Below are 57,009 nucleotides of genomic sequence, written 5' to 3' on the forward strand. Positions count from 1 at the left end.
GAAGGGCTTCGGCGGGCATCACCAGCTGGATCTCGACCGGGACCAGATCAGCATCGCTGATCCCGGTGAGGCGAGCGAACAGCTCATCGGCCATGATCTGCCCGCGTGAGCGGGGATCGCCGGCCGCCTTGGCGGCGTCGGCGTGCTTCGCGAGGGAGGCGTAGGCCGCCACGCCCTCCTTCACCGGCAGTAGACCGGTCAGGTAGACCATGGCGTCGGGTGCCGGGCGGGTGGTCACGGTCCGGTCATTGTGCGCCATCGCGATCCGGCGCGTCACCGACTCGGCATCCACCCGCGCGGCCTCGGCCCGGGCCAGCGACGCGGCGCGGCGAGCACTCGTGCCCGCCGCCAGCCGGGGCGCGAGGCGCTCGTCCACGATCGCGCGGTCCTCCGGCATTAGACACACCGTCTCTTTCGCGACGGCCTGAGCAGCGCTCTCACCAATCCCGCCACTTGCGAGCCGCGCGAGGGTGTGCGGCAGCTCTGTCACCAGGCCCTTGGCCACAGCCAGGTCGTTCGCCGCGCGATGCGCGCTCACCCCACGTGCCAGCGCGATCTGATCAGCGACACCCTTCCCGCGCTCGGCCCTCGGCACCCCACGCTGCTCCGCGAGAGCACGCTGGGAAGCATCGAACGCGACCTGCACCCGCGCCTCCACCGCCGCGGTAACCGCACGCACACGGCGCAGCGCCTGCAGCAGGTCAATCAGGCCGGCATCACTCACCCGAGCAAGTCGCCCATCGGCGTCCGCGCCGGCCAACGACCCCAGACCCTTCAGGGCAGCGCGCAGCGACTCGATCGGGCGCGACTCGATCGGGCGCGTGCCGTCCGCGAGCGTGACCGCTGCTTCGCCGTCCTGCCTGGGATCCATGACACACACGCTACGGACCAGCACCGACACTTTCGCCGACACGAAAACCGATCCGGGCGCATCTGTGGACAACCGCCGGTCCGTGGACAACCGACGCCCCAGCCCCGGTCCTCGTCCGCCTCATCTGCTACCGGCCCTCACCTCTCGACACTGGCCAACCTGAAGCAGCGTCGAGCGGCTCGCGTCGCCGGCTACACCACCAGGTCGGGCTTGACCTTGGCCAGTCGTCCGAGCAGGCCATTGACGAAACGCGGTGAGTCATCCGTCGACAGGCTCTTGGCCAGCTCGACCGCCTCGTCGATGACGACGGCATCCGGGACGTCGTCCACCCACAGCAGCTCGTACACAGCAACCCGGATGATGGCGCGGTCGACACCGGGCATGCGCGCGAGCGTCCAGCCCTCCGCGTACGTCGTGACCAGCTCGTCGATCCGCTCGAGGCGGGAGCTGACCCCTTCGATGAGCGTCAGCGCATACGGCTGGACCGGCCGGTCCGGGTCGGCCAGGCGGTCGGCGGCGGTGGTGACGGGGTCGGTGCCGCGCAGGTCGGCCTCGAAGAGGATGTCCACGGCGCGCTTACGCGCCTTGGTGCGAGCCGACACTAGTTGTTGACGCGGCCCAGGTAGGAGCCGTCTCGAGTGTCGACCTTCAGCTTGTCACCGGTGTTGATGAACAGCGGAACCTGGATCTGCGCTCCGGTCTCCATCTCCGCGGGCTTGGTGCCACCCGTAGAGCGGTCACCCTGCAGACCCGGATCGGTGTGCTTGACCACCAGTTCCACGCTGGCCGGAAGCTCGATGTACAGCGGTACGCCATCGTGCGTGGCGACGATCGCCTTGGTGTTCTCGAGCATGTAGTTCGCGGCCGTGCCGACAATGTCGGACGAGACATGCACCTGGTCATAGGTGTCGCCGTCCATGAACACGTAGTCGGATCCGTCGTTGTACAGGTACTCCATGTCGCGCTTGTCGACGTTGGCGGTCTCGACCTTGGTGCCGGCGTTGAACGTCTTGTCGACGACCTTGCCCGAGAGCACGTTCTTGAGCTTGGTCCGCACGAACGCGCCGCCCTTGCCGGGCTTGACGTGCTGGAACTCGACGACGGACCACAGGTTCCCGTCGAGGTTGAGCACCATGCCGTTCTTCAGGTCGTTGGTCGTGGCCACAGGCCGTTCCTCTCGTTGGAGTTCTAGAGGATGACGAGGTCCTTGCTCGTCATCGTCAGCAGGTCGGTGCGGGTCGCGCCGTCAGCCTCGGCATCCTCGCGCAGCACGAGAGTGTCCTCGATCCGGACACCACCGCGACCCGCGAGATAGACCCCCGGCTCGACGGTGACGCAGACCCGATCTTCCAGTTTAGTCTCCGACAGCTGGCTGAGATTGGGCGCCTCATGCACCTCGAGCCCGACGCCGTGACCGAGACTGTGCGCGAACGTCTCCCCATAGCCGGCATCGGCGATGATGTCGCGGCTGACCGTGTCGACCTCCTTGCCCGTCCTGCCGATCCGCAGCGCCTGTGCGCCAGCGCGCTGAGCACTCGCGACGGCCTCATAGATCTCCCGCTGCCAGTCAGCAATCGAGCCGACACCGTAGGTCCGCGTCATGTCGGAGTGGTACCCGCGGTAGGTTGCCCCGAAGTCGATCTTGCCCAGGTCGCCGCTCTCCAAGACCCGTTCCCCCGGCCGGTGATGTGGAATGGCCGAGTTCGGCCCGGTGGCCACGATCGTCTCGAAGGAGACCTCCTCGGCTCCTAGTCGCAGCATCCGGAAGTCCAGGTCGATGGCGATGTCGCGCTCGCTTCGTCCGGGAATGATCCCGCCCGCCTCGATCAGCTCCGTGAGCGCCTGGTCGGCGATGTGCGCGGCCTGCCGCAGCAGCGCGATCTCTTCGTCGTCCTTGATCGCCCGCAGCCCCTCGACCGCCGCGCCGAGGCTGACCAGGCGGGCCGCGGGCGCGGCGTCCTGTAGCGCCTCGGCAACGTCCACGCTCACCGAATGCGTCTCGTACGCGATCGTGCCGAGCCGCTGGCCCACCTCGGCTGCGACGGCCTGCGCGGAGGCCCGGCCGATCAGTAGCGGGACGTCGGGCACCTGGGCCTTCGACTGCTCGACATACCGTCCGTCGGTGCTGAACAGATCGTCCGCTGGATCGGCCCCCACGATCAGTGCCGCGTTCGATCCGGTGAAGCCGGTCAGATAGCGCACGTTGATCAGGTTGGTGATCAGCGCAGCGTCGGCGTCCAGCTCTCGGATCCGGGAGCGGAGGCGATCACGGCGCAAGGCCGTCGTCGAGTCGTCAGCAGGCATGCGGTCGAGCCTATCCGCCGTCGTCCGGTCGTGGCGTGGGTCTCACCCGGTACGGCGCCGCGACGGAACCATCCCGGGCAACGTACGTTGAGAAGGCAACGCTGTCCCCTTGACCAGAGAACCCCATGCGCGACGACTGCTCTGACCAACCCGACGCCGGCTGCAGACGGGGGCTCACGCCGTGAGCATCGCCATCTCGCTGATCGTCGGCGTCATCGTCATCCTGCTCATCACCGCCCTCACCGGGTACTTCGTCGCTCAGGAGTTCGCCTATATGGCGGTCGACCGGGCTCGGCTGACCAGCGAGGCAAGCTCGGGAGATACTCAGGCCGAGCGCGCCCTGGGCATCACCCGCCGCACCTCCTTCATGCTCTCCGGCGCCCAGCTCGGGATCACCGTGACTGGGCTGCTCGTCGGCTACGTCGCCGAGCCGCTGATCGGACAGGCGCTGGGCACGCTGCTCGGCGGGGTCGGCATCCCGGCCTCAGTGTCGATCGGCGTGGGCGCGGTCATCGCGCTGCTGTTCTCCACGGTCGTGCAGATGGTGTTCGGTGAGCTGTTCCCCAAGAACCTGGCGATCGCCAACCCACTCCCGGTGGCGAAGTGGCTGGCGACGTCCACCGCGATCTACCTCAAGGTCTTCGGCTGGCTGATCATCGTGTTCGACAAGGCCGCCGAGGCCTTGCTCAAGGTGCTGGGGATCAAGCCGGTGCACGACGTCGAGCACGCAGCGACGGCGCAGGATCTCCGTAGCGTGGTCGAGGAGTCCCGGGAGTCCGGTGACCTCAGCGAAGGGCTGTCGACGATGCTCGACCGCGTGCTCGACTTCCCCGAGCGGGACGCCGAGCACGCCATGATCCCGCGGTCGCGCGTCGACGTGCTGCGGGTGGGGACGACGGTCGCGCAGGCACGCCAGACCATGTCGCACGGGCACAGCCGGTACCCGGTGCTGGACAACGAGGACCGGATCGTCGGAGTGCTCAACCTGCTGGACATCCTCGCTCTGCCCCACGACTGTCTCGACCCGGTCGAGAAGCACACCAAGGACGCGCTCGTGGTCGCCGAGACGATGGGGCTCACCACGGTGCTGGATGAGTTGCGCCACCAGCATCACCAGCTCGCGTGCGTCGTCGACGAATACGGCTGGTTCACTGGCGTGGTGACCTTCGAGGACCTCGCCGAGGAGATCGTCGGTGAGATCACCGACGAGCACGACCCGACCACGGACGATCCGCTGACCACGCCCCAGGAGGGCGTCTGGGAGGTCGATGGAACCACCCATGTCGACGAGGTGGAGCGCTCGCTGGGCGTGGACCTCCCCGAGACCGACCAGGAGACCATCGGCGGGATGCTGATCGACGCCCTCGACGCGCTACCGGACGTCGGCGACTCGGTGACGCTGCGCTGCCCGATCGACCCTGCCGACCTGGTGCATGACGACCCGCCGGTGCCCATCCTGTACGCCGAGGTGATCGAGGTCGAGCACTATGTGCCGACCCGGATCCGGATCCGTGTCGAGACGGTCCCGCAGAGCTCGCTGGGCGATGAGAAGGCGGGTGAGGAATGAGCGCCGTGACGACGATTCTCGTGACCGCCGCCATCATCTTCCTCAGCGCGTTCTTCGTCGCCGTAGAGTTCTCGCTCATGTCCGCACGGCGGCACCGGCTCGAGGACGCCGCCGTGACCTCGCGATCGGCCCGGGCCGCGCTGCGCTCGTCGGCCGAGCTGACCCTGCTGCTCGCCGGCGCGCAGCTGGGCATCACCATCTGCACCCTCGCGCTCGGCGCCATCACCAAGCCGGCGGTGCATCACGCGCTCACGCCGTTGCTGTCCGAGCTCGGGCTACCGCTGACCGCGGCGGACGTCGTCGCGTTCATCCTCGCGCTCGTGCTGGTCACCTTCCTGCACCTGGTCGTCGGCGAGATGGCACCGAAGTCCTGGGCGATCGCGCACCCCGAGAAGTCGGCGATCATGCTCGCGCTGCCCACCCGCGCGTTCATGGCCGCCACCCGCCCGGTGCTGCGGCTGCTCAACGCGATCTCCAACGCCCTGGTCCGCAAGGCCGGCGTCGAGCCGATCGACGAGATGAGCGGCGGTCAGGACCCAGCGACGTTGCGAGCGCTGGTCGAGCACTCGGCTAACGTCGGTGCGCTCGACGCCAGCTACCGGGCCTCCTTGTCGGGCGCGCTGGACCTGACCCACCTGAAGGTCGGTGACGTCCTCAGCCAGGGGCGCTCGCTGACCATCGTGCCGCAGACCGCGACCGTCGCCGACGTTCAGGCCGCCACGCGACGTACCGGCCACCTGCGCATCCTGGTCAGCGACGACCGCGGGGTGATCGGCGTCCTGCACGTGCGCGACACCCTCGACCTGCCGCCGAGCGAGCCCATCGCGGGGCTCACTCGCCCGGTGATGAACCTGCGAGCCTCGACGCCGCTGCACGAGGCGCTGGCCACCATGCGCCGCCGCAGCGAGCACCTGGCAGTCATCCGCGAGAACGGCCAGACCCGAGGCGTGGTCACGATGGCCGACATCCTCCCGCGGGTGCTTCCGCGCACAACCGGCTAGTAACCCCCCTCAACGTGGCAGCCGCCCCCGCAACGTACTAATGTCGGCCACGCGGGTATGACTTCGCTCACAACGAGTCGGAGCCGCCGCTGCCATCGGGAGGGAACGCATGGGCGCACAGCCGGAGTACATCCGTCCAGCCGACGTGCTGAGGGCCGCGCGGGCGGGAGCATCGATGGCCCGCGAGGCCGCCGACGACGTCCTCATCGAGGAGGCCCTCGGATCGGGGATCACCGTCGCACTCGATCCGATCCGCGCCCGCGACGTGTTGAAGCTGCTGTTGTCGCGCAAGGCGATCACCGACGCCTATCCGCGCCTGGCCGGCGAATGGCTGAAGGTCGCGATGGGCCTGTCCAGCATCGAGCTGCCCAACAAGGACGTCTTCTACGGTGACAAGGTCTGGCACGACAATGGCCTGTTTCGCCGGCTCGCCCAGGGTCACCTCGCGCTTACCCAGGTCTTCGATGACATCATCCAGCAGGCCAACGACGACTGGACCGACGAGGAGCGCGCGGCCTTCGTGAGCGCCATCGTCACCAGCGCACTGTCACCTGCCAACTTCATCCCCACGAATCCCGTCGTGCTCCGCGAGGCGATCGACACCCGCGGCAAGTCACTGGCGCGGGGGCTGAAGAACTTCCTGTCGGACTTCAACGAGAACAAGGGCATGCCCTCGATGGTCGACGCGAGCGGCTACCAGGTCGGGGAGAACCTCGCCGTCACTCCCGGCAAGGTCATCTATCGCGAGGACATCTTCGAGCTGATCCACTACGCGCCGCAGACCGACGAGGTGCACTCGCGCCCGCTGCTGTTCGTGCCCCCGCAGGTCAACAAGTACTACGTGCTCGATCTCGCGCCGGGCCGCTCGATGGTCGAGTACGCCATCCAGCAGGGCCTGAACACCTTCATGCTCGTGTGGCGCAACCCGCGGATGGATCCCAAGCTCGGCCACGGCAACTGGGGCCTGGAGGACTACATCCCGGCGCTGCTGCGCGCGGTCGAGATCGTCAAGGAGGTCACCGGCTCGGCCGACCTGAACACCATCGGCCTGTGCGCCGGCGGCATGTCGGCGGCCCTGGCGCAGTCGCATCTGACCTCCGAGGGCGACAGCTCGATCGCGCACGCGACCTACATCGTCACCATGCTCGATGCGCGCAAGCGCAACATGGTGACCGGCCTGTCCACCGAGGACACCCACTCAGCGATGGTGAAGCGATCGGAGAAGGGCCGCGTGCTCAGCTCCAAGGCGATGGGGGCCACCTTCGCCTGGATGCGGCCGAAGGATCTCGTGTTCAACTACGTCATCAACAACTGGCTGCTGGGCAAGAGCTCCCCGGCCTTCGACGTGCTGGCGTGGAACTGCGACGGCACGAACGTGTCGACCACCTTCTTCCGCGACCTGAACGAGACGCTGAACTCGCACGCGTTCACCAAGGCCGGGCGCAAGAAGCTGATGGGCCGGCCGATCGACATGCAGTCGGTGACCAGCGATGCGTTCATCGTCGCCGGCCAGCGGGACCACATCACCACCTGGCGGCCCTGCTACATGAGCTCGCAGCTGCTGGGCGGCGAATCGGAGATCGTGATCGTCAACAGCGGCCACATCCAGACCTTCGTGAACCCGATCAAGGGCTCGCGGTACAAGTACTGGACCGGCACGAACGGCAACCCCGACCCCGACGCGTGGCTCGCCGAGGCCGAGCAGGTCGACGGGTCGTGGTGGCCGAAGTGGGGCGAGTGGGTGACCTCACGGTCCGGGCCGAAGCGCAAGGCCCCGAAGACGGTGGGCAGCGCGGCGTACCCGCCGATCGACGACGCACCCGGCCAGTACGTCCACGAGACCTGATCCTCAGGCGGTCTCGGTCTGCGCCATGAAGCGCACGATCGCCTGGATCGCGTCCGCGTACCCCTCGACGCCCAGCCCGGCGATCACGCCGCGGGCCACCGCGCTGATCACCGAGTGGTGGCGGAACTCCTCACGAGCGTGGATGTTCGTGATGTGCACCTCGACCAGCGGCGCGGTGAGCATCGCGCAGGCATCGCGCAGCGCGTACGAGTAGTGGCTCCACGCTCCGGGGTTCAGCACGACCGGCGTGTCGAGATCGGCGGCCTCGTGCAGCCAGTCGATCATCTCGGCCTCGTCGTTGGTCTGCCGGACCTCGATGGTGCGGCCCACCGCCTCGCCGACGTCCTTGCAGTACTCGACCAGGTCCTCGTAGGTGCCAGAGCCGTAGATCAGCGGCTGGCGGGTGCCGAGCCGGTTCAGGTTGGGTCCGTTCAGGACGAGGATCTCGCTCACTGCGCTGCCTTTCCAGTAACGACGGAGAATGCCTGGCTGAGTGCGTGCTCGGGTGGGCTGTCCAGGATACGGGGGGCCGCGAGCCGGTCAAGGACGACGAAGCGCAGCCGGGTGCCGCGGGATTTCTTGTCGACCGCCATCGTGGCGCGCAGCTGCTCCCACGGCGTGCCGTCGTACGCCGTCGGCAGCCCCACCCCTTCGAGGATCGCACGGTGCCGGGCGACAGTCGCATCGTCCAGTGAGCCTGCGCTGCGGCCCAGCTCGGCGGCGAAGATCATGCCGACCGCGACCGCGTCGCCGTGCCGCCAGCGGTACTGCTCGCTCTTCTCGATCGCGTGGCCGAGGGTGTGCCCGTAGTTGAGGATCTCGCGCAGCCCCTGCTCGGTCAGGTCCTCGCCCACGACCTTGGCCTTGACCGCGACCGAGCGCTGGATGATCTCCGGCGCGAACGGCGCCTGAGGGGTGGTGGCCGCGGCCGGGTCGCTCTCGATGAGCTGCAGGATCGTCGGGTCGGCGATGAACCCGGCCTTGATGACCTCGGCCAGCCCCGCGACGTAGTCGGCGCGCGGCAGCGTGTCCAGCACGTCGAGATCGCAGATCACGCCGGCCGGTGGATGAAACGCCCCGACGAGGTTCTTGCCCGCTGAGGTGTTGATGGCGGTCTTGCCGCCGACGGCGGCGTCCACCATGCCCAGCAGCGTGGTGGGCACGTGGACGACGCGGACGCCACGCAGCCAAGCGGCGGCGACCCAGCCGCCCAGGTCGGTGACCGCTCCGCCGCCGACGGTGACGACGGCGTCGTTGCGGGTGAACCCGGCCGCGCCCAGCGCCTCCCAGCACTCCCCCGCCACCGACAGCTGCTTGCCGGCCTCCGCGTCGGGGACGACGAGCGGCAGCACGTCGAACCCGGACTGGCGCAGCTGCCCCGCGACCCTCGCGGCGTACGCCGCGAGGGAGTCGGTGTGGATCACCGCGACCCGGTCGGCGGCGGGCAGCATCGGGGTGATCTGGTCATCGAGCCCGCGACCGATCACCACGTCGTACGGCGCCACCCCCCGCACCGTGACCCGTGCCGTCATGAGCGCTCCTTCAGGAAGTCCGCCAGGCCGTCGGCGATCTCGTCGGCACCGCGGCCTGTGGTGTCCACCTCGATCGTGGACACCTCGTCGTACAACGGCGTCCGCTGCTCGAGCAGGTGCTTGAGCGTGGCGCGCGGGTTCATCGCGAGCACGGGGCGCCCGTGACCGAGCCCGACGCGCGACACGGCGTCCGGCAGCGAGACCACCAGCCAGACCACCTCGTGCCCACGAAGAGCCGCTCGGGTGCGGGCATCGAGAACGGCGCCTCCACCGAGCGACAGCACGCCGCCGTGGCTCTGCAGCGTCGCCGCGATGACCTGATGCTCCAGCTCCCGGAAGTGCGGCTCGCCGTCGTCGATGAAGATCTCGCTGATTGGCTTGCCGGCCGCGCGCTCGATCTCGTGGTCGGCGTCGACGAAGCCCACCCCGAGCCGCTCGGCGAGCAACTGCCCGACCGTGGTCTTGCCCGACCCGGGCGCGCCGACCAGCACCACGACCCGGCTCACGTGACCGCCATGGCGTCGACATAGGCCCGCAGGTTGCGGCGGGTCTCGTTCACACTGTCGCCGCCGAACTTCTCGATCAGCGCGTTCGCGAGCTCCAGCGCGACCATCGCCTCGGCGACCACGCCTGCGGCGGGGACGGCGCACACGTCGGAACGCTGGTTGATCGCCACCGCCTTCTCCCCCGAGGCGATGTCGACGGTGTCGAGGGCGCGCGGCACGGTGGAGATCGGCTTCATCGCCGCGCGCACCCGCAGGGTCTCGCCGTTGGTCATGCCCCCCTCGATGCCGCCGGCGCGGTTCGTCCGCCGGACGATGCTGCCGTCAGGCGCCTCGATCTCGTCATGGGCGGCGGAGCCTCGGCGCCGGGCGGTCTCGAACCCGTCGCCGACCTCGACGCCCTTGATCGCCTGGATGCCCATCAGGGCGGCCGCCAGGCGCGCATCCAGCCGCCGGTCCCAGTGCACATAGGAGCCCAGCCCGATCGGCAGCCCGGAGACGACGACCTCGACCACGCCGCCGATGGTGTCGCCCGCCTTGCGGGTGTCGTCGATCTCGGCGACCATCGCCTCGCTGGTCGCGGGGTCCAGGCACCGCGCCGGGCTCTCGTCGATGCGGGCCAGGTCGCCGGGCCCCGGCACCAGGCCGTCGGGGGCCTTCACCGTGCCGAGCTCCACCACGTGGCTGATCACCTCGGCCCCGCACACCTCGCGCACGAACGACTTGGCGACCGTGCCGAGCGCGACCCGCGCGGCGGTCTCGCGGGCACTGGCCCGCTCGAGGACCGGGCGCGCGTCGTCGAAGCCGTACTTCTGGATCCCGGCGAGATCGGCGTGCCCGGGACGCGGCCGGGTCAGCGGGGCGTTGCGCGCCTGCGCCTCGAGGACGTCCTGCTCGACCGGGTCGGAGGCCATCACGGTCTCCCACTTGGGCCACTCGGTGTTGCCGACGTGGATGGCGACCGGTGACCCAAGGCTGACGCCGTGCCGGACGCCACCCGCGACGGTCACGGCGTCCTGCTCGAACTTCATGCGTGCGCCGCGCCCGTAACCGAGCCGGCGACGGGCGAGCTCGCCCTGGATGGCCTGGGTCGTGACGGGAACGCCGGCGGGCAGTCCCTCGATGATCGCCGTGAGCACCGGACCGTGTGATTCACCAGCAGTAAGCCAACGCAGCATTGCTCGATTGTCCCACCTGCTGGGGGCTCGTCTCACTCGGGGAGCACGGGTCCAGAGTGTGGGAACCCGGTCAGCGCGGTGGAGCGCCGGCGAGCACCACAGCGGCGTACACCAGCCACCAGGCGACGATCATCGGCGGCCCGAAGGCGATGTGCCGCTTGCGCCAGGGGACGCTCCGATCGGCCATCCGGTCGAACCGGGAGGCCAGCAGCAGCCACGCTGCGCTCGCCAGCGCCAGGGCCAGCAGCCAGACGACCAGCGTCTGCGGGTTCAGGTGGCCCAGCGCCAGCCCGATCACCCCGAGCAGCTTGACGTCGCCGAGCCCGACCCCGCTGGGCGAGACCACCGCGAGCAGGTAGCCGGCCGCGGCCATCCCCGCCGCGGTGAGCACCATCGGCAGCCATCGCGACCGGCCCGGGCCGGCGATTCCGTCGACCACGGCTACCGCGATCAGGGCGAGTGCCGCTCCCCCCGTCAGACGGTTGGGCAGCCGATGCTCGCGGACGTCGGCGACGATGAGCGGGATGCCCACGGAGACAGCGATCGCGAGCATGACAAGGTCGGCGACCGGCAGGTTCAGCACCCTCACCGCAGCGCGGCCCGCATGACCTCGACCGACGGACGGCGCCCGGTCATCAGCCGCACCTGCTCGACGGCCTGGTGCAGCAGCATCCACACCCCGCCGATCGCGGTGCCTCCCCCGGCCGCCACGGCATCCAGCAGCGCAGTCGATCCCCCGGCGTAGACGGCGTCGAGAACGAGCTGGTCACTGCGGAAGCGTGCGCCGGCGACCTGGTCGGCCACCCCGGGAGGCACGGTGCTGATCAGCACCTCGGCGCGCTCGGCGCACTCGACGATCGCGGACCACGAGCGCACTCGGACCACGACTTCGAGCTGCTCCCCCGCGGCCACGAGAGTGGACGCGCGGGCGGGGTTGCGCGCCACGACGTCCACCTCCTCGCAGCCGAGGGCCTGCAGCGCCGCCAGCGCCGCGGCCGCGGTGCCGCCCGCGCCGATCACCACCGCATGACGCCCGGCCGTTGCCCGCAGCCCGTGGTCGGCGTACGCGCCGATGATGCCGTCGACGTCGGTGTTGTAGGCGCTCCAGCCGGTGAGCTGCGCACCGTCGTACCGCGGGACGAGGGTGTTCGCGGCACCGAGGACGACCGCCCGCGGGTCGCGGTGGTCGGCCCGCGCGAGCGCCTCGGACTTCCCGGGCATCGTGACCGACAGGCCGCCGCACGGCAGGCCGTCCAAGCCCGTGACGGCGACCCGGTCGACGAACTCCGCGAGCGCGCCCGCCGGGACGTCGTGGCGGCCGTAGCGCCAGTCGAGGCCGAGCTCGGCGTACGCCGCCGTGTGCAGCGCCGGCGAGCGCGAGTGGTCGATCGGGGAGCCGATGACCGCGCAGGCCCGACGTGTGCTCATGGCCGGCTCAGCACCAGCCGTTCTTCTGGCACTCGGCCTTGGCCGCGAGGAACTCCTCGTCGGTCGTCACGAACGCGTGGTGGCCGTCGGCCGAGTTCACGACGTAGTAGATCCAGGTTCCGTCGGTCGGGTTCAGTGCGGCCTGCAGCGACTTGTCGCTGACGCTGGCGATCGGCGTCGGGGTCAGCCCGGGCAGCACGCGCAGGTTGTACGGGTTGCTCTGGTCCTGCAGGTCGGCGGTGGTGAGCTCGTTGCCAGGCTTGCCGGCGCCGTAGGACGTGGCGGCGTCGATCTGTAGCGGCATCGGCTTGGCCAGCCGGTTGTAGATGACCTGGGCGACCTTGCCGCGCTCGTCGTCGTGCTTGACCTCGCGTTCGATGAGCGAGGCGATGATGAGCACGTTGTACGGCGACTGGCCGACCGCGGCCGCCTTCTGCTCGAGGCCGGTCTGGGTGGCGACGGCGGTGAACTGCGAGACCAGCGCCTGGATCATCTGCATCGGGGTGGTCTCGGGGTCGAAGTCGTAGGTGCCCGGGTGCAGGAAGCCCTCCAGGTTGGGGATGTCTGCCGGTGCCCACGCCGGCAGGCCCAGGTTGGCGCGGTCGGCGAGGGCCGCCTCCAGCTGCTCGACCGGCGCGCCGGTGGCCTCCGACAGCCGGGTGAGTATCTGTTCCACGGTGAGGCCTTCTGGCAGCGTCACCTTGAAGGTCTGGATCGAGGAGGGGTCGAGCATCGCCTCGAGCGCGATGCTGGCCTTCATCTCCTTGCGCAGCGAGTACAGCCCCGGCTGGATCGACTTCGACTGCTCGTTCTCCTGGGCCGCGTCGGTGAACGCCCGCGCCGACTTCACCACGCCCGCTTCCTCGAGCGTGACGGCGATGTCGGAGATGGTGTCGCCCTGCGACACGCGCACCGCGACGTTCTCGGTTCCCGAGCCGGTGTAGTCGGGCACCTCGCCAAAGCCCGAAAAGAGGTCACGGGCGAACAGCACCGCGCCGACGCCGATCCCGACCGCGACCAGCGCGGCGAGGATCGGCACGAGGCGACTGCGCTTGCGCCGCCGACGGCGTCGGGACGGTCGCTCCTGCTCGTCGATGTCGTCGCGGATCAGGGCGCCGAGGTCGTCGACCTCCGACCCGTGCTTGTCGTCATGCACAGTCCGTTCGTCTCGCGCCACGAGCTGGCTCACCGCACCTTCGGTCGTGTCTATCGGCCCGGGGGCTGTGGCCGGTGGTCAAGCCTAGCAATCCAGCCCCCGGCGGTGGTGGACTCAGCGGCGTCGGGCATCTAGGAAGGCCTGCAGGATCACGGCGGCTGCGGTTTGATCGATGACCGGGCGCTGCGCTCGCGCGCTCAACCCTGCCTCGCGCAGCGCACTCGCCGCGCTGACCGTGGTGAACCGCTCGTCGAGGCGGGTCACCGGCACCGGGGCGATGGCGGCTGCGACCTGCTCGGCGTAGGTGTCAGCGACCGCCGCCGCCCGCCCGGCGTCCCCGGAGAGGCTGGTGGGGCGCCCGATCACGACCTCGACGACCTCGTACTCCTCCACGAGCCGCGCCAGCTCACGCAGGTCGGTGCCGTGCTTCTTGTCGCGGCGCAGCGTGCTCAGTCCGGTGGCCACCAGCCCATCGGGGTCGCACACCGCGACCCCGACGCGAGCCGCCCCGGGGTCGATCCCGAGCCGGCGCCCGCGCGCCAACGGGGGCTCGCTCACGCCGATCCGGTGACCTTCTGGCCGACATAGTGCTCGGCGGCGACCAGCCCGGCTGCCGCGCCCGAGGCGTCGGTGCCGCCGCCCTGTGCGACGTCGTCCTTACCGCCGCCGCGGCCACCCATGGGCTCGGCGAGCACCTTGATGATGTCGCCGGCCGCGAGCTTCCACTCGCGCGCCTTCTCGTTGGTGGCGACGATGAACGAGGCGCCCTTGTCGCTGGTCGAGGTGGCGGCGACGACGACGGGCCGGTCGGCCGGGATCCGGCCGCGGACGTCGAGGGCCAGGGCCCGCAGGTCGCCCCCGCTGAGGCCAGGCGGCGCCTCGACGCCCACGAAGGACACGCCGAAGACGTCCTTGGCGCCCCTGGCCAGCTCGCCGGCGTTGCCGAGTACCGCCTCCGACCTCAACCGGGCGATTTCCTTCTCGGCCGCCTTGAGCCGCTCGAGGATGGTGCCGATCCGCTCGGGGAGCTCCTCCCGCGGGGCCTTGAAGCTCTCGGCCAGCTGGCTGACCATCGTGTGCTCCTTGGCCAGGTACTGGTAGGCATCGAGCCCGACCAGGGCCTCGACGCGGCGTACGCCGGAGCCGATGGATGCCTCGGAGAGGATCTTGACCATGCCGAGCTGGCCGGCGCGTGCGGCGTGCGTGCCGCCGCACAGCTCGCGCGAGTACGCGCCGCCGATCTCGACCACCCGCACGACGTCGCCGTACTTCTCCCCGAACAGCGCCATCGCGCCCATCTTGCGGGCCTCGTCGAGGGAGGTGAGGAAGGCACCGACCTCGAGGTCGTCCATGAGCATCGAGTTGACCTCGTGCTCGATCGCGGCCAGCGAGGATTCCGACACGGCCGAGGGGGTCTTGAAGTCGAACCGCAGCCGGCCCGGGGCGTTCAGCGACCCGGCCTGGGTGGCCGATTCGCCGAGCTCGCCGCGCAGTGCGCGGTGGATCAGGTGGGTCGCGGTGTGTGCGCGGGAGACCGCGCGGCGGCGCGCGACGTCGACGATCGCGTGGGCATCCGAGCCGGCCCGGATCTCGCCGTCGACGACCCGCCCGCGGTGGACGATGAGCCCGCCGAGCGGCTTCTGGACGTCGGTGATCTCGATCTGCCCGCCATCGACCTCGATGACGCCGTGGTCGGGCTGCTGCCCGCCGCCCTCGGCGTAGAACGGCGTGCCGTCGAGCACGATCTCGACCTCGTCGCCCTGGGTGGCCAGGTCGGCCTCCCGACCGCCCCGGATGAGCCCGGCGATCCGCGACTCCCGTGCCACCTGCGCGTAGCCGCTGAAGTCGGTGTCGCCCAGGGTGTCCAGGAGCTTGCGGTAGGCCGACTGGTCGACGGTGCCGAGCTTGCGGCCGGCGGCGTCCGCCTTGGCGCGCTCGCGCTGCTGGCCCATGAGCTCCCGGAAGCCGGTCTCGTCGACCTCCAGGCCCTGCTCGGCCGCCATCTCCAGGGTCAGGTCGATCGGGAACCCGTAGGTGTCGTGCAAGGTGAAGGCCTGCTCGCCGCTGATGCTGCCCGAGCCGGTGCGCTTGGCCTCGCTCACCGCCGTGTCGAGGATCGTGGTGCCCTGGCGCAGCGTGGAGGCGAACTGCTCCTCCTCGGCGTAGGCGTAGTTGGCGATCCGCTGGTAGTCCCGCTCGACCTCGGGGTAGCTGAGCTTCATGCAGTCGCGGGCGGTCGCGAACAGCTCCGGGAAGGCGGCGTCGTGGTAGCCCAGCAGCCGCATCGAGCGGACGGTTCGGCGCAGCATCCGGCGCAGCACGTAGCCGCGCCCGTCGTTGGTCGGGGTGACTCCATCGGCCATCAGCATCAGGCCGGTCCGCACGTGGTCGGCGACGACCCGCATCCGGACGTCGTCCTCATGGGCGGCGCCGTACCGCTTGCCGGCCAGCTCCGCGGCCTTGTCGAGGATCGGGTAGACCTCGTCGATCTCGTACAGGTTGTCCACGCCCTGCAGCAGCGCGGCCAACCGCTCGAGGCCGAGGCCGGTGTCGATGTTCTTCTTCGGCAGCGGGCCGAGAATCGGGAAGTCGTCGTACCCCTTGCCGGCACCGGACTCCGCAGCGCCGCGGATGGACTCCATGAAGACCAGGTTCCAGACCTCCATGAAGCGCTCGCCGTCGACCGCTGGACCGCCCTCCGGCCCGTAGTCCGCGCCGCGGTCGTAGGAGATCTCCGAGCAGGGACCGCACGGGCCGGGAACGCCCATGTGCCAGAAGTTGTCGGCCTTGCCCAGCCGCTGGATCCGCTCCTCGGGGACGCCGACGACGTTCTTCCAGATGTCGTGCGCCTCGTCGTCGTCGGTGTAGACGGTGATCCACAGGCGGTCCGCGTCGAGGCCGTAGCCGCCCTCGCTCTGTGAGCGAGTCATCAGGTCCCAGGCGTACTTCGAGGCGCCTTCCTTGAAGTAGTCGCCGAAGGAGAAGTTGCCGCACATCTGGAAGAAGGAGCCATGCCGGCTGGTCTTGCCGACCTCCTCGATGTCGAGGGTGCGCACGCACTTCTGCACACTGGTCGCGCGGTCCCACGGCGGGCTCTGCTCGCCGAGGAAGTAGGGCTTGAACGGCACCATGCCGGCGTTGACCAGCAGCAGGGTCGGGTCGTCGCTGATCAGGCTGGCGCTGGGCACCACGGTGTGCCCGTTGTCCTCGAAGTACTTCAGGAATCGAGAACGAATCTCGGAGGTCTGCATCTGCGCTTAGATTTCCTTGGTTGATGGCTCAGGGCCGGCGTCGAGCCCGACCCCTTCGCGGAGCTCGTGCTCGCGCTGGCGCATCGCGGTCCGTACGTCGGCGAAGAACAGCCGCGCCTGGTCGGCGAGGTTGGCCGCGCCGCGGCCGGTGCGCTCGGCGAGGGCATTGGGTTTGACGGCGTCCGCGGCCGCCGACAGCTTGCGGACGACGAGGACGCCGATGGTGATGCCCATGGAGAGCCAGAAGATGCGTCGCATGGCGCTACCGTCCCGATCGCTTCGCGGCGGCCTTGCGCACGCCGTAGGTGAACGAGGCGACCTTCACCAGCGGGCTGCCGATGGTGCTGGAGACCAGCGAGGTCAGCGCGGCGGCGTTCTGCGAGACGTTCTCAGCGTTGGCGGCGATGCCGTCGACCCGCTCGAGGTTTGAGTTGACGTGCCGCACGGTGTCGACGGCGTTGGTCAGCAGCGGGGTGGCCTGGTCGGTGGCCTTGCGGACGGCGAGGGTGGTCTCGTCGAGCGTGCGACCCAGCTTCAGGATCGGGACGGCCAGCAGCAGGACCAGCAGCAGAAAAGCCCCCGCCGCGATCAGGGCCGCGATCTCGGTACCGGACATCACACACTCCTTCTTCTTCTCGTCTCGTGTCGCCTGGACACCAGCGTCCCACCCTACCGCGCTTGCCTAAGCTCCATGGATGGACATCTCATGCGCCTTCGCGACCAGCCTGCAGACCCCCGAGCACATCCGGATCGCGGAGTCCCTGGGCTACCAGCGGGCCTGGGCTTACGACTCCCCCGCGCTGTATCCCGACGTGTGGGCGATGCTCTACCAGGCGGCGGAGCGGACCGAGCGGATCGGGATCGGTCCGGGCGTGCTCGTGCCCAGCCTGCGGCACCCGATGACGAATGCCGCCGCCATCGCCGGCGGGCACTGCTGGCCGGCGAGGTCACCGAGTGGGACGGCGCACCGATCAAGATGCTGCACGGTGAGGGTTTCGGTGCCCCGCGACCGATCGACGTCCCGATCCTGATCGGCGCCAACGGCCCGCTGGGCACCAAGGTCGCGAAGTCGGTGGGCGATGGCATCTTCGCGGCCGCCGTACCCAATCCCGAGGCCGACGGATGGCACGCCCTGCTCGCGTACGGCACGGTGCTGGACGACGGTGAGGACCCGGCATCGAAGCGCGTCATGGACGCCGCGGGACATGCGATCGCGGTGCGCTTCCACGCGATGTACGAGCGGGCGGGAGCCGAGGGCGTACGGCGCTACCCCGGCGGCGAGGCCTGGCTGGCGAGCGTGGAGTCCTCGCCCGAGCGCGAGCGGCACCTCGCGGTCCACGAAGGGCACATGGCGGCGGTCAACGAGCACGACCGGCATGCGCTCGCCGCCGCCACAGCGATCATCAGGAGGCTCACGCTCACCGGCTCGGCCGCCGAGGTACGCGACCGGGTCGCGGCGTACGCCGAGCGGGGCGTCACCGAGATCGCCTACCAGCCCGCGGGCCGGGACATCCCGCGCGAGCTGGAGGCCTTCATTACCGCGGTGACCTGACGGCCGCGGGCTCGCTGGACAATGGCAGACTCGCCGGGTGCAGGTCTTCGTCACGATCGTCTTCGTCGTCATCATCGGCATGCACTACGTGATCTACCGGCGACTGGCAGTGGCCCCGCGATGGCCGCGTCGGGTTCGGACGGCCATCGGGGCCGGCATGGTGCTGCTCGTGATCCTGCTACTGAGCTCCTGGCGATCCTTGTGGGCTCCGGTACTCAGCCCGGACGCCGCCCGCCCCCTCGCCTGGGTCGGGATGAGCTGGCTGGCCTTCGGGCTGTACCTGTCCCTCGGCCTCCTGGTCGTGGCGATCGTCGCGGGGGTGCTGGCGCTGCGCGGCAGTGATCCGCTGACTCGCGTGCGGGTGAACCGGGCCGGCTCGCTGGCCGCGCTCGCGGGCGCCGCGGCAACGACCGTCTGGGGACTGGTCTCCGCGGCGAATCCCGAGGTCACGAGGTGGACGGTCGAGGCCGAGCAGCTGCCGGAGCAGTTCGACGGCACCACGATCGTGCTGCTGAGCGACCTGCATATCGGTGCCGTGAACTCCGACCGGCTCACGCGCGAGCTCGTCGATGCCGCGAACGCCGCCGAGCCCGACATCGTCGTCCTCGCCGGCGACCTGGTCGAGGGCTCACCAAACCGGTACGGCTACCAGCTCGCGCCACTCGCCGACCTGGAGGCCGAGCTCGGGGTGTACGCCGTGACCGGCAACCACGAGTTCATCAGCGGAGAGCCGCAGGCCTGGATCGACATCTGGCAGGAGCTCGGGATCACCGTGCTGCAGAACGAGTCGGCCACCATCGAGCAGGACGGCGCCGTGCTGCATATCGCCGGCGTCCACGACGCGATGGGCGAGGGCGAGTGGCTGGCCGATCCGCAGGCGGCGCTCGACGGGCTCCCGGCCGGCGACTTCACCCTGTACGTGGCTCATCAACCCAGCCAGGCCGAGGACGCCCAGGGGCTCGGCATCGACCTGCAGCTGTCCGGTCACACGCACGGCGGTCAGCTGTGGCCGATGCACTACGCCGTGCTGGCCTCTCAGCCGATGCTCAGCGGGCGCGCGATGGTCGGTGACGTCGACGTGCTCACCTCGCGCGGCGCCGCCGCGTGGGGCCCGCCGGTCAGGGTGGGCGCGCCTCCGGAGATCCCGGTCATCACACTGACCCGTTGACCTGCTGACCCGCCGTCGTAGATCGAGAGCCGGCGGTCAGCGGTCGCGGAGGATCGCCCGGATCCTCGCCAGCCGCTCGCCGATCGCCTTCTCCACGCCGCGGCCGGTCGGGTGGTAGTAGTCGGTGCCGTCGACGGCGTCCGGCGCGTACTGCTGGCTGGCGATTCCCTCGTCGAGGGCGTGCGGGTACACGTACTGCTGCGCGTGCCCGAGCTTCTTGGCGCCCGCATAGTGGCCGTCCCGCAGGTGCGGGGGCACGGTGCCGAGCCGACCGGCCTTCACGTCGGCCATGGCCGCGTTGATCGCCTCGTAGGCGGCGTTCGACTTCGGGGCGCAGGCCAGGTGCACGACGGCCTGGGCGAGCGGGATCCGGCCCTCCGGCATGCCGATGAACGACACCGCGTGCATCGCGGCCACCGCCGTCTGCAGTGCCGACGGATCGGCCATGCCGATGTCCTCGCTCGCCGAGATCACCAGGCGGCGCGCGATGAACCGGGCGTCCTCGCCGGCGGTGATCATCCGGGCGAGGTAGTGCAGCGCCGCGTCGACGTCCGAGCCGCGGATCGACTTGATCAGGGCGCTGGCGACGTCGTAGTGCTGATCGCCGTCGCGGTCGTACTTGACTGCCGCCACGTCGACGGCCCGCGAGACCATCTCTTCATCGATCGTGCGAGCGCCTGCTCCGTCCGCGATGTCGGCAGCGGCCTCCAGCGAGGTGAGCGATCGCCGCGCATCGCCCGCGGCAGTGCGGACCAGGTGATCGAGCGCGTCCGGCGCGATCTCGTATCTCCCGGCCAGGCCGCGCTCGTCGGCGAGCGCCCGCCCCAGCACGGTCCGGACGTCGTCCTCCCCCAGCGGCTCGAGCGTGAGCAGCAGAGACCGCGACAGCAGCGGCGACACCAGCGCGAAGAACGGGTTCTCCGTGGTGGCCGCGATCAACGCGACTGTGCGCTGCTCGACCGCTGCGAGCAGCGAGTCCTGCTGCGTCTTGCTGAATCGGTGCACCTCGTCGATGAACAGCACCGTCTGCTCGCCGCCGCGCTGACGGCGCTTCCTGGCCTCCTCGATCACCGCCCGCACGTCCTTCACGCCGGCGTTCAGCGCCGACAGTTGCACGAACCGGCGGTTGGTGGCGTGGCCGATGACGTGGGCCAGCGTGGTCTTTCCGGTGCCGGGCGGTCCGTAGAGGATCACCGACATTGCGGTGTCACCCTCCACGATGCGGCGCAGGGCGGTTCCGGGGCCGATCAGCTTCTGCTGGCCCACGACCTCGTCGAGGGTTCGGGGACGCATCCGCACCGCGAGCGGGGCGCCCGGATCGGGCTCAGGCGGCCGATCGTCGTACGGCGGGTCGTCGTCCACACCGGGGATATCGAACAGGCCAGCCACCCGGTCGATGGTAGTCGTCGCCGGTCCAGCCGGCTCCTTCCGTGGACGGGGTCCTGGTCACCGAGTAGCCACCCTCACGACGCAGCCGCCTCCCGATCGTGCCGGGAGGCGGCTGCGTTCTGCGCGTGGTCCGAGGATCGCTAGGCGGCCTTCTCGGCGGCCTCGTCGAGACGCTCGATGATGATCGCCGGGGCCATGCCGCCGGCGGCGCACATGGTGATCAGGCCGTACCGGCCGCCGGTGCGCTCGAGCTCGTCGAGGGCGGTGCCGATCAGTATGGTGCCGGTGGCGCCGATCGGGTGACCTAGTGCGATCGCGCCGCCGTTGGGGTTGACCTTCTCGCGGTCGACGCCCATGTCGCGGATGAACTTCTCGGTGACCACGGCGAAGGCCTCGTTGACCTCCCACACGTCGATGTCGTCCTTGGTCAGGCCGGCTTTCTCGAGCACCTTCTTCGCGGCAGGGACCGGCGCGTTGAGCATCAGGGTCGGGTCGTCGCCGATGTTGGCGGTCGCCACGATGCGGGCGCGCTTCTTCAGGCCGTGCTGCTCGGCGTACTCCTTGGAGGCCAGCAGGATTGCCGCGGCGCCGTCCACGACGCCCGAGGAGTTGCCGGCGTGGTGCACGTGCTCGATGTCGAGGTCCGGGTAGACGCGGTTGATCTGCTTGCGGAAGGTGTTGCCCTCCTCGTCGTACGGCAGGTCGGCCAGCTTCGTGAACGCCGGCTTCAGACCGGCGAGGCTCTCCGCGGTAGTCTCCGGGCGCGGGTACTCGTCCTTGGCCAGTGCCACCGAGCCGTCGTGGTTGTGCACGGGCACGACCGAGTTGTCGAAGCGCCCCTCGTCCATCGCGATCTTGGCGCGACGCTGGCTCTCGAGGCCGAGGGCGTCGAGGTCCTCGCGGCTGATGCCCTCCTGCGAGGCGATCGCGTCACCGCACACGCCCTGGTGGGACTGCGGATGCATCTCGTCGAGATGCTCATTGTGCGAGCCCATGAGCGCCGGGGGGAGCCCGGCCTCGCGCTCCTGCTGCGCCATCGTGGCGGTCAGGCTCATCATCTCGGTGCCGCCGGCGATGACGAGGTCCTCCATGCCGCTCATGACCTGCGCCGCGCCGAGTGCCACGCTGGTGATGCCACCGCCGCAGAAGCGATCGAGGGTGGTTCCGCTGACGGTAATGTCGAAGCCGGCGTCCAGCGCAGCCATGCGGCCGAGGTCGCCGCCCTGCTTGCCCTTCTGGGTCGAGACCGACCAGATGACGTCCTGGACGTCCTTCTCGTTGAGGTCGTTGCGCTCCTTGAGCGCCTTGAGCACGGTCGCAGCCAGGTGCTGCGGATGCAGATGGGCCAGCGAGCCCTTGCCAACCTTGCCGATGCCGCGCGGGGTGCGGACGGCGTCGATGATGTAGGCGTCAGCCATGTCGGTCTCCCGGAGTTGATAACTGAATCGGGTTCAGGGTACTTCGCACAGGCAACTAATTGCTAGTGACCTGGACGACTCAATACTGCCCCAGCGCGACGCAGCCGTGGCTCGATCTTGCGCAGCAGCCGGTCCGAGTCCGGCGTGTCGGTCCGGGTGGCCAGGTGATCGACCCGCTCGAGAGACTGCGCAGCGCCCCACACGATTGCGCGACGGGCCTTCTCGGGATCGTCGGTGAGCTGCCCGATGAGATCGGCCCCGTGCCAGATCGACAGGTGCGCGAGGTTGATCGCCGGGTCCCAGGCCGCCGCGCGGTCCCAATCGAGGACGCCGGCGAGCTCGCCGTCTACCCACCGCATGTTGTCCCCCGCCAGGTCGCCGTGCACCAGCCCGGGCGGCTGGTCGGCGTACGAGCCCACCGCGGCGAGGACGTCGACCGCGATCGACCTGAGATGCGCCGGAAGCACAGCGAGCGTTCGTTCCCGGCGGTGCTCGGTCCACGGCCCCACGTAGTCGAACGGCTCCGCGAGCATCGACCGCACCGGGTCCGTGTCGACCGCCTCGAGCTGGCGCAGCAGCGCACGCAGCCGGCCCGGATCCCCGCTGCCGAAGGGATGGGTCGATCCGGGAACGAACCGTTGGACTACCGCGGTCATCGGCCCGCGCTGCTCGACCTTCGACAGTGGAACGGGCAGCTCGAACGGCAGCCGCGCCGCGAGCGCCTCCACGACCGCCACGCGCCGTGGCAGGTCTCGGGCGGCCCGGTCGCTCCGCGCAATGCGCAGCACGGCCACCGGAGCGGCTACGAGTACCAGGTGCTCGCTGCCGCCCTCGTCCACATGGCCGTCCGCCCAGCCGGCTCCCGGGTACAGCGAGCGCGCGAGGTCGATCTCCCGGTGAGTAGGCGGCCTCATCGACGCCCGCTCATCCCAGGTTCCACAGCCAGCGGTAGCAGTCGAACCGGACCGGCAGCGTGTCGTGCCACCGCCTCAGACCGCGCGCGACCGCCGATGCCGTGCACGCTGGATCCAAGAGGTTGCGGGGATGCACGGCCGACTCGGCGGGAATGGAATGCTCACCTACTTGGTCGCGGCGATCGCGTCCTTGAGCGCACCCAGCAGCAGGGTGACGCTGGCCGGGGTGGCATTCGGACCCATGAGGCCGATCCGCCACACGGTCGCGGCGAACTCCTTCACGCCGGCGCCGATCTCGATGCTGTACCGCTCCAGCAGGTAGGAGCGGACCTGGGCCGAGTCGACGCCGTCCGGCACCTTGACGGTAGTCAGCTCGGGCAGCCGCGCACCCTCCTCGGCGAACAGCTCGAGGCCCATGTCCTGGAGGCCGGCCTGCAGCAGGTCGCCGGCTTCCTGGTGTCGCGCCCACACCGCGTCGAGGCCCTCGGCGAGGATCCGGCCCAGCCCGGCGTGCAGGCTGGCGACCATGGCGACCGGCGCGGTGTGATGGTAGGTGCGGGCGCCCTTCGCCCCTCCGACGTACCCGCCGAGCATGCCCAGGTCGAGATACCAGGAATGCGGCTTCTCGATGCGCCGCTCGTAGGCCCGCTCGGAGATGGTGAACGGCGCGAGGCCTGGCGCTACGCCGAGGCATTTCTGCGTGCCGGCGTACCCGACATCGACGCCCCAGTCGTCGGCGCGCAGCTCGATGCCCCCGATCGAGGTGACGGCGTCGGTGATCAGCAGCGCGTCGCCCTTGCCGGCACCGAGTGAGGCGATGTCGCTGCGGACGCCGGTGGACGTCTCGGCGTGCACCGCGGCGATCACCTTCGGCGAGGGGTGCGCCGACAGCACCCGGTCGGCGTCCACCGGGGTGCCCCACTCGTGATCGACGCGCACGACCTCGGCGCCGCAGCGGGCCGCGACGTCGCACATCCGCTCGCCGAACAGCCCGTTGACGGCGATCACCGCGACGTCCCCCTCCCCCACGGTGTTGACGAACGCGGCCTCCATGCCGGCCGATCCGGTCGCCGACAGCGGGAGGGTGCGGGGGTTCTCGGTACTCCAGACCGTGCGCAGCCGGTCACAGGTCTCGTCGATGATCTCGATGAACCGTGGGTCGAGATGGCCGAGCAGCGGCAGGCCCAGGGCAGCCGTCGCCTCCGGGTAGGCGTTGGTGGGGCCGGGTCCGAACAGCTTGCGCTCGAGGACGATGTCAGATGCAGAGGTCGTCATGGGCTCTAACCTAGCGGTCTGCTCGGTGTTAAGCCCGGGCGCGGTGTCCGGTGATCCTGCCGCCGGCGACCGGGCGACTGGCTAGGCTCCGAAGGAACAACGCCGCATCACTTTGGAAGGTGTCACCGTGAGCGATATCGATCAGCTGATCTCCCAGATCCCCCTGTCGCAGGTTGCGCGACAGCTCGGTGTGGACGAGCCCACCGCCCAGGAGGCCGTGAACGCGGCGATCCCGGCATTGCTCGGCGGGCTCGGCGCCAATGCCCAGGACCCGGCCGGCGAGGCCTCCCTCATGGAGGCGCTCGGCCAGCATCGGCGCGCAGACGACGGTTCTCCGTACGATGTCGACGCCCAAGACACCGCTGACGGTCAGAAGATCGTCCATCACATCTTCGGCTCGAACACCGATCAGGTGGTCAACCAGCTCGCCGGCGCGCGCGGTGCACTCGGTTCGGGCATGCTCGCCAAGCTGTTGCCGCTGCTGGCACCGATCGTGCTGCAGTGGCTGGCGAACAAGTGGGGTCAGCGCTCCGACGGCGGCGTCTCGCGCACCCCGTCCGGGGGTACCGGCCAGGCGCCCGCCGGCTTCCCGACCAACCCGGATGCGCAGCGTCCGGCACCGCAGCGCGAACCGCAGCAGCAGGGAGGCGGCCTCGGCGACTTGCTCGGTGGCCTGCTCGGCGGCGGCTCGGGCGGCGGGCTCGGCGACTTGCTCGGCGGCCTGCTCGGCGGCGGCAGGAGGTAGCACGCACTGCCTGCTGCTAGGTGGCCGGCGCTTCCTTCGCCTTCGGCTTGGCGTCGACGCCGGCCTCCTTGCGCTGCTGGGCGGTGATCGGGGCCGGGGCGGAGGTCAGCGGGTCGTAGCCGTTCCCGGTCTTCGGGAAGGCGATGACGTCGCGAATTGACTCGCTGCCCTGCAGCAGAGCCACGATGCGGTCCCAGCCAAAGGCGATGCCACCGTGCGGCGGGGCGCCGTACTGGAAGGCATCGAGCAGGAAGCCGAACTTCTCGCGCGCCTCCTCCTGCGACAGGCCCATGATCTGAAAGACCCGCTCCTGCACGTCCTGGCGGTGGATACGGATCGACCCGCCGCCGATCTCGTTGCCGTTGCAGACGATGTCATAGGCGTTCGACAGTGCGCTGCCGGGATCGACGTCGAAGGTGTCGACGTACTCGGGCTTAGGAGCGGTGAAGGCGTGGTGGACGGCGGTCCACTGCCCGCCGCCGACGGCGACATCGTCGGTCTCGGATGCGAGCTCGAACATGGGCGCGTCGACCACCCACAGGAACGACCATGCGCTCTGGTCGATCAGGCCGCAGCGGCGGGCCACCTCGACGCGGACGGCGCCCAGCAGCTCACGCATCTGGCGAACCGGTCCGGCGGCGAAGAACACGCAGTCCCCCGGCTTGGCACCCACGTGCGCGGCCAACCCGGCACGCTCGTCGTCCGAGAGGTTCTTGGCGACCGGACCGGACAGCTCGCCGTCGTCGCCGACGAGGACGTAGGCCAGGCCCTTCGCGCCGCGCTGCTTGGCCCATTCCTGCCAGGCATCGAGCGTGCGGCGCGGCTGGGAGGCTCCCCCGGGCATGACGACCGCGCCGACGTACGGCGCCTGGAACACGCGGAAGGGCGTGTGCGTGAAGTAGTCGGTGCACTCGACGAGCTCGAGGTCGGTGCGCAGGTCGGGCTTGTCCGAGCCGTAGCGGCGCATCGCCTCGTCGTAGGTCATCCGCGGAATCGGGGTGGGGATGTCGTAGCCGATGAGCGCCCACAGGGAGACGAGGATCGCCTCGGCGAGCTCGATGACGTCCTCCTGGTCGACGAAGGACATCTCGACATCAAGCTGGGTGAACTCCGGCTGCCGGTCGGCGCGGAAGTCCTCGTCGCGGTAGCAGCGCGCGATCTGGTAATAGCGCTCCATGCCCGCGACCATCAGCAGCTGCTTGAACAGCTGCGGGCTCTGCGGCAGTGCGTACCAGGCGCCGGGCGAGAGCCGCGCGGGCACGAGGAAGTCGCGGGCGCCCTCCGGCGTGGAGCGAGTCAAAGTCGGCGTCTCGATCTCGACGAAGTCCCGCTCCTCCAGCACCCGCCGAGCCGCGGCGTTGACCTTGCTGCGCAGGCGCAGCGCACCCCCGCCGCGCTCACGGCGCAGGTCGAGATAGCGATAGCGCAGCCGCGTCTCCTCGCCGACCTCGCCGGTTCCCTGCGCGTCGATCTGGAACGGCAGGGCAGCCGACTCGCTGAGCACGTCGAGGGAGTCGGCGTACACCTCGATCTCGCCAGAAGGCAGGTTCGGGTTCTCGTTGCCTTCCGGGCGGATCTCGACCGTGCCGGTGACGGCGATGCAGAACTCCGAACGCAGCCGGTGCGCCTTCTGGGCCATCTCTCCCTCACGGAACACGACCTGCGCCACGCCGCTGGAGTCCCGCAGATCGACGAAGATGACGCCGCCGTGGTCGCGCCGGCGGGCGACCCATCCGGCGAGGGTGACGGTCTCCCCGGCGTTCTTGGCGCTGAGGCTCGATGCCAGGTGGGTACGGATCACTGACTGCTCTCCTTGCGAATGAGGCGAGGCGTGCGATCGTCCTCGCTCGGTGTCCAGGTCTGCGGGTCGGCGTCGACCTGCTCGCCGCTGCGGATGTCCTTGATCTGGTGGGTCCCGTCACTGCCGGTGAACCAGACGAACGGGATGCCGCGGCGGTCGGCGTACTTGATCTGCTTGCCGAAGCGTGCCGCGGACGGCGAGACCTCGGTGGCGATCCCCCGGGTGCGCAGGGCACGCGCGATCTCGTTGCTCTCGGCGCGCTGCGCGTCGTCGGTGACCGCGACCAGGACGCAGGTCGGCACGCCGCGGGACGCGGTGACGATGTCGTCGCGAACCAGCACAGCCATGATGCGCGATACGCCGACGGACAAGCCGACACCCGGGTAGGTGGCCTTGCCGTCACTGGCGAGCTTCTCGTAGCGCCCACCGGAGCAGACCGAGCCGAGCTCCTCGAAGCCCACCAGATTGGTCTCGAAAACGGTGCCGGTGTAGTAGTCCAGGCCGCGGGCGATCGACAGGTCCGCCACGACCTCGCCGCCCGCGGACGGCGCGACGGCATCCATCAGCTCGGCGAGCTCACGCACCCCTTCATCCAGCAGCTCGTGATGGACGCCGAGCGCGGCAGCCTGGGCGGCAAAGCCCGAGTCCGAGGTGCGGATGCCCGCGAGCGCCAGGATCTTCTCGGCCTGCTCGTCGGTGACGGCCTCGGGCAGGATGCCGCGGACCTTCTCCGGGCCGATCTTGTCGAGCTTGTCGACCGCGCGCAGGACCGCGGCGGGGTCGTCGATGCCGAGCCCGCGGTAGAAGCCCTCGGGGATCTTGCGGGTGCTGACCCGCACGGTCGCCCGTCCGAAGTCCAGGCGAGTGAAGATGTCGACGATCAGCGAGACGATCTCGGCGTCGAAGTGGCCGGCCAGCTCACCTCGGTCAACGATGTCGGCGTCCGCCTGGATGAACTCCCGGAACCGTCCGAACTGGGGCCGCTCACCACGCCAGGCCTTCTGCATCTGGTAGCGCTTGAATGGGAACTCGAGCTTGCCGGCGTTCTCCAGCACGTACCGCGAGAACGGCACCGTCATGTCGTAGTGCAGCGCCATCGCATCCTTCTCGGACGAGTCGGCGTGGATCCGGCGTACGCCGTAGACCTCCTTGTCGATCTCCCCCTTGCGCAGCAGGAAGTCGACGGGCTCGACGGCGCGGGTCTCGATGCCGGAGAAGCCGTGCAGCTCGAAGGTCTCGCGGAGGACGTCGAGGAAGCGCTGCTCGATGAGGCGCTCGCGCGGCAGCCACTCGGGAAACCCGGTGAGCCGGGTGATGCGGGACATGTGGGCCTTTCAGGAGCGCTTGCTGCGCTGGTATTCCAAGATGAAGGGGTTGCTGCGCCGCTCGGCGCCGATCGTGGTCTGGCCACCGTGGCCGGGCAGCACGACGGTGCCATCGTCATAGCTCAGGCACACCTCGTCGATGGAGCGCATGATCGCCTCGTACGAGCCGCCGGGCAAATCGGTGCGCCCGATCCCCTGCTGGAACAGGGTGTCGCCGGAGAGCATCACCGGCGCCCCGGGGTGCTCGAAGGTGAAGATCACCGACCCCTGGGTGTGGCCGGGCGTGTGCCGCGCGGTGAGCTCGACGCCCACGATGCTGATCTGCTCGCCGTCCTGGAGCACCTTGACCTCATCGAAGGCCGGGACCTTGGAGGGGTCGCCACCGACCAGCTGCACGATTCCGCTGCTGTGCCAGCCGAGCGGGTCGCGCACCATGTCGACGTCGTCGCCGTGCAGGTATGCCGGGATGTCGTAGCCGTCCACCAGCGGCGTCACCGACCACGTGTGGTCGAGGTGGCCGTGGGTGAGCGCGATCGCGACCGGCTTGAGCTTGTGCTGCTCGATCACCTGCGTCAGGGTGGGCATCGCGTCCATGCCGGGGTCGACGACGATGCACTCGGCGCCCGGTTCGCTGGCCAAGACGTAGCAGTTGGTCGCGAACACGCCGGCGGGGAATCCAGTCACTAGCACCCAACCACCCTACTCGGTCGGCAGGGGTGACGACGGCCTCGCCCGCGCGTCCGGGGCCGGAGCGGCGCCCGCGGGGTCGTAGGATGGGTTGGTCTGTGCCTACCCAGGAGATCACCGAGTGTCTACCGCCAAGCAACGCCGCGAAGCAGCCCACCGCAAGCTCGAGCGACAGATCGCCAAGCGTCAGGAGGCCGAGCGTCAGCGTAAGCAGCAGATGATCATCTTGAGCCTCGTAGCCTCGGTCGTCGTGATCGGCCTCGTGACGTGGATGGCGGTTGCGAGCAGCAACAGCTCGGACGAGGAGGCCAACGCCAGCGGCGCGAACGCCGGCACCCCCTCCGAGGTGTGCGGATATGTCGCGGACGGCACCGGTGAGCCGACCGTGGGGATGCCCTCGGACGAGGACCTCGAGGAGACCGGCACCGTCGATCTGGCCGTGGCCACCAACCGGGGCGAGCTCACGATCGAGCTGGACCGTTCCAAGGCACCGTGTGCCGTCAACAGTTTCGTGTTCCTGACCGAGGCGCACTTCTTCGACAACACCATCTGTCACCGGCTGACCAGCGGCTCGTTCGGCGTCCTGCAGTGCGGCGACCCCACCGGCAGCGGCATGGGCGGTCCGGGGTACCGCTTCAACGAGGAGACCCCGACCGCCGCCGATCCCTACCCGGAGGGCACCGTCGCGATGGCCAACAGCGGCCAACCCGGCACCACCGGTTCGCAGTTCTTCATCTGCTACACCTCCTGCAGCGTGCTACCGCCGAGCTACTCCGCGGTCGGCACGGTCACCGAAGGCCTGGAAGTCGTGAAGACGATCGCCGCCGAGGGCACGGACAACGGCAGCCAGGACGGCGCGCCGATGAACGAGGTCCGGATCGAGACCCTCTCGCTCGCGGCTTGATCCCCGGCTACTCCGTGACGCGGTAGGCGTCATAGACGCCGTTGACGCTGCGGATGTTGCGCAGCACGTTCACCAGGTGCTTGGCGTCGGCCAGCTCGAAGGTGAACCGGCTGGTGGCGATCCGGTCCTTGCCGATCTGCATGTTCGCCGACAGGATGTTGACCTTCTCATCGGAGATCACCCGCGTCATGTCCGAGAGCAGTCCCTGCCGGTCGAGCGCCTCGACCTGGATGGCGACCAGGAAGACCGCCTGGGCCCCGGTGTCCCACTCGACCTCGATCAGCCGCTCGGGTTCGCTTCTCAGCGCCGCGGTGTTGCTGCAGTCCACCCGGTGCACGCTCACCGCGCCGCCGCGGGTCACGAACCCGAGGATGGCGTCCCCAGGGACCGGGGTGCAGCAGCGGGCCAGCTTGACCCAGATGTCGCCATGGCCCTTGACCGTGATGCCGGTGTTGCTGGCCTCGCGGCGCGAACGCTTGGTGACCGGGAGATTGTCGCTCTCCTCCTGAGCGGCGGCGCTCTCCTGCGCCTGCTTCGACAACGCGGCGACGATCTTGGCGGTCACGCTCGTGGCGGACACGTGGTTCTCGCCGATGGCGGCGTACAACGCGTTGGGGCTGTCGTAGGACAGCTTCGTGGCGACCTCTTCGATCGCCGTGCCACCGAAGGCCCGCTTGAGCGGGACGCCGGCCTTGCGCATCGCCTTCGTCAGCGCCTCGCGGCCGTTCTCGATGGCGTCCTCGCGCCGTTCACGGGCGAACCAGTGGCGGATCTTGGTGCGGGTCCGCGGCGCGGCGACGAACTGCAGCCAGTCGCGGGACGGCCCGGCCGCGTCCGACTTCGAGGTGAGGATCTCGACGATGTCGCCGTTCTCGAGGGTGGAGTCCAGCGGCACCAATGAGCCGTTCACCCGTGCGCCGACGCACCGATGGCCGACCTCGGTGTGGACGGCGTACGCGAAGTCGACGGGCGTTGCGCCGCCGGTGAGGTGGATGACGGCGCCCTTGGGCGTGAAGGCGAAGACCTCCCCGGAGCTCAGATCACCCTTGAGGGTGTCGATGAAGTCGCCGGACTCCTTGGTCTCGCTCTGCCACTCGAGCATCTGGCGGACCCACTGCATGTCGGCCTTGCCCCCGACACCGCCGGTGTCCTTATAACGCCAGTGCGCGGCGATGCCGTACTCGGCCAGGCGGTGCATCTCGTGGGTGCGGATCTGCAGCTCGACCGCCCGGCCCCGGGGGCCGACGAGGGTGGTGTGCAGGGACTGGTAGTGGTTGACCTTCGGGGTGGCGATGTAGTCCTTGAACCGGCCCGGCATCGGCGTCCACGTCGAGTGCAGCAGGCCCAGCGCGGCGTAGCAGTCGTGGACCGAGTCGAGCATGACGCGGACGCCGACGAGGTCGTAGATGTCGTCGAACTCCCGCCCCCGCACCACCATCTTCTGGTAGATCGAGTAGTAGTGCTTGGGCCGGCCGGTGAGGGTCGCCTTGATGCCGGACTCCTTGAGCTTGTGCTCGACCTCCTTCATGAACCCCTCGAGGAAGGTGTCGCGGGACGGTGTCCGCTCGGCGACCAGGCGGGCGATCTCGTCGTAGCGCTTGGAGTGCAGCGTCGCGAAGGCGAGGTCCTCGAGCTCCCACTTGACGGTGTTCATGCCCAGCCGGTGCGCAAGCGGGGCGAGCACCTCTAAGGTCTCGCGGGCCTTCTTGGCCTGCTTGGCCGGCGGGAGGTGGCGCAGGGTACGCATGTTGTGCAGCCGGTCGCCGAGCTTGATGACGAGCACGCGGGGGTCCTTGGCCATCGCCAGCAGCATCTTGCGGATGGTCTCGGCCTGGGCCGCGTCGCCATACTGGACCTTGTCGAGCTTGGTGACGCCGTCGACCAGGTGGGCAACCTCGTGACCGAAGTCCGAGATGAGCTGCTCGAGCGTGTACTCGGTGTCCTCGACGGTGTCGTGCAGCAGGGCGGCCACCAACGTGGTGGTGTCCATACCGAGGTCGGCGAGGATCACCGCGACCGCCAGCGGGTGGGTGATGTAGGGATCGCCCGAGCGGCGGGTCTGCTCGCGGTGATGGAGCTCCGCGGTGTCGTACGCGCGCTGCAGCACCTGCAGGCCGGCATCGGGGTGGTGGGTGCGGTGCGAGCGCACCACCGGCTCGAGCTCGGTGCGCACGCCGTACCCGCGCGGGTTCGGCGCGAACGCCCGGACCAGGCGGTTGCGTACCCGCCGTCGCCTGGTCGACTGCAGGTCGGCGCTCGTGGTGGAGCGCGCCACGGTCTCACTCATGACGCCCCCTTCGCTCGCGCTGGCCGAAGTACTCAGTCTACGGCTCAGGCCGTCCACGCCGCCTTGAACGGCACGTCGTTGTCGCGGAGGATCTTCGCCCCGCCAAGGGCCTCGATCTCGAACAGCACCCAGGAGTCGACGATCTGCGCACCGAGCCCGCGCAGCAACGACGCCGCCGCGACCATGGTCCCACCGGTGGCCAGGACGTCGTCGATCAGCAGTACTCGCTGCCCGGGCCGCACCGAGCCCGCGCGGACCTCGATCGTCGCCTCGCCGTACTCGAGGGAGTAGGTCTGGGTGACCGTCGGCGAGGGCAGCTTGCCGGCCTTGCGGATCGGCAGCACTCCGGCGCCGAGCCGGTAGCCGACCGCGGCGCACAGCAGGAAGCCGCGGGCCTCGATGCCGGCGACGGTCTCGACCCCGCCTTCCTCCTCGATCACCTCACACATGAGGTCGACGACCTTGGTGAAGGCCGGGCCGGTGGCGAACAGCTTGGTGAAGTCCCGGAAGAGCACTCCCGGGACGGGAAAGTCCGGCGTCTCGTGGCAGTGGGTGCGCACGAGCTCCTCGAGCTCCAGCGCGCGGGTGGTGCTCAGCTGCGTCATCGTCGTTTCTTCCGATCTCGCTGCGGCTTGGCGCCGGGCCGGGGTGCGGTGCCTGCTCGGCGTACGACGGCCCGTTCCGCATCGTCGTCGACGGGAGACGCGCCGGCGTCGGTGAGCGTATCGGACGCAGCGTTGGTGGCGCGGGCGGAATCCGGGCTGGACTTCGCGGCCGCCCGGGCTCTCGCCTTGGCCTTGGCCGAGGTCTTGCGGGACGGGTTGCCGGGGGTCTTGGTGGTCCCGCGAGCCCGTCGCGCCTTGACCTTGTTGGTCAGCTCGACGAACTCCGGACGGCGCTCGGTCAGGTCGGCAGCGATCGGCGCGGCCAGGAAGATCGAGGAGTAGATGCCCGCGGCCATGCCGATCAGCAGCACCAGGGCGAGGTCCTTCAGTGTGCCGACTCCGAGAATGCCGGCGCCGACGACCAGCAGGGCTGCGACCGGCAGCAGCGAGATGACGGTGGTGCTGATCGAGCGCATCAGAGTCTGGTTGATGCCGAGGTTCGTCGCCTCGGAGAAGGTCATCCGGCTCCCTGCGAGCAGTGGCCGGGTGTTCTCATCGACCTTGTCGAAGACCACCACGGTGTCGTACAGCGAGAACCCGAGGATGGTCAGCATGCCGATCACGGTGGCCGGTGTCACCTCGAAGCCGATGAGCGCATAAATGCCGGCGGTGACCACGAGGTCGTGCAGCAGCGCGGCCATGGCGCCGATGACCAGCTCCCACCGGTAGCGGAAGCGCAGGAACACCGAGACGACGACGAGGAAGACGACCAGGGCGATGATCGCCTTGCGCGAGACGTCGTCACCCCAGGTGGCGTCGATCGACTGGACGCTGACCTGGGCACGCACGGTGTCGTCGGTGATCTCGGTGCCGGCTGCGTTGAGCCGGTTCTCGATCTCGCCGCGGAAGCTGGCGGCAAGATCCGCGGCGATCGCGTTGGCGGTCTCCGGCGACACCGCGCCGGTCTTGACCAGGATCGAGGTTGCCTCGCCGGTGCCGACCACCTGCGTGGTGGCGATCAGCGCGGGTTCCTCGTCGTCGGGCAGCTCGGCGTTGGCGGCGTCCAGCCCGTCCTGGACGACCTGGGTGGCCTGGTCCTGGGCGGCCGCCGACGCGGGCACCTCGAAGGTGTTTCCACCGGCGAAGTCGATGCCGAAGTTCAGGCCCTTGATCCCGATCAGGGCGAGGGTGCCGACCACCAAGGCGATGGCGACCCCGTAGATGACCTTGCGGATCCCGATGAAGTCGAATCCGGCCTCGCCCGTGTAGAGCCGGTGGCCGAAGCTGCCGATGCCCTTCTTGGGCGCCTTGTTCACGAGGTCCTGGCGGTCTGCCGCCGCGTCGTCGGCGATCGCGGTGCTGCGCTTGCTCACTTAGTGGCCCCCACTTCGCGCTCGGACTCGGCCTGCTCGCGGGCGGCGCGCCGTGCGGCTGCACGCTCCTTGGCCGAGCCCGTGCCCACGCTGCGGGCGGCCGTGGACTCGACCCGGCCGGAGCGCACCGCCTGCCCGAGTCCCGACACCAGCGGTGAGGAGAAGGTGTTGAACCGCGAGAGCCAGGACACCAGGGGGTGGGTGAACAGGAACACGACCACGAGGTCGAGGACGGTGGACAGCCCGAGCGTGAAGGCGAAGCCGCGGACCTCACCGACGGTCAGCAGGTACAGGATGACGGCAGCGAGGAAGCTGACCATGTCCGCCGAGAGGATCGTCTTGCGGGCGCGCTCCCAGGCCCGCGGCACGGCCGAGCGCATGGATCTGCCGTCGCGGACCTCGTCTTTGAGCCGCTCGAAGTACACGACGAATGAGTCGGCGGTGATGCCGATGGCGACGATGAACCCGGCGATGCCGGACAGCGTCAGGGTCAACCCGACTCCGCGCGACAGCAGCACCAGGACGGCGTATACGAGCGCGCCGGAGATGAGGAGGCTCGCGACGGTGATCAGGCCGAGCAGCCGGTAGTACAGCAGGCAGTAGATGACCACCAGCCCGAGGCCGATCAGGCCGGCGAGCATGCCCGCCTTCAGCTGCTCCATGCCGAGCGTGGCCGACACCGAGCGCGCCTCGGACTGCGTGAAGGTCAGCGGCAGCGCGCCGTACTTCAGGGAGTTGGCGAGGTTCGCGGCCGTCTCCTGCGTGAAGCCGCCGGTGATCTGAGTGGTCCCGTCGATCCGGTTGTTGATCTGCGGCGCGGACAGCACCCGCTGGTCGAGCACGATCGCGGTCTGGGCGCCGATGTTGGCTGCAGTGTAGTCCGCCCACGCCTCGCGGCCGGCGTTGTTCAGCTCGAGCGAGACGACCCAGCCCTGGCCGGTCTGGGTGTCGAAGCCGGAGGTCGCGTTCGTGATCTGGGTGCCCTTGAAGATCACCGGGCCGAGGATGTACTTCATGCCACCCTCACCGCAGGCCACCATGAACTGGTTCTCACCGGGCTGGGTGGGGTGGACGTTGACCTTCGCGCAGTCGAGGGTCGGCGCGATCGCGGCGGCCTCCTCCTGGGTGTCGGCGCCCTGCTGGATGCTCTGGGTGCCGTCGGTGCCCTCGGTCGGTCCGGGCTCGGCCGCTTCGGGCGTCTCCGGGGCGGCACTCTCCTGCGGAGCCTCGGGGGCCGCGCTCTGTCCATCCGCGGGCGCCGCATCGGTCGGCGCGGCATCGGTCGGCGTGGCATCGGTCGCGTTGGCCTGCGCCGCGTTCGGGTCGCTCGCCGCAGGGTCGGTGGCGTTCGGGTCGGCTGACGGGTCGGCGGGCGCCGATCCGACCACGGAGCGCATCTCCAGCAGGGCCGTCGCGCCGAGCTGGTGGATCTGCTCCCCCGCGCCACCCGGCACCGAGATGATGATGTTGCGATCACCCTCGGTGGTGACCTCGGCCGAGGCGACGCCCATGCCGTTCACCCGGTCCTCGATGATCTGGCGCGCGACCTGCAGGTCCCCGCCGGACGGCGCGTCGCCGGACTCGGTCACCGCACGAAGGGTCACCGTCGTCCCGCCGCGTAGGTCCAGCCCCAGCTTGGGAGTGTGGTCCTTGCCGCCGAGGAACACCCCGGCGTAGAGCGCGGCCAGCAACGCCAGCAGGACGAGGAAGTACCGCGCTACCGGCTGATAGCCGTGAGGTCGAGCCACATCTACTACTTTCGGTCCGCGGGTGCGTCAGCGCTCGTCGACCGGCGATGCCGGCGGCTCGTCCCGCCCGTCCCGGTCGTCGCGGCCGATGATGTCGTCACCGGGCTGCTGGGCGCCGCTGCGCTCGGCCTCGGTCTCCGCGCGCAGGATCGCGTGCGTGACCACCGTCGTGACCACGCCCGGGGCGATCTCGACCTCGGCGCGGCCGCCGCCGATGCTGCGGACCGTGCCGTAGAAGCCGCTGCCCAGCAGGACCCGGGTGCCCGGGGTCATCGAGGTGATCATCGCGGCCTGCTGCGCCATCTGCTTCTTGCGGCTGCGGAACATCAGAAACAGCATGCCGGCGATGAGAACCAGCGGCAGAAGCAAGGTGAGCTGCGAAGCGAGGCCGGTCTGTTCGGCGGCGAGAAGCACGGCGGTTGTCCTAGCGGTGGGAGTCAGAGAAGGCGGCCAGCGGACGTCGGGGTGGCCCGCGGGCGCCAGCAAACCATCCTAGGTTACGTCACGTGCGGATCAGAACAGCGCGTGCTCGTCGGGCGGCATGGTGATGCCCACGTGATTCCAGGCCTGGCGGGTCGCCACCCGGCCACGCGGGGTGCGGGCGAGCAGCCCGGCGCGCACCAGGAACGGCTCGGCGACCTCCTCGACGGTCTGCACCTCCTCGCCGACGGCGAGCGCCAGCGTCGACACTCCGACCGGGCCCCCGTTGAACTGCCGCACCAAGGCCTCGATCACCAGGCGGTCCAGACGGTCCAGGCCCAGTTCGTCGATGTCGTAGACGTCGAGAGCGGCGCGCGCCACGTCGCGGTTCAGGTGCCCGTCGGCGCGGACCTGCGCGAAGTCCCGGGCGCGGCGCAACAGCCGGTTGGCGATACGCGGGGTGCCACGGCTGCGCCGAGCGATCTCGGTGGCTCCGCCAGCGTCGATGTCGATGCCGAGCAGGTCAGCGCTGCGCCCGATGACCTTCTCAAGCTCCTCGTCGGCGTAGAAGTCCATGTGCGCGACGAAGCCGAACCGATCGCGCAACGGACCGGTGAGCAGTCCCGACCTGGTGGTCGCACCCACGAGCGTGAAGGGCGCGACATCCAGCGGGATCGCGGTGGCGCCCGGCCCCTTGCCGACGACGACGTCGACGCGGAAGTCCTCCATCGCGATGTAGAGCATCTCCTCGGCGGGGCGGGCGATGCGGTGGATCTCGTCGATGAACAGCACGTCTCCCTCGTCGAGGGTCGACAGCATCGCCGCGAGGTCACCGGCCCGCTCGATCGCGGGCCCGCTGGTGATCCGGATCGACGCGCCGAGCTCCGCGGCGATGATCATCGCCAGGCTGGTCTTGCCCAGACCCGGTGGGCCCGACAGCAGGATGTGGTCCGGGGGCTGGCGGCGTGCCTTGGCGCTGTCGAGCACGACGCCGAGCTGCTCGCGGACCCGCACCTGACCGACGAAGTCGGCCAGGGTCTTCGGGCGCAGCGAGGTCTCGACGTCTCGGTCGTCGATGTCGGCGTACGGCGAGACGATCTCGGGAAGCTCGTCGGGGTGCTCGGTCATGACCTGGCCAGTATGCCTACTTGCTCAGCGAGCGCAGGGCGGCGCGCAGCAGGACGGCGACCTCCACCCGCCCGTCGCGCTCGATCGCCTCGGCCGCCTGCGGCTCGAGGGCGTCGACCGCACCCTCGGCCTCACCGCTCGACCAGCCCAGACCCGTCAGCGCACCAAGCAGCTGCTCGCGCCATGGTGCGACCGGGGCGATCGGAGTCGGCTCGCCGCCGGGCGTCGCGGGTGCAGCGAGCATGCCGACCTTGTCGCGCAGATCGAGGACCATCCGCTCGGCGCCCTTCTTGCCGATGCCCGGGACCCGGGTCAGCACGCCGATCTCGCCGAGCGAGATCGCAGCGCGCACCTCGTGCACCGGAAGGGTCGAGAGCACAGCCTGCGCGACCTTCGGTCCGACGCCGTTGGCAGTCTGCAGCAGCTCGAACAGCTCACGCTCGTCGTCGTCGGCGAAGCCGTACAGCGTCAACGAGTCCTCACGCACCACGAGGCTGGTAGACACGTTCGCCTGCTCTCCGACGCGAAGCCGCGCGAGGGTGCCCGGAGCGCAGTGCACGAGCATGCCCACCCCACTGACCTCGATGACAGCGGCGCTCGGGCCCAGACTGCGGACCGTTCCGGTCAGCGAGGCGATCATCGGCCTCCCGCCTTCGCGCCAGCGGCCGCCAGCGCCTGCTGGTAGCGGCTGACCGCGGCCCCGCGCCAGATGTGGCACGTGGCGATGGCGAGCGCGTCGGCGGCATCCGCCGGCGTGGGGGGATCCGGTAGGCGCAGCACGCGGGCGACCATCAGCTGCACCTGGGCCTTGTCTGCCCGGCCCGAGCCGGTCACGGCGGCCTTGACCTCGGACGGGGTGTAGAGGAAGACCGGGACTCCCGCCTGGGCCGCATGCAGCAGGACGACGCCGGATGCCTGCGCGACGCCCATGACGGTGCGAGTGTTGTGCTGGCTGAAGACCCGCTCGATGGCGACCGCCTGGGGGCGATAGATCTCGATGTGGTGCTGGATCGCCTCGGCGATGAGCACGAGCCGTTTGGCGACCTCGAGGTCGGAGGGCGTGCGGGTGACGGCGTGGTGCAGGTGCACCAGCGGCTTGCCGGCGCGTCCTTCGACGACGCCGAGACCGCACCGGGTCAGCCCGGGATCGACCCCCAGAACTCTCATCCGACGCCCTTTCTCGCACACCTGTTCGAGATGTCAGCGTAGGTCATTCAGCGGCCCCGGCCCGGCCGAACACGCCGGGGAGGTTAGTGGTCGATCTGGGCCATGACCTCGTCGGAGACGTCGAAGTTGGCGTAGACGTTCTGCACGTCGTCGCAGTCCTCGAGCGCCTCGATGAGCTTGAAGACCTTCTGCGCCGGCTCGGCTTCGAGCGGAACGCTGACGCTCGGCAGCCAGCTCGACTCGGCCGAGTCATAGTCGTGACCGGCCTGCTGCAGGGCCTCGCGGACGCCGACCAGGTCGGTCGCCTCGCTCACGACTTCGAAGGACTCCCCCAGGTCGTTGACCTCCTCAGCGCCGGCATCCAGCACGGCCTCCAGGACGTCGTCCTCACCGAGGCCGTTCTTGGGCAGGATCACCACGCCCTTGCGGCTGAACATGTAGGCGACCGAGCCCGGGTCGGCCATCTGGCCGCCGTTGCGGGTCATCGCCGTGCGCACCTCGCTGGCGGCGCGGTTCTTGTTGTCGGTGAGGCACTCGATGAGCATCGCCACGCCCGACGGCCCGTAGCCCTCGTACATGATGGTCTGCCAGTCGGCCCCGCCGGCTTCCTCACCCGCGCCGCGTTTGCGCGCGCGCTCGATGTTGTCGTTCGGCACCGAGTTCTTCTTGGCCTTGGTGATCGCATCGAACAGCGTCGGGTTTCCGTCCGGGTCGCCACCACCAGTGCGGGCCGCGACTTCGACGTTCTTGACCAGCTTGGCGAACAGCTTGCCTCGCTTGGCGTCGATCACGGCCTTCTTGTGCTTGGTGGTCGCCCATTTGGAATGCCCGCTCATGCGCCGCCCTTCTGTGTCGCGATTCGCGCCGGCCGGGCGCGTGAAAAGAACACGCGACAGGGTACTCGATGGCGGCGCCTACCGCCCAGTGCCGCAATAATCCGAGCATGGACCAACACCTTCCGGACGAACGCCGGTGCCGCGGTGCTCGCCGAGCTGCTGCGCGGGCACGGGACTGCCTGTGAGGTGACCTCCTCTGCGGACGGCGCGACGTTCACGGTCGACCAGCAGGCGTCGGTGTTCGTTCGCCCCGGCTCGTCCGAGGTAGTCGCGCAGATCTGGCAGCGTCTGTTCGAGGGCGCGCTGGCGTGCCATGGTCACCGGCTCACGCTGCAGCGTCACGGCCTTCACTGGGTGGTCTGCGCCTAGCTCACGACCCCTCCGGAGCGTCGTTCGGCCCGGCCGGGACGGACGATCGCAAGCCCTCGATCGCCACCCAGGGAAGGAACAGCTGCACGAGCGGGCCGATCGCCAGGGCGAACAGCACGGTGGCGATGCCCACCGTGCCGCCCAGCAACCAGCCGATCGCCAGGACGCTGAGCTCGATCAGGGTACGCATCAGTCGGATCGAGCCGAACCCGCGCTCGTGCAACCCCATCATCAGCCCGTCTCGAGGGCCGGACCCAAGTCCAGCGCCGATGTAGAGCGCCCCCGCGAACCCGACACCCGCCACACCGAAGACGATCTCGGGGATCCGGATGGCGAGCAGCTCGCTCGGCGGCACCACCCACAGCGTGAGATCGGCGGCGATTCCCACCCAGACGGCGTTCGCGATCGTGCCGATCCCGAGTCGCTGCCGTAGCGGGATCCAGAGCGCTATGACCAGCAGTCCGACGATCACCAGCACCGTGCCGAAGCTGAGCCCGGTGCGCTTGGCGAGGCCCTCGTGCAGCACGTTCCAGGGGTCCAGGCCGAACGCCGCACGTACCTGCATCGCCATGCCGATGCCGAACAACGAGAGACCTGTGAACAGCTGGATGGCGCGGCGCGGCCACCGGTCGGCCGGCACGGGCAGGAAGACCCGCGGCAGGGTGGCCTTCATAGATGGGAAGGCGTTGATCACTCGTCCACCCTGTCGGCATACTGGACTGGTAATCCATATCCACCTGGAGAATAGTGGCCTGAATGTCCAGCAATGTGCGCCCATCTGCTGTCGTTCTCGGCGCGCTCATCGGGGATTGGCATTCGGCGTCCGGCCCTGCCTACCGCCAGCTCGCGAGCGCGATCCGTCAGGCGGTCCTGGACGGACGGCTGTCGATCGGGGCACGGCTGCCCGCCGAGCGTGAGCTGGCCGCAGCGCTCGGCGTGTCGCGGACGACGGTGGCCGGCGCCTACTCCGCGCTGCGCGACGAGGGCTGGCTGGCCAGCCGGCGCGGCTCGGGCAGCGTCATCACGGTCAGCAGCGGGAACTTCTACGAGAACGGCCTGATTCCGGCGCGCACGCCGGTCGACCCGGACGCCGACATCATCGACCTGACCACTGCGGGCCGATACGCACCGCACGATCTGCTCGATGATGCAGTCGACCGCGCCGTCGAACGAATGCGGGCGCTCTACCGGACCGACGGCTACTTCCCGATGGGCATCGGCGAGCTGCGGGAGCGGATTGCCGATCGCTACACGGCGGACGGCGTCGACACGTCCGCCGACCAGATCCTCGTGACGAACGGGGCCCAGCACGGCTTCTCGCTGGCGTTCGGCGACCTGAGCCATGCCCTCGACCGCGTCATCATCGAGTCGCCCACGTACCCGATGGCGCTGGACCTGATTCGCTATCTGGGAAGGGTCCCCGCTCCCGTTGGTCTGCTGCCCGGCCATGAGCAGCCGTGGATGCACGACCTCATCCAGTCCGCCTTCCGGCAGAGTGCGGCCAGCACCGCCTTCCTCATCCCGGACTTTCAGAACCCCACCGGTGCGCTGATGGACGCCGCCACCCGGTCGGTCGTCATGGAGGCTGCCGACCAGGCCGGCACCTCGGTCATCGTCGACGAGTCCTTCCGGCTCATGGCCCTGGACGAGCTCGAGATGCCCCCGCCGATGTCCTACTTCGACACCAGCGGCTCGGGGGTGTCGATCGGCTCACTATCGAAACCGGTGTGGGGTGCCCTGCGGATCGGGTGGGTCCGGGCAGGGCCCTCGGTAGTGGCGCGTCTGGGCGTCGCGCGGGCGCTGGGCGACATGTCCGGTTCCCTCCTCGACCAGCTGATCGCGCTCGAGCTCATGGACCAGCTCGACACGCTGGTCGCGGACCAGGTGGCGCGGCTCCGGGTAAGCCGTGACGTCCTGGCGGGGGCGATCGCCGATCTCGCTCCCGACTGGGACGTCATTCATCCGCCCGGCGGCGCGACGATGTGGGTCCGGCTGCCGCAGGCAGTGGCCACCGACGCGGCGCGGATCGCTCCGCGCTTCGGTGTGGTGATCGTCCCGGGAACCCGGTTCGGACCGGACGGGACGATGGACAACTACCTTCGGCTACCGCTGACGCTCGAGCCGGATCGCCTACAGGCAGCGGTTCCCCGAATCCTGGCCGCGGTGGAGGCCGCAGAGGCCACCTCCCGGCCGGCCGGTATAGACGGCTGGCTCACCTGATCCGTTACGCCCTTGCCACGATGGTCCGACAAGAAGTCGCCGAACCGGTCGCCTGCTGTGTATAGGAAGTAACGGGCTGTGCACAACCTCGTGCCGGTCGGAAATGTCTGTAGGTGCGGGTAAATTTCCTTGTATGACAGCGATCCAGCCCGATGGCATCGGCACGAGCGGGGCGTACGACGCGACTGCTCGTCTTTGTGCCCTGGAGGCTGGAAACTCAGCGCAGCGTGAGCTTGCGCGGCTGGCTCGGCGCGTGCTCGACCTCGCTGACGAGTCCACCACGACCGACGAGGATCAGCCCGACGCCTACCGAACGGCAATCGCTGGAGTAGATGCGATCGAGTCGATCGCATCCTCTGTCGAAGCGTCGAAGTCGCGGCTCATCGCGGAGGCCTACGCGCGTTCGCATCGCGCGCTCCTCGATGGCGACACAGCGCCCGGCGAGACACTCCGCCATCTGGACGGCAAGGCCAGCACCGTTCTCTCCCGATCACAGATCACCGGCGTCGATCTCGCCGTCGTACTACGCATTTCCGCTGCTGCTGCGAAGCACCGCGTCGAGGAGTCGGTACGGCTGGTTCACGAGATGCCGCACACCCTCGACCGGCTCGATCGTGGTGAGCTCATGGGATATCTGGCCCGCCGCATCGTCGATGCCACCGCCGAGCTCGCACCGGAGCAACGCTCGCAGCTGGACGCCGAGGTCTGTGCCGCTCCGCTATGCGCCAGCGGTCGGACCGGCCCGGGCGCCACCAGGGCCACGGCGCGAGCAGTGGGCAACCGCCTTGATACGGCGCTGAAGCAGGCTGGGAAGCCGCCGGAGACGGCGCGGAAGCGGCGAGCAGGCTTTGCCGGTCGGTACGTGCGTTTCGGCAAGACGCTCGACGGCATGACCAACCTGCACGGCTCACTGCCCGCCGTCCAGGCTGCCGCGATCGACGCGCTGCTCAACGATCTGGCGGGGACGGCAACGGACGACGACCCGAGAACCCTGGAGCAGCGCCGGGCTGATTCCTTCCTCGCCTGCTTCACCGGTCCGGCGGCGCTTTCGCCCGCGGCGCAGTGCAACGCCGGCATGACGGTGGCCTCGTTCGACGAGGAGGGCGGCTTCGTCGTCGTCGACGAGCCGCAGAACGACGTCGCGCAGGACATCTGGCGCGCCATCCGGCTGCTGGGTGCGTGCCTCGACCTGACGATTCCCGACCCGGGCACGGCGAGGGTCGACGTCACGGTTCCCCTGGATGTGCTCGCCGACGCCGGCGGCGCGTCGAGTCACCAGAACCAGACGGCAGTAGTGCGCGGCGTGGGGCCGATTCCGGACGACGCTGCCCGCCGGTTGGCGCGGGATGCACAGCTGCGCCGGATCGTCATCGATCCGGTGAGCGGCCAGCCCCTGGACGTCGGTCGCCGGCAGCCGTCCGAGCGCCTCAGAGCAGCAGTCCTGGCCCGGGACGGGCACTGCCGGTTCCCGGGCTGCCAGCGAGTCGCCTCGCTCGACCTCGATCACCTCGAGCCCTACCGTGACGATGCGCCACCCGAGGGACAGACTGCTCCGCCGAACCTTCAGGTGCTGTGCCGCGAGCATCATCGTGCAAAGCACCAGCTTCCCTGGAGACCCGTCGTCGACTCAGACGGGGTCATCACCTGGCGCAACGACCTGCTCGGCATCGTCGACCGAGCGTGAGCCCGATCAGCGCAGCGGCGCGCCCCACTGCGTCTGCTTGCGCAGGCCCGGCTTGAGCACCTTGCCGCCGGGGTTGCGCGGAAGCGGCTCGCCGGCGATGTGGATGAACTGCGGGATCTTGAAGTCGGCGAGCGCACCCTCGAGCTGACGCACGATGTCCTTCGGGTCCAGCTCAGCACCCGGAGCGGGGACGACGACCGCCCCGACCTTCTCCCCCATCACCTCGTCGGGCACGGCGATTACCGCCGACTCGGCCACGCCGGGAATCGCGGCCAGCGCGTTCTCCACCTCTACGCAGTAGACGTTCTCACCGCCGCGGTTGATCATGTCCTTCGCCCGGTCCACGATCCGAACGAAGCCGTCATCATCGATCCGAGCCAGATCGCCGGTATGCAACCAATCCCCGTCGAAGGCGTCGAGAGTTGCGTCGGGCTTGTTCCAGTAACCGGTCGTGATGTTCGGTCCTCGCGCGAGCAGCTCGCCCACGCCCGACTCGTCGGGCAGGTCGATCGCCAGATCTACCACTGGCATCGCGAACCCGACGGTATCGGCGTGATCAGCCGCGAACTGGTCGGGCAGGACCGTCATCAGCGACGCGGACTCGGTCATGCCGAAGCCGTTCTTCAGCCCGGCCTGCGGGAAGGCCTCCCGCAGCTGGTGCACCAGGGCAGGGGCGATCGGGGCGCCGCCGTAACCGACCCACCGGACGCCGCTCATGTCGTACGACGAGAACTCCGGGTTCAGCATCATCAGCTTGTAGACCGCCGGAACGGTCGTCACGGCGGAGATCCGCTCGTCGACGATCGTCTGCATCAGGGTAATCACGTTCAGCTCGGGCAGGATCACGCTGGCACCGCCGACGTACATCGCCACGAGCAACTGGCTGTTGCAGCCGGTCACGTGGAACAGCGGCACCGAGATCAGCGTTCGGTAGTCCGCGCCGATCGTACGGTCGAAGCCCATGCCGCGACACATGTTCTCGGTGTTGGTCAAGAAGGCCTCGTGCGTGGTCTGCGCGCCCTTGGGACGGCCGGTCGTGCCCGAGGTGTAGAAGATCCCCGCGAGGTCCTGCAGGTCCTTGCCCTCGGCGACATACGGATCGCCGTTCGGCAGCGGCTCTCCGGCGCCGAATACGAACGAGGCTCCGCAGTCCTCGAGCACGTAGTCGATCTCCGGCTGGGCGAAGCGGGTGTTGACCGGGACGGCGACCGCGCCCGCGAGGAGGGCTCCCCAGAACGCCAGTACCCAGTCGTTGCCCGCTGGGGTGAGGATCGCGACCCGGTCTCCGTCCTGGACGCCGGCAGCGCGAAGCCCGCCAGCGACCCGTGCGGCAGCGTCCCACACCTCGCGATAGGTCATCCGGCCGCCGCCCACCTCGATGATGCACTCGGCGTCCGGTCGCTGCTCGACCTGCTCCTGGAACAGGGCGATGAGCGAGGCCGGAAGCTCGGTGTAGTGGGCAATCCCGTCGGCGTCGCGCTCGATGCCGTCGGTGCTCCAGGGTGCCTTGCCGACCGGGTGTGGGGTGATCTGCTCGCTCATCAGCATTCCTTTCGACGCGTCTGCAGTCACCTTAGCCGCACACCCGTGACAGGGTCACCAGGAACCACCACGCCTCCCGCCCCGCCGCCGGAGGATCCTCCGCCACTGAAGGCAGAGCCTCCGCTGGACCCGCTGCTCGACGAACGCGCTACGGTGCTCACCGATTGGACAGTGGACGAGAAGTTGACCAGCCAGCTGGGCGAGGCGCTTTTCCAGTCTCCGGAGTACCAGCCGGGTTGCTCGGGGATACGCCCCGCGGCGCTGAGCTCGGCACAGACTCGCGTCCAACGCTCGACGACGCCGAAGATCATCGCCCACGGCAGATACCTCGAGAAGATGTCCTGACCTTCCTCGAACTGCAGATGGTCGGCTTCCGCCGTCCTCAGGTATGTCTCGAAGCCGTCGATCTGATCGAGCACTGCCCGGCCCGTGGCGCTGCGGCCGCGCCCACGCACCCGGAGCGTGAGCACGATCATCAGCACCCCGGCCGACATCACGATCGCAGACCACACCCCCGCGGCACTGCCCTCGTGGTGCCGGTTGAAACGACTCACCGTCCCGGTGAGCACGGGGATGGCGAAGATCACCAGGAAGACTCCGAGAAGCCGGTAGATCGATCGCCACCGCGTGCTCTGCCGGCTGAACCAGTCGGCACGCTGGACCGCGCTGCGCACCTGGGTGAAGGCTGCCGACGCCCCGCTGCCCAAGGCCAAGCGCAGCCGCTCGACCGAGACCGGGCTGGCCCCGAACCAGCACTACAGCGGCGGCAAGACCGGCAAGGGAAAGCCCCGCTATGAGTACGTCACCGACGACAAGGGCCGCATTCGCGGCGCCTACGGCGACCTCAAGCTCAAGCCCGAGGGCCAGAAGCGCGGCAGCCACAACTCCAAACCAGCCGGCAAGGTCACCGGTGATGACGCTGGCCACCTGTTCGCTGACCGCTTCGACGGCGCCGGCGGGTTGGACAACATCGTCGCCCAGGCCCGTGACCTCAACCAGGGCGCCTGGAACAACATGGAGCAAAAGTGGGCCGATGCCCTGAACTCGGGCAAGAAGGTCGAGGTGTTCACCGAGGTCCACTACGGTAGTGGCAGTAGACCAACAGGCTTCACTGTCAGGTACGAAATCGACGGTGAACCGTTCAAACAAACCTTCGACCAGTAACCCGATGGGGAGCGACGCTCGCAAGCCGGCGCTGAGCTGACCCGGCGGCACGCCACCGTCAGGCACGCCACCGTCAGGTGAGCCCCGGGCTCCAGGACCCATCGGGACCACCCATCCACCAACAAGCCAACCGATGGAGGAAGCATGAGCGAGGCGTCCAACGAACAGGTGCAGCACGCATACGAGGCCTACACCAAACACACCCTGCAGGCAGCGGTCAACTACATCGAGGGTGACCCAGCGGTGGACACGATCTGGATCTACACCCTGATCAACCACGGCGCCCTGGAAACCACGGCCTTCTTCCGCTTCAACGGCACGTTCGTGGACGCCTACGACCTCGCCGAGGCCGACGCCAACCGGGACTACGACCCCCACCAACTGGTCAGCGACCTGGCCCGCGACGAACATCGCGCCCTGGGCAAGGCACTGAAACTCCTGCCGCAACCCCCCGAGCGCATCATCACCACCTACAACCCACAGTCTGGCGAAGTCAAGGGCGACTGGGACTATGAGGGCGTCATCCTTGACGAGGACGACACCCCGGGGCGGGCCCGCGACCGCTGGATCACGTCCATGGGCGGCACTCCGCTCCTCACCTAGGCTGGGTTCATGGCCCACGCCCAGATGTTCGACGAGGACGACCCCACACTGGCTCGCCTGGTGGTCGCGCAGCAGCGCGGTCTCGTGCGGACGGGTCGCCTTCGACCAGTCAACCAGGGTGAGCACCCGGTTGCCGCCATTCGACGCCCCGACCTGCAGCACTCCACGCTGCGCGAGATCGAGGATCGTGGCGGCCAGCTGGTCCGCTCCTGGACTGCCCTTGCGCAAGTAACCCGCCTCGGCGGGACTGACGCCCTTGGGCGGCGAGAATGCCACCGGGGGCGTGATCGAGCCGTCCTCTGTCACGACCTTGGGGCGGCCGCCTGCTCGCATGGCGTGTTCGAGCCCGCCGGCCCTACCCAGCAGCCGATCTGCCGCGCGCCCCCGGGGACCGTTACCGTGACGGTCACCTGATCGATCTGGGCGACCCACCTGTTGCCGGTCGTATTCCAGTACAGCTCGGTGTCGCCCTCCTGCGCGTTGAGCGCGCCCACCACGTCGTAGCTCAGCACGTAGGTCTCGGCCGGATCGACGGTCTCGGTGACCGTCCCGATACGGTACTCGGCGTACTCGGTGTGGTGGTCAGTGCTCGAGCGGTGGCTCAGCAGCACCTCGGACGATGCCCCGGTGGGGCTCGAGACCATAAAGTTCTCGATCACGTACCGGCGGTCGCGGTCCTCGTCGTACGGCGTCCTCGTCAGCAACTCGCGAATGATGCCGTGGTTCCCGCCGGCGCCGAACACGTAGTCGATCGGCTCGGTGACGTGCACCGTCCCGTCGGGATCGACGACGTACTGGAAGTCATACGCCGCGATGCGGTCCCGGCCCGTCGCGGGCGCGGACGGTCCCGCAGGCAGCGTCGAGATCGCGACGATGACCAGCAGCACCAGAGTGCCCGTGCGGGTGATACGAGGTAGTAGTACCGACCGCTGCATGGCGCTGCTCCTCACGCCCCACGGTGCTGCCGGCCGACGGCCGCCGATCCTCCGCCGTGAAGTGGTCGGTAGGAGGGCTCGTGATAAGCATCGGTTCCCGGGCCGCGTCGAACGGCGGCCGGCGAGTCACCAGGAGCCGCCGCCACCTCCGCCGCCGCCCCCGCCGGAGAAGCCGCCTCCGCCGAACCCGGACCCGCCGCCGAACCCGGAGAACCCGCTGTTGCCGCCGCTTCCGGCGCTCGGCACCGGGGTGGGAGCCGCGGACGCCGAGCCCACGTGGTTGTTGAACGACGAGATCCAGATGTACGAGTGCAGCGGGTCCCACGGCCCGTAGTACCAGTACGGCTGGGCCGGGATCCGGCCCGCGGCACTGAGCTGGGCGCAGACCTTGGTCCAGCGCTCGGTCACATCGAACACGACCGCCCAGGGCAGGTACTTGGAGAAGATGTCCTCGCCCTCCTCGAACTTCAGCTGATCAGCCTCGGCGGTACGTAGGTAGAGCTCGAAGCCCTCCACCTGGTCCATCACGGCGCGTCCGGTGGCGGTGCGTCCCTGTCCGCGGCCGGTGCGCGAGATGATCAGCAGCAGCGCTCCGGCGATGATGCCGCCGGCGCCCCAGATGCCGGCATTCGTGCTCGCACCCCCGCCGGCGTACTGCATGAACGCCCACGCGAGGAGGACTATCCCGCCGCCCAGCAGGAAGATGCCGAAGCCGCGCAGCTTGGAGCGGTTGCCGCCCAACCCGCGGCTGAACCAGTTCCGTCGCGCTATCTGCTGCGCCAGGCCCGAGCGGAGCTCGCGCGCCGGCACGTACAGCGGCGGGTTGACGCCGGGCGAGACGTCGTTGGACAGCGAGATGACGTTGCCGTCCTCGAAGACCCGGGCGAGCAGCTGTTCCTCGTGCGGATAGATGGCCTTCGAGGCATCGGCCAGCTGCAGCTTGCGGCTGTCCTCGCGCTCGTTTCCGATGACGCGGACGGCGCCGCGCTGCGCGAGATCGAGGATCGTCGCCGACAGCTGATCCGGGTCGGGCCCCGGGCGCCGCAGATAGCTCGCCTCCGCCGGGCTGACGCCTCGGGGTGGGGAGAAGGCCACTGGCGGCACGATCGAGCCGTCGTCGGCGACCGTGCGGGCGCCGGCGCCGCGGCTGCGAGACCGCGCGGCGTCCGGCACCACGCCCGGGGGCACACCAGCGAACCGTCGATCACGCGACTCCCGACGCGTGTAGAGCCCGTATCCGGCGACCGCCGCGATCGCGGCGGCACCGATGCCCATGTTGACCGGGGTGAAACCGGTCGAGTTGAGGAAGGTGGGCCGCTCGACGATGATCTTGTCGGCCTGGACCTCGTTCCGGTCGATGCCCACGTCGATGGTGACGCCCCAGTGGGAGCCGTTGGCCAGCGACGACGCGGTGAAGGTGGCCGATCCGTCGTCCGCGGTCTGCGCAGAGTCGCAGCTGGCATCGGAGCCCTGCTCCCCCATCCAGCACGCCACCTGCGTGGCGCCGCCGGGCACCTCGACGCTGATCGTCACCTGGTCGATCTGGGCGTCCCAGTTGTTGCCGGTCGCATTCCAGTACAGCTCGGTGTCGGCGTCCTCCTGGGCATTGAGCGCGCCCTTGATCTCGTAGCTCAGCACGTAGGTCTCCGCGGGGCCGACGGTCTGGTTCGCCGATCCGATCTGGTACGAGTCGTAGACCGTCCGCCGGTCGAAGCTGGTCTTCTGGTTGACCGAGTACGACGTCGGCGCGCCCGTGGGGCTGGAGATCTCCATATTCGAGATCTCGTAGATCCGGTCCTCGTCCTCGTTGTACTCCACCCGCACCAGCAGGTCCCGGAAGATGCCGTGCCGCCCGTAGCCGGCAAAGGAGTAGTCGATGGTCTCGGTGACGTGCACGGTCCCGTCCGGATCGACGACGTACTGGATGTCGTACGACGTGATCCGGTCACCGTACTCGGCGTTGGCCGGCACTCGGCCGAAGATCGTCAGGCAGGCGAGCACCATCAGCGCGATGAGCATGATGCGCGAGCCGCGGCGTACGCCGGGAGCAGCAAGGATCTGCGGCACTGGGCCAGCCCTCCGTCCGTGGTGATGAGTCGAGGTCATCGTACGTCGGTGGTATCCGGCGGCACCGGCTGCTGCGGTCGATCAGTAGCCGGCGGCCCCGGGCTCGTCATCGATGTCGAAGTAGCACGGGAGGGGGATGCTGCGCCCGAGCCCGAGCATCCGCGGCACCCGCTGGGAGCGCAGCGCGGCGGACGCGCGCACCGCATCGTTGTAGAAGGTGCGCGCCACCCGCACCCTGGTGCAGGCCTCCGCCAGCGCGTCGTTGATTATCGGGAGCCGCGCGATCAGCGCCGACACGGCGTTCTCGGCGGCGGCCCGCTGGTCACGGTCGGCATCCAGTGCGCGGTGGATGATCTCACCGCCCACAGGCCGGTGCGTGGGGTACTCGTCGAGCGCATCACGCAACGACGCGGCCCGGCGCAGCAGTGCGGCGTCCAGGCTCTGCCACGCCGCCTCACAGCGGGCACCCAGCCGGTCGATGCGACCGGCGGTCCAGGTCACCCACACCGCGAGCGCGGCGAGCACGAGGACGCCGACGATCAACCAGACCACAGCTCACGAGGTTACTGGGCCGATCCCCTTCAGATAGCGGACGGCGTCCGCCTCGTCGATGATCTCCGCGTACTTCATCTGCAGGTCGTGCAGCGCCGCGTCATGGGCCGGGCGGTCTCGGTCGCCGACCCCCTCCCGCACGATCGAGGAGTCCTTCCGGTCCTAGCGGCCGACGACGGTGCGGTAGACCGCGAGCACCTTACGGGCCACGACCGACCAGTCGTACTGCTTCACCACCTCGGCGGCCGCAGCCCGCCGCGCCTCGGTCGCGGCGGTGTCGGTCAGGGTGGCGATCAGGCCGGAGGCCAGCGCGTCGCTGTCCCCGACCGCGGTCAGCATGCCCGCCCGCCCGTCGTCGAGCACCCGCCGGAAGGCGTCGATGTCGCTGGCGATGACCGGAGCGCCGGCCGCCATCGCCTCGGCGAGGATGATCCCGAACGACTCCCCGCCCGTGTTGGGTGCACAGTAGGCATCCAGTGAGCGCAGGAAGCGGGCCTTGTCGCCCTCCGACAACGGGCCGAGGACGTCGACGCTGTCGGCCAGCTCGACCGGCAGCTCGGCGACGAGCTGAGCCTCGTCGCCGCGGCCGGCGATGGCCAGCCGGACGCCGGGGAGCTCCCGGACCACTCGCACCATGGCCGGCAGCAACACCTGCAGGCCCTTCCGAGGCTCGTCGAACCGGCCGAGGAAGCCGATCGTCGGGCGGCCGTCGCACAACGCCGGGATCGGCTCGGCGGTGGCGAACGGCTCGACGAACACGCCGTTGGGGATCAGCACGGCATCGCCGCCCAGATGCTCGACCTGCAGTCTGCGCGCCAGCTCGCTGACCGCTATCCGACCGGAGATGCGCTCGAGGAAGGGCTGCAGCGGCGCCTGCAGGGCCGCGAGGGTGCGCGACCGCTCGGTCGCCGCGTGTACGGTCGCGACGATCGGGCAGCTGGCCATCATGCAGGCGATCAGCGAGAGGCTCAGGGTCTGCGGCTCGTGCACATGGATCACGTCGAACTCGCCGCGGGTGAGCCAGCTGCGCGCGCGGGCGCCCGAGACGACCCCGAACTGGATGCGCGCCACCGATCCGTTGTAACGGATCGGCACGGCGCGGCCCGCGTCGACGACGTAGTCGGGCAGGTCCTCTGATCGCTGCACCGGCGTGAGCACGCTGACGTGGTGCCCCTGTGCGAGCAGCGTCTCGGCGAGGTCGCGGATGTGGAACTGCACGCCGCCGGGGACATCCCAGGAGTACGGCGAGACCATGCCGATGCGCAACGGCCGCTCGTTCACACGTCCGGCCAGATCTTCTGCAGCATGTGCCAGTCCTGCGGGTTGCGCCGGATCAGGTCCGTGTAGATCTCAGCGAGCTGGCCGATGCCCGACATCACCCGCTCACGCAGCCGGCCCTCGGAGGGCATGACGATCTCGGGGTAGTACACAGTCCGCCAGCCCTCGGCAGTGAATCCCAGCTCGAGCGGGATCAGCGCCGCGCCGGTCTGCAGCGCTAGCAGCGCCGGGCCCGACGGCATCGTCGTCCGACGTCCGCAGAGCTCGGCGCTCACCCCGTTGCCCTGCAGGTCGCGATCGCCCAGCAGCGTGATGCTCTCCCCCGCGTTCAGCACCCGCTTCAGGACCGCGACCGACGGCTCGGCGCCCCCGGTAAGTGGTACGACGTCCATCCCGAGAGACTCCCGGTAGGCCTTGAAGCGCTCGAACAGCGACTCAGGGCGCAGCCGCTCGGCCACGGTCGTCATCGGCAGACCACGGGCCTTGCAGTACACGACCGCCGCGGCGTCCCAGTTGCCCGAATGGGTCAACGCGATCACCACGCCCCGGCCCTGCGCCAACGGGGCCTCGACGTTCTCCCAACCGGTAGTTTCGGTACGGCGGTCGACCTCAGCCGGGTCCATGGTCGGCAGCTGGAAGGCCTCACGCCAGTAGCGCGTATAGGAGGCCACGGCCCGGCGCAGCAACGCGTCGAGCTCGGCCTCGGTCGGGTGCGGTCCGATCACCTGGCGGAGGTTGGCGCGTAGCTGCGCGAACCCGCCGGGCTTGCGGACGACGGCCGCGGCGGCGAGGTCGAAGGCTCCGGCGGCGACGGGTCGCGGCAGCCGCGGGACGACTGCCCAGCCGGCGGCGAACCCGCGGTCCAGCAGTCGCTCGCGCCGACCGACGGCGCGAGCATCTGCGTCCGCACGGCCGCTCATGCCGGCCGCTTCTCGGCCAGCTCGGCCGACGACTGCAGATAGACCGTGCGCATCCGCTGCCACACCGTGTACGCCGAGATCGCCGTCAGCAGCCAGAGCGCGGCGTCCAGCACGTACGGGACGCCGACGCCCTGCAGGCCGAGCCCGACCAGCGCGATGATCAACCGTTCTGCCCGCTCGGCTATGCCGACATTGCAGCTCAGGCCCACGCCCTCGGCACGCGCCTTCACGTACGACGTGACCTGCCCGAGTACCAGGCATAGCAGTGCTGCCGTGAGCAGCCACGCATCGTCCTTCTGCATGCCGTACCAGTACGCGATCGAGGCGAAGATCGCCGCGTCCGACAGCCGGTCGCCGGTGGCATCGAGGACGGCGCCGAACTTGGACACCTTGCCGGTCGCGCGGGCCATCGCGCCGTCCAGCAGATCGAGGAACACGAAGAAGGTGATGACCAGGCATCCCGCGAACAGGTGCCCGCGGCCCACGAGCAGGAAGGCAGCCAGGATCGTCCCGAGCGTGCCGACGATCGTGACGGTGTTCGGATGCACCCCGACCTTGCTGAGCGCCTCGCCGATGGGTTTGAAGACGCGGCCGAAGAAGTCCCGCGCCGGGGAGTCGTTGAGCATTACGAGCCAGGATACGGCTCTGCGGACCAGGCCTCGGCCAGCAGGGCGCGCGTGTCCGACAGCAGCTGCGGCAGCACGCGGGTGCCGGCGATGACGGGCATGAAGTTGGTGTCGCCGCCCCAGCGGGGAATAACGTGCTGGTGCAGGTGCGCGGCGATGCCGGCGCCCCCGACCGCGCCCTGGTTCATGCCCAGGTTGAAGCCCTGCGGCGCGGACACCATTCGGATCACCCGCATCGCCTTCTGGGTGAACGCGCCGTACTCGGCGACCTCGTCCGCATCGATGTCGGTGTAGTCGGGCACGTGCCGGTAGGGGACGACGAGCAGATGCCCGGCGTTGTACGGATAAAGGTTCAGCACGGCGTACACGAGCTCACCCCGAGCGACGATCAGGCCGTCCTCGTCGCTCATCCTCGGGATGGAGCAGAACGGGCATCCCTCGAGGTCCTCGGGATCGGATGGTTTGTTTTCGCCCTTGATGTAGGCCATCCGGTACGGCGTCCAGAGCCGGTCGAAGCCGTCCTTGCGGGGGTCGTCCATCACTGCCTCGGCTATCGGCTACGGCCGGTCGGGAACTCGGACTCGCCGGACGGCGGATCGTTGCGCCGCGAGCGTACCCAGCTCACGATCTCATCGATCGCCTGCTCGACCGGTACGCCATTGCGCTGGCTGCCGTCGCGGAAGCGGAACGAGACGGCGCCTGCCTCGACGTCCTTGCCGCCGGCGAGCAGCATGAATGGCACCTTCTGCAGGGTGTGGGTCCGGACCTTCTTCTGCATGCGGTCGTCGGAGTGGTCGGCCTCGGCGCGGATCCCCTGCGCCCGTAGCCGGTCGACGACGTCCTGCACGTAGTCGCCCTGCTCGGCGGAGATCGGGATGCCGACGACCTGGACCGGTGCCAGCCACGCGGGGAAGGCGCCGGCGTAGTGCTCGACAAGCACTCCCATGAATCGTTCGATCGAGCCGAACTTCGCGGCGTGGATCATCACCGGGCGCTGACGAGAACCGTCCGGCGCCTGGTACTCCAGCTCGAAGCGCTCGGGCTGGTTGAAGTCGTACTGGATCGTCGACATCTGCCACGAGCGGCCGATCGCGTCACGGGCCTGCACGGAGATCTTCGGGCCGTAGTACGCCGCGCCGCCCGGGTCGGGGACGAGCTCGAGACCGGAGGCGATGGCGACGTCCTCCAGAACCTTCGTCGCCTCGGCCCACTGCTGGCCCGAGCCGATGAACTTGGTCGAGTCGTCGTCGCGGGTGGACAGCTCCAGGAAGAAGTCGTCCATGCCGAAGTCGCGCAGCAGCCCGAGGATGAACTCCAGCAGGTTCTTGATCTCCTCCGCGGCCTGTTCGGGCATGACGTACGAGTGCGAGTCGTCCTGGGCGAACCCGCGCACGCGGGTCAAGCCGTGGACGACGCCGGACTTCTCGTAGCGGTAGACGTGCCCGAACTCGAACAACCGCATCGGCAGCTCGCGGTAGGAGCGACCACGGGAGCGGTAGATCAGGTTGTGCATCGGACAGTTCATCGCCTTGAGGCGGTATTCCTGGCCGGGCTTGGTGACCTCGCCGTCCGCGTCGGTCTCCTCGTCGACCACGAGCGGCGGGAACATCGTGTCGGCGTAGTAGGGCAGGTGGCCGGAGGTGTGAAACAGCCCGTCCTTGGAGATGTGTGGGGTGCCGACGTACTCGAAGCCCTCCTCGATGTGGCGGGCACGGACGTAGTCCTCCATCTCGCGCTTGATGACGCCGCCCTTGGGGTGGAACACCGGCAGGCCGGAGCCGAGCTCGTCGGGGAATGAGTACAGGTCGAGCTCGACGCCGAGGCGGCGGTGATCGCGCCGCTCGGCCTCCTCGAGACGGTGCAGGTAGGCATCGAGCGCCTCCTCGGTCTCCCAGGCGGTGCCGTAGATGCGTTGCAGCTGCGGGTTGCCCTCTTTCCCGCGCCAGTACGCCGCAGCCGACCGCATGATCTTGTATGCGTTCAGGTAGCGGGTGCTGGGCACGTGCGGGCCGCGGCACAGGTCGCCCCAGACGCAGTCCCCGCCGCGCATCGCGACGTTGTCGTAGATCGTGAGCTCGCCGGAGGAGTCGACCTCCATGACCTCGCTGTCGGCGGATGTCCCGGTGCCCTTGTCGGTGATCAGCTCGACCTTGAACGGCTCGTTCGCCAGCTCAGCACGCGCCTGCTCGAGCGAGTCGTACCGGCGGCGGACGAACCGCTGGCCGGACTTGATGATCTTCTTCATCTGCTTCTCGATTGCCTGCAGGTCCTCCGGGGTGAAGGGCTCGTCGACCTGGAAGTCGTAGTAGAAGCCATCGGTGATCGGCGGGCCGATGCCGAGCCTGGCCTCGGGGTTGATGGCCTGCACGGCCTGGGCCAGGATGTGCGCGGTCGAGTGGCGGATGACGCTGCGGCCGTCGTCGGTGTCGGCCAGCACGACCTCGACCTCGGTGTCCTGCTCGGGAACCCAGGCGAGGTCGCGCAGCGCGTCACCGTCACGGACGACGATCGCGGCCTTGGCGCCCTTCTGCTCGAAGCCCTCGTCGTTGACGACGGTCTGCGCCGAGGTGCCCGCGGGGACCGTCACGCGTGGTGCAGGCTGGGACGAGGCGTTGACCGATGACACGAGTGCGGCTCCGTTGGATAAAAGTAGCGGGGAATGGACCGCTGCTCATCGTACGGCCACCCAGCGCCGGCCCTCGGGCAACGTCACGATCCGCCCCCATGCTGAGCGCTCCGAATCCTCATGAGCCCCGCTCGCTTCGCTGTGCGACCTGCACGACCCGGCCGGTGAAGATGGCGACGAGCTCGCCGGTGTCGGCGACCGTCACCGGGATGTCGTAGATGCCGTTGCGTCCGCTCCTGCCATAGCGCATCCGCTCGGTTGCGGTGGCCCGCAGCCGCTGGCCGAGCTGCGCCGGGGTGACGTACTGAATGTCTGCGTGGGCAGCGACGTTCAGCGCGCCCACCGAGTTCGACGCATACGACAAGGCGATGTCGGCCAGGGTGAACAGCACGCCGCCGTGACAGGTGCCGTGCCCGTTGCACATGTGCTCGGCGACGGTGAGCTCGACGGTCGCCGCACCGGTCCGGATGCTCACCGGCTGCACGGTCAGCCACTCGGCGGCGCGGTCTGCGGCCACCATGTCGGCGATGTGCTGGTTGGGGAAGTCGATCGGCATGCACCGATTCTGCCGGGCCGAGTCACAAACGAGAAGAACCCGGCCGAGGCCGGGTTCTCTCTTGCTGGTGGGCGATACTGGGTTCGAACCAGTGACCCCTTCGGTGTGAACGAAGTGCGCTACCGCTGCGCCAATCGCCCAGGTGCGAACAAGGACGATACCACTAGCGCCACAGCGGAACCCAGTCGGGGACCCACCCCGGCACGCCGGTGATCCTCAGCGCGAGCACGACGACGCCGTACACGAACAGCGCAGTCGCCAGGCCGATTAGCAGCCGGATCCAGATCGGCTGGGAGTTGACCCAGCGGGTCCACGACAGCACGTGCCGCTTGGTGAAGTGCAGCAGTCGCTCGGCCCAGGCGAACTCCGTGGCGAGGATCGCCAGGCCGGCGATCACCACCAGCCAGCCCGGCCCCGGAAACGGAATCATGACGATGCCCGCGAGGAGCACGACGGTGCCCACCATCCCGACCCCGATGCGGTAGGCA

The 57,009-nt window shown here is 69.3% G+C and carries 56 protein-coding genes, 1 tRNA gene and 2 pseudogenes (1 of these 59 only partly in view); 12 read left to right on the forward strand and 47 right to left on the reverse strand.

Annotated features, from left to right (window positions below):
* From DAA40_RS08525 to DAA40_RS08540, 4 genes are all read right to left on the reverse strand, one after another.
* A partial coding sequence (locus DAA40_RS08525) for a DUF222 domain-containing protein (RefSeq protein ID WP_158716329.1) occupies positions 1-871 on the reverse strand: 871 nt, incomplete at its 3' end.
* A 191-nt stretch (positions 872-1,062) separates the two neighbouring features.
* Positions 1,063-1,473 carry a transcription antitermination factor NusB gene (gene nusB / locus DAA40_RS08530; protein ID WP_106849347.1) on the reverse strand — a complete coding sequence of 137 codons (411 nt, stop codon included), beginning with the start codon at positions 1,471-1,473 and terminating at the stop codon, positions 1,063-1,065.
* Positions 1,473-2,036, reverse strand: coding sequence for an elongation factor P (gene efp / locus DAA40_RS08535; protein WP_106849348.1), 564 nt, complete (start codon positions 2,034-2,036; stop codon positions 1,473-1,475). Before efp ends, nusB begins: the two co-directional genes overlap by 1 nt.
* Positions 2,037-2,059: 23 nt before the next feature.
* Positions 2,060-3,175 carry an aminopeptidase P family protein gene (locus DAA40_RS08540; protein WP_106849349.1) on the reverse strand — a complete coding sequence of 372 codons (1,116 nt, stop codon included), beginning with the start codon at positions 3,173-3,175 and terminating at the stop codon, positions 2,060-2,062.
* A 181-nt stretch (positions 3,176-3,356) separates the two neighbouring features.
* Between DAA40_RS08540 and DAA40_RS08545 the strand changes: the two genes are divergently transcribed.
* The 3 genes from DAA40_RS08545 to DAA40_RS08555 all read left to right on the forward strand — a co-directional run bounded on the left by DAA40_RS08545 (position 3,357) and on the right by DAA40_RS08555 (position 7,589).
* Positions 3,357-4,742 carry a hemolysin family protein gene (locus DAA40_RS08545; RefSeq protein WP_106849350.1) on the forward strand — a complete coding sequence of 462 codons (1,386 nt, stop codon included), beginning with the start codon at positions 3,357-3,359 and terminating at the stop codon, positions 4,740-4,742.
* Complete coding sequence (locus DAA40_RS08550) at positions 4,739-5,743, forward strand: hemolysin family protein (protein ID WP_106849351.1); 1,005 nt, start codon at positions 4,739-4,741, stop codon at positions 5,741-5,743. Before DAA40_RS08545 ends, DAA40_RS08550 begins: the two co-directional genes overlap by 4 nt.
* A gap of 109 nt (positions 5,744-5,852) precedes the next feature.
* Positions 5,853-7,589, forward strand: a complete 1,737-nt coding sequence (locus tag DAA40_RS08555; protein WP_106849352.1) for an alpha/beta hydrolase — start codon at positions 5,853-5,855, stop codon at positions 7,587-7,589.
* A gap of 3 nt (positions 7,590-7,592) precedes the next feature.
* On the opposite strand, the gene aroQ is transcribed toward DAA40_RS08555, so the two are convergent.
* The 11 genes from aroQ to DAA40_RS08610 all read right to left on the reverse strand — a co-directional run bounded on the left by aroQ (position 7,593) and on the right by DAA40_RS08610 (position 17,253).
* Complete coding sequence (gene aroQ, locus DAA40_RS08560) at positions 7,593-8,042, reverse strand: type II 3-dehydroquinate dehydratase (protein WP_234356301.1); 450 nt, start codon at positions 8,040-8,042, stop codon at positions 7,593-7,595.
* Positions 8,039-9,121: a 3-dehydroquinate synthase gene (gene aroB / locus DAA40_RS08565; RefSeq protein WP_106849353.1), complete on the reverse strand. Its 1,083-nt coding sequence runs from the start codon at positions 9,119-9,121 to the stop codon at positions 8,039-8,041. The genes aroQ and aroB overlap by 4 nt, the downstream gene beginning before the upstream one ends.
* Positions 9,118-9,627, reverse strand: a complete 510-nt coding sequence (locus tag DAA40_RS08570) for a shikimate kinase (RefSeq protein ID WP_106849354.1) — start codon at positions 9,625-9,627, stop codon at positions 9,118-9,120. The genes aroB and DAA40_RS08570 overlap by 4 nt, the downstream gene beginning before the upstream one ends.
* Positions 9,624-10,802 carry a chorismate synthase gene (gene aroC / locus DAA40_RS08575; RefSeq protein ID WP_199849666.1) on the reverse strand — a complete coding sequence of 393 codons (1,179 nt, stop codon included), beginning with the start codon at positions 10,800-10,802 and terminating at the stop codon, positions 9,624-9,626. The genes DAA40_RS08570 and aroC overlap by 4 nt, the downstream gene beginning before the upstream one ends.
* Before the next feature lie 70 nt (positions 10,803-10,872).
* Positions 10,873-11,391 carry a prepilin peptidase gene (locus DAA40_RS08580; RefSeq protein WP_158716330.1) on the reverse strand — a complete coding sequence of 173 codons (519 nt, stop codon included), beginning with the start codon at positions 11,389-11,391 and terminating at the stop codon, positions 10,873-10,875.
* A complete protein-coding gene (locus DAA40_RS08585; protein WP_106849356.1) occupies positions 11,388-12,230 on the reverse strand; it encodes a shikimate dehydrogenase in 843 nt (280 codons plus the stop codon). The genes DAA40_RS08580 and DAA40_RS08585 overlap by 4 nt, the downstream gene beginning before the upstream one ends.
* 7 nt (positions 12,231-12,237) lie before the next feature.
* Positions 12,238-13,419 (reverse strand): endolytic transglycosylase MltG, encoded by a 1,182-nt coding sequence (gene mltG, locus DAA40_RS08590; RefSeq protein ID WP_158716331.1) that lies wholly within the window; start codon positions 13,417-13,419, stop codon positions 12,238-12,240.
* A gap of 81 nt (positions 13,420-13,500) precedes the next feature.
* Complete coding sequence (ruvX, locus tag DAA40_RS08595; RefSeq protein WP_234356302.1) at positions 13,501-13,944, reverse strand: Holliday junction resolvase RuvX; 444 nt, start codon at positions 13,942-13,944, stop codon at positions 13,501-13,503.
* Positions 13,941-16,637, reverse strand: a complete 2,697-nt coding sequence (alaS, locus tag DAA40_RS08600; protein ID WP_106849359.1) for an alanine--tRNA ligase — start codon at positions 16,635-16,637, stop codon at positions 13,941-13,943. The genes ruvX and alaS overlap by 4 nt, the downstream gene beginning before the upstream one ends.
* 6 nt (positions 16,638-16,643) lie before the next feature.
* Entirely contained in the window at positions 16,644-16,895 is a 252-nt protein-coding gene (locus DAA40_RS08605) for a hypothetical protein (protein ID WP_106849360.1), read from the reverse strand.
* Positions 16,896-16,899: 4 nt separating this feature from the next.
* Positions 16,900-17,253: a DUF948 domain-containing protein gene (locus tag DAA40_RS08610; RefSeq protein ID WP_106849361.1), complete on the reverse strand. Its 354-nt coding sequence runs from the start codon at positions 17,251-17,253 to the stop codon at positions 16,900-16,902.
* Positions 17,254-17,332: 79 nt separating this feature from the next.
* On the opposite strand from DAA40_RS08610, the pseudogene DAA40_RS08615 reads away from it, so the two are divergent.
* Together DAA40_RS08615 and DAA40_RS08620 are read left to right on the forward strand one after the other, a co-directional pair.
* A pseudogene (locus DAA40_RS08615) lies at positions 17,333-18,189 on the forward strand (LLM class flavin-dependent oxidoreductase).
* Between the two features lie 37 nt (positions 18,190-18,226).
* Positions 18,227-19,357 carry a metallophosphoesterase gene (locus DAA40_RS08620; protein ID WP_106849362.1) on the forward strand — a complete coding sequence of 377 codons (1,131 nt, stop codon included), beginning with the start codon at positions 18,227-18,229 and terminating at the stop codon, positions 19,355-19,357.
* Between the two features lie 36 nt (positions 19,358-19,393).
* Here the strand turns inward: DAA40_RS08620 and DAA40_RS08625 are convergent, their stop codons facing one another.
* The 4 genes from DAA40_RS08625 to DAA40_RS08640 all read right to left on the reverse strand — a co-directional run bounded on the left by DAA40_RS08625 (position 19,394) and on the right by DAA40_RS08640 (position 24,353).
* Entirely contained in the window at positions 19,394-20,746 is a 1,353-nt protein-coding gene (locus DAA40_RS08625) for a replication-associated recombination protein A (protein WP_234356303.1), read from the reverse strand.
* A 140-nt stretch (positions 20,747-20,886) separates the two neighbouring features.
* Positions 20,887-22,164, reverse strand: coding sequence for an acetyl-CoA C-acetyltransferase (locus tag DAA40_RS08630; RefSeq protein ID WP_106849363.1), 1,278 nt, complete (start codon positions 22,162-22,164; stop codon positions 20,887-20,889).
* A gap of 62 nt (positions 22,165-22,226) precedes the next feature.
* Positions 22,227-23,078 carry a phosphotransferase family protein gene (locus DAA40_RS08635; protein ID WP_106849364.1) on the reverse strand — a complete coding sequence of 284 codons (852 nt, stop codon included), beginning with the start codon at positions 23,076-23,078 and terminating at the stop codon, positions 22,227-22,229.
* Between the two features lie 165 nt (positions 23,079-23,243).
* The gene (locus DAA40_RS08640; RefSeq protein WP_106849365.1) at positions 23,244-24,353 is read right to left on the reverse strand and encodes an alanine--glyoxylate aminotransferase family protein; all 1,110 of its coding nucleotides are present in this window, start codon (positions 24,351-24,353) and stop codon (positions 23,244-23,246) included.
* 127 nt (positions 24,354-24,480) lie between these two features.
* Between DAA40_RS08640 and DAA40_RS08645 the strand changes: the two genes are divergently transcribed.
* Positions 24,481-25,098, forward strand: coding sequence for a DUF937 domain-containing protein (locus DAA40_RS08645; protein ID WP_106849366.1), 618 nt, complete (start codon positions 24,481-24,483; stop codon positions 25,096-25,098).
* A gap of 16 nt (positions 25,099-25,114) precedes the next feature.
* On the opposite strand, the gene aspS is transcribed toward DAA40_RS08645, so the two are convergent.
* From aspS to DAA40_RS08660, 3 genes are read right to left on the reverse strand one after another with little or no spacing between them, the layout of a single operon-like run.
* Entirely contained in the window at positions 25,115-26,899 is a 1,785-nt protein-coding gene (gene aspS / locus DAA40_RS08650) for an aspartate--tRNA ligase (protein ID WP_106849367.1), read from the reverse strand.
* Positions 26,896-28,224, reverse strand: coding sequence for a histidine--tRNA ligase (gene hisS, locus DAA40_RS08655; protein ID WP_106849368.1), 1,329 nt, complete (start codon positions 28,222-28,224; stop codon positions 26,896-26,898). Before hisS ends, aspS begins: the two co-directional genes overlap by 4 nt.
* 9 nt (positions 28,225-28,233) lie before the next feature.
* Positions 28,234-28,914, reverse strand: a complete 681-nt coding sequence (locus DAA40_RS08660; RefSeq protein ID WP_106849369.1) for an MBL fold metallo-hydrolase — start codon at positions 28,912-28,914, stop codon at positions 28,234-28,236.
* 388 nt (positions 28,915-29,302) lie between these two features.
* Here DAA40_RS08660 and DAA40_RS08665 point away from each other — a divergent pair, with 388 nt between their 5' ends.
* Positions 29,303-29,815 (forward strand): peptidylprolyl isomerase, encoded by a 513-nt coding sequence (locus DAA40_RS08665; protein WP_370430646.1) that lies wholly within the window; start codon positions 29,303-29,305, stop codon positions 29,813-29,815.
* 7 nt (positions 29,816-29,822) lie between these two features.
* Here the strand turns inward: DAA40_RS08665 and DAA40_RS08670 are convergent, their stop codons facing one another.
* The 9 genes from DAA40_RS08670 to DAA40_RS08710 form a co-directional block, all read right to left on the reverse strand.
* Positions 29,823-32,102 carry a bifunctional (p)ppGpp synthetase/guanosine-3',5'-bis(diphosphate) 3'-pyrophosphohydrolase gene (locus DAA40_RS08670; RefSeq protein ID WP_106849371.1) on the reverse strand — a complete coding sequence of 760 codons (2,280 nt, stop codon included), beginning with the start codon at positions 32,100-32,102 and terminating at the stop codon, positions 29,823-29,825.
* A gap of 44 nt (positions 32,103-32,146) precedes the next feature.
* Complete coding sequence (locus DAA40_RS08675) at positions 32,147-32,707, reverse strand: adenine phosphoribosyltransferase (RefSeq protein ID WP_106849372.1); 561 nt, start codon at positions 32,705-32,707, stop codon at positions 32,147-32,149.
* Positions 32,704-34,080 carry a protein translocase subunit SecF gene (gene secF / locus DAA40_RS08680; protein WP_106849373.1) on the reverse strand — a complete coding sequence of 459 codons (1,377 nt, stop codon included), beginning with the start codon at positions 34,078-34,080 and terminating at the stop codon, positions 32,704-32,706. The genes DAA40_RS08675 and secF overlap by 4 nt, the downstream gene beginning before the upstream one ends.
* Positions 34,077-35,828 carry a protein translocase subunit SecD gene (gene secD, locus DAA40_RS08685; protein WP_106849374.1) on the reverse strand — a complete coding sequence of 584 codons (1,752 nt, stop codon included), beginning with the start codon at positions 35,826-35,828 and terminating at the stop codon, positions 34,077-34,079. The genes secF and secD overlap by 4 nt, the downstream gene beginning before the upstream one ends.
* A 27-nt stretch (positions 35,829-35,855) precedes the next feature.
* Entirely contained in the window at positions 35,856-36,242 is a 387-nt protein-coding gene (yajC, locus tag DAA40_RS08690) for a preprotein translocase subunit YajC (protein ID WP_106849375.1), read from the reverse strand.
* Between the two features lie 99 nt (positions 36,243-36,341).
* A complete protein-coding gene (ruvB, locus tag DAA40_RS08695) occupies positions 36,342-37,376 on the reverse strand; it encodes a Holliday junction branch migration DNA helicase RuvB (protein WP_106849376.1) in 1,035 nt (344 codons plus the stop codon).
* A gap of 16 nt (positions 37,377-37,392) precedes the next feature.
* The gene (gene ruvA, locus DAA40_RS08700; protein WP_106849377.1) at positions 37,393-38,016 is read right to left on the reverse strand and encodes a Holliday junction branch migration protein RuvA; all 624 of its coding nucleotides are present in this window, start codon (positions 38,014-38,016) and stop codon (positions 37,393-37,395) included.
* Positions 38,013-38,543: a crossover junction endodeoxyribonuclease RuvC gene (ruvC, locus tag DAA40_RS08705; protein WP_106849378.1), complete on the reverse strand. Its 531-nt coding sequence runs from the start codon at positions 38,541-38,543 to the stop codon at positions 38,013-38,015. Before ruvC ends, ruvA begins: the two co-directional genes overlap by 4 nt.
* Before the next feature lie 83 nt (positions 38,544-38,626).
* Complete coding sequence (locus DAA40_RS08710; protein WP_106849379.1) at positions 38,627-39,379, reverse strand: YebC/PmpR family DNA-binding transcriptional regulator; 753 nt, start codon at positions 39,377-39,379, stop codon at positions 38,627-38,629.
* A gap of 144 nt (positions 39,380-39,523) precedes the next feature.
* Between DAA40_RS08710 and DAA40_RS08715 the strand changes: the two genes are divergently transcribed.
* Positions 39,524-39,748, forward strand: a complete 225-nt coding sequence (locus DAA40_RS08715; protein ID WP_106849380.1) for a hypothetical protein — start codon at positions 39,524-39,526, stop codon at positions 39,746-39,748.
* A 1-nt stretch (position 39,749) separates the two neighbouring features.
* Here the strand turns inward: DAA40_RS08715 and DAA40_RS08720 are convergent, their stop codons facing one another.
* Positions 39,750-40,442, reverse strand: coding sequence for a YitT family protein (locus DAA40_RS08720; RefSeq protein ID WP_199849669.1), 693 nt, complete (start codon positions 40,440-40,442; stop codon positions 39,750-39,752).
* A gap of 62 nt (positions 40,443-40,504) precedes the next feature.
* On the opposite strand from DAA40_RS08720, the gene DAA40_RS08725 reads away from it, so the two are divergent.
* Together DAA40_RS08725 and DAA40_RS08730 are read left to right on the forward strand one after the other, a co-directional pair.
* Entirely contained in the window at positions 40,505-41,968 is a 1,464-nt protein-coding gene (locus DAA40_RS08725; protein ID WP_106849382.1) for a PLP-dependent aminotransferase family protein, read from the forward strand.
* A 133-nt stretch (positions 41,969-42,101) separates the two neighbouring features.
* Positions 42,102-43,652 (forward strand): HNH endonuclease signature motif containing protein, encoded by a 1,551-nt coding sequence (locus tag DAA40_RS08730; protein ID WP_158716332.1) that lies wholly within the window; start codon positions 42,102-42,104, stop codon positions 43,650-43,652.
* A 6-nt stretch (positions 43,653-43,658) separates the two neighbouring features.
* Here DAA40_RS08730 and DAA40_RS08735 read toward each other — a convergent pair whose 3' ends face one another.
* Both DAA40_RS08735 and DAA40_RS08740 read right to left on the reverse strand, forming a co-directional pair.
* Positions 43,659-45,194: a class I adenylate-forming enzyme family protein gene (locus tag DAA40_RS08735; RefSeq protein WP_106850079.1), complete on the reverse strand. Its 1,536-nt coding sequence runs from the start codon at positions 45,192-45,194 to the stop codon at positions 43,659-43,661.
* A 26-nt stretch (positions 45,195-45,220) separates the two neighbouring features.
* Positions 45,221-45,868, reverse strand: coding sequence for a DUF2207 domain-containing protein (locus DAA40_RS08740; protein WP_158716333.1), 648 nt, complete (start codon positions 45,866-45,868; stop codon positions 45,221-45,223).
* A 4-nt stretch (positions 45,869-45,872) separates the two neighbouring features.
* On the opposite strand from DAA40_RS08740, the gene DAA40_RS08745 reads away from it, so the two are divergent.
* Both DAA40_RS08745 and DAA40_RS08750 read left to right on the forward strand, forming a co-directional pair.
* A complete protein-coding gene (locus tag DAA40_RS08745) occupies positions 45,873-46,358 on the forward strand; it encodes a DNA/RNA non-specific endonuclease (protein ID WP_158716334.1) in 486 nt (161 codons plus the stop codon).
* Positions 46,359-46,502: 144 nt separating this feature from the next.
* Entirely contained in the window at positions 46,503-46,961 is a 459-nt protein-coding gene (locus tag DAA40_RS08750) for a hypothetical protein (RefSeq protein WP_106849385.1), read from the forward strand.
* Positions 46,962-47,039: 78 nt separating this feature from the next.
* Here the strand turns inward: DAA40_RS08750 and DAA40_RS16990 are convergent.
* From DAA40_RS16990 to DAA40_RS08810, 13 genes and pseudogenes are all read right to left on the reverse strand, one after another.
* Positions 47,040-47,294 (reverse strand): annotated as a pseudogene (locus DAA40_RS16990) (hypothetical protein); the annotation flags it as partial.
* Positions 47,264-47,896, reverse strand: a complete 633-nt coding sequence (locus DAA40_RS08760) for a DUF2207 domain-containing protein (protein WP_106849386.1) — start codon at positions 47,894-47,896, stop codon at positions 47,264-47,266. The gene DAA40_RS08760 and the pseudogene DAA40_RS16990, both read right to left, overlap by 31 nt.
* 126 nt (positions 47,897-48,022) lie before the next feature.
* On the reverse strand, positions 48,023-49,963 hold the full coding sequence (locus DAA40_RS08765) for a DUF2207 domain-containing protein (protein WP_158716335.1): 1,941 nt from the start codon (positions 49,961-49,963) through the stop codon (positions 48,023-48,025).
* An 81-nt stretch (positions 49,964-50,044) separates the two neighbouring features.
* Positions 50,045-50,515 carry an NUDIX hydrolase gene (locus DAA40_RS08770; RefSeq protein ID WP_106849388.1) on the reverse strand — a complete coding sequence of 157 codons (471 nt, stop codon included), beginning with the start codon at positions 50,513-50,515 and terminating at the stop codon, positions 50,045-50,047.
* A gap of 3 nt (positions 50,516-50,518) precedes the next feature.
* Positions 50,519-50,656, reverse strand: coding sequence for a hypothetical protein (locus tag DAA40_RS16180; RefSeq protein ID WP_158716336.1), 138 nt, complete (start codon positions 50,654-50,656; stop codon positions 50,519-50,521).
* 21 nt (positions 50,657-50,677) lie between these two features.
* Complete coding sequence (locus DAA40_RS08775; protein ID WP_234356304.1) at positions 50,678-51,796, reverse strand: glycosyltransferase family 4 protein; 1,119 nt, start codon at positions 51,794-51,796, stop codon at positions 50,678-50,680.
* Complete coding sequence (locus DAA40_RS08780) at positions 51,793-52,713, reverse strand: phosphatidylinositol mannoside acyltransferase (protein WP_106849389.1); 921 nt, start codon at positions 52,711-52,713, stop codon at positions 51,793-51,795. Before DAA40_RS08780 ends, DAA40_RS08775 begins: the two co-directional genes overlap by 4 nt.
* Positions 52,710-53,339 carry a phosphatidylinositol phosphate synthase gene (gene pgsA, locus DAA40_RS08785; RefSeq protein WP_106849390.1) on the reverse strand — a complete coding sequence of 210 codons (630 nt, stop codon included), beginning with the start codon at positions 53,337-53,339 and terminating at the stop codon, positions 52,710-52,712. The genes DAA40_RS08780 and pgsA overlap by 4 nt, the downstream gene beginning before the upstream one ends.
* The gene (locus DAA40_RS08790; RefSeq protein WP_106849391.1) at positions 53,339-53,878 is read right to left on the reverse strand and encodes an HIT domain-containing protein; all 540 of its coding nucleotides are present in this window, start codon (positions 53,876-53,878) and stop codon (positions 53,339-53,341) included. The genes pgsA and DAA40_RS08790 overlap by 1 nt, the downstream gene beginning before the upstream one ends.
* 11 nt (positions 53,879-53,889) lie before the next feature.
* Positions 53,890-55,926: a threonine--tRNA ligase gene (gene thrS, locus DAA40_RS08795; protein ID WP_106850082.1), complete on the reverse strand. Its 2,037-nt coding sequence runs from the start codon at positions 55,924-55,926 to the stop codon at positions 53,890-53,892.
* A gap of 157 nt (positions 55,927-56,083) precedes the next feature.
* A complete protein-coding gene (locus tag DAA40_RS08800; protein ID WP_106849392.1) occupies positions 56,084-56,521 on the reverse strand; it encodes a hotdog fold thioesterase in 438 nt (145 codons plus the stop codon).
* Positions 56,522-56,586: 65 nt separating this feature from the next.
* A tRNA-Val gene (locus tag DAA40_RS08805) sits at positions 56,587-56,661 on the reverse strand.
* 23 nt (positions 56,662-56,684) lie between these two features.
* On the reverse strand, positions 56,685-57,009 hold the 3' portion of the coding sequence (locus DAA40_RS08810; protein WP_234356305.1) for a TIGR02611 family protein. It continues 89 nt past the right edge of the window; the window shows 325 of its 414 coding nt (coding positions 90-414); its start codon lies beyond the right edge, outside the window; it ends in the stop codon at positions 56,685-56,687.

Source organism: Blastococcus sp. Marseille-P5729 (assembly GCF_900292035.1).
In the GTDB taxonomy this organism is placed as follows: Bacteria; Actinomycetota; Actinomycetes; order Mycobacteriales; family Antricoccaceae; genus Cumulibacter.

Coding starts and splice junctions, on each gene's coding strand:
- DAA40_RS08540 (WP_106849349.1), bottom strand. CDS start 3,175: ATGCCTGCTGACGACTCGACGACGGCCTTGCGCCGTGATCGCCTCCGC.
- DAA40_RS08550 (WP_106849351.1), top strand. CDS start 4,739: ATGAGCGCCGTGACGACGATTCTCGTGACCGCCGCCATCATCTTCCTC.
- DAA40_RS08555 (WP_106849352.1), top strand. CDS start 5,853: ATGGGCGCACAGCCGGAGTACATCCGTCCAGCCGACGTGCTGAGGGCC.
- aroB (WP_106849353.1), bottom strand. CDS start 9,121: ATGACGGCACGGGTCACGGTGCGGGGGGTGGCGCCGTACGACGTGGTG.
- aroC (WP_199849666.1), bottom strand. CDS start 10,802: ATGCTGCGTTGGCTTACTGCTGGTGAATCACACGGTCCGGTGCTCACG.
- DAA40_RS08585 (WP_106849356.1), bottom strand. CDS start 12,230: ATGAGCACACGTCGGGCCTGCGCGGTCATCGGCTCCCCGATCGACCAC.
- alaS (WP_106849359.1), bottom strand. CDS start 16,637: ATGCAGACCTCCGAGATTCGTTCTCGATTCCTGAAGTACTTCGAGGAC.
- DAA40_RS08605 (WP_106849360.1), bottom strand. CDS start 16,895: ATGCGACGCATCTTCTGGCTCTCCATGGGCATCACCATCGGCGTCCTC.
- DAA40_RS08610 (WP_106849361.1), bottom strand. CDS start 17,253: ATGTCCGGTACCGAGATCGCGGCCCTGATCGCGGCGGGGGCTTTTCTG.
- DAA40_RS08630 (WP_106849363.1), bottom strand. CDS start 22,164: ATGGCTGACGCCTACATCATCGACGCCGTCCGCACCCCGCGCGGCATC.
- DAA40_RS08635 (WP_106849364.1), bottom strand. CDS start 23,078: ATGAGGCCGCCTACTCACCGGGAGATCGACCTCGCGCGCTCGCTGTAC.
- DAA40_RS08640 (WP_106849365.1), bottom strand. CDS start 24,353: ATGACGACCTCTGCATCTGACATCGTCCTCGAGCGCAAGCTGTTCGGA.
- hisS (WP_106849368.1), bottom strand. CDS start 28,224: ATGTCCCGCATCACCCGGCTCACCGGGTTTCCCGAGTGGCTGCCGCGC.
- DAA40_RS08665 (WP_370430646.1), top strand. CDS start 29,303: ATGCCCTCGGACGAGGACCTCGAGGAGACCGGCACCGTCGATCTGGCC.
- DAA40_RS08670 (WP_106849371.1), bottom strand. CDS start 32,102: ATGAGTGAGACCGTGGCGCGCTCCACCACGAGCGCCGACCTGCAGTCG.
- DAA40_RS08675 (WP_106849372.1), bottom strand. CDS start 32,707: ATGACGCAGCTGAGCACCACCCGCGCGCTGGAGCTCGAGGAGCTCGTG.
- ruvB (WP_106849376.1), bottom strand. CDS start 37,376: ATGACCGAGCACCCCGACGAGCTTCCCGAGATCGTCTCGCCGTACGCC.
- ruvA (WP_106849377.1), bottom strand. CDS start 38,016: ATGATCGCCTCGCTGACCGGAACGGTCCGCAGTCTGGGCCCGAGCGCC.
- ruvC (WP_106849378.1), bottom strand. CDS start 38,543: ATGAGAGTTCTGGGGGTCGATCCCGGGCTGACCCGGTGCGGTCTCGGC.
- DAA40_RS08710 (WP_106849379.1), bottom strand. CDS start 39,379: ATGAGCGGGCATTCCAAATGGGCGACCACCAAGCACAAGAAGGCCGTG.
- DAA40_RS08725 (WP_106849382.1), top strand. CDS start 40,505: ATGTCCAGCAATGTGCGCCCATCTGCTGTCGTTCTCGGCGCGCTCATC.
- DAA40_RS08730 (WP_158716332.1), top strand. CDS start 42,102: ATGACAGCGATCCAGCCCGATGGCATCGGCACGAGCGGGGCGTACGAC.
- DAA40_RS08735 (WP_106850079.1), bottom strand. CDS start 45,194: ATGAGCGAGCAGATCACCCCACACCCGGTCGGCAAGGCACCCTGGAGC.
- DAA40_RS08750 (WP_106849385.1), top strand. CDS start 46,503: ATGAGCGAGGCGTCCAACGAACAGGTGCAGCACGCATACGAGGCCTAC.
- DAA40_RS08760 (WP_106849386.1), bottom strand. CDS start 47,896: ATGCAGCGGTCGGTACTACTACCTCGTATCACCCGCACGGGCACTCTG.
- DAA40_RS08780 (WP_106849389.1), bottom strand. CDS start 52,713: ATGAGCGGCCGTGCGGACGCAGATGCTCGCGCCGTCGGTCGGCGCGAG.
- pgsA (WP_106849390.1), bottom strand. CDS start 53,339: ATGCTCAACGACTCCCCGGCGCGGGACTTCTTCGGCCGCGTCTTCAAA.
- DAA40_RS08790 (WP_106849391.1), bottom strand. CDS start 53,878: ATGGACGACCCCCGCAAGGACGGCTTCGACCGGCTCTGGACGCCGTAC.
- DAA40_RS08800 (WP_106849392.1), bottom strand. CDS start 56,521: ATGCCGATCGACTTCCCCAACCAGCACATCGCCGACATGGTGGCCGCA.